We start from the raw sequence: 56,910 nt of genomic DNA, 5'->3' as shown, positions 1-56,910 counted from the left end.
TTACAGCAGAATCAAAACCACCAATTACACCAGCTATTGCAATAGGAATATCATGACAAGTAATCACAGTGATCTTCTCGTTTAATTTATAATCTTTATTATCGAGAGCCTTAAATAATTCATTTTTATTAGCTTTTCGTACTCCAAAGGATGTTTCATTAACCTCCTTATTAGTGATTAAAGTTAGGGCATCTTTATCGAATGCATGAAATGGCTGACCAGTTTCAATCATTACATAATTGGTAAGGTCAACTATCGGATTTATACTCTTTACTCCCGAATTGATGAGTCTTTCTGTCAAATACTTTGGTAATTTAATTATATTATTTTCTATTGTTAGATATGTTAATGAATAACATGAATCTACTGCAATTGAACTTGAATCAAAATGATCTAATGTAAATAATTCAATTTTATTATCGTATATCTCGGGTTTAAATTTTAATTTCTTATTTGTAATTGCTGATACCTCTCTTGCTATCCCATTAATTGACATACAGTCAGGTCTATTTGCAGTAATTGCCAAGTCTATTATTTGTTCCTCAAGATTAAGAATTTTATTAATTTTATCTCCAATATTAGGTATCTCTATGTCTAATTCTTCTAATATAGCAATACCAGTATTGTCACTAGTAATTCCTAATTCTGATAAAGAGCAAATCATACCATCGCTTCTGACACCTCTCAATTCACTAGGTTTTATTTTTGTATTTATTGCGGGAAGATATGCTCCAGGTAGCGCTGTACATACATGAATATTGGCTTTAACATTCGGTGCACCACAAACTATTTGACGTAATTCATTAGATGATGTTTTAACTGAACAAATTCTTAGTTTATCTGCGTTGGGATGTTGTTTCACACTTTCGACAAAACCTACAACTACTCCATTAGCCCTATCGGAGAGATTATCTATAGATTCAACCTCAAATCCTCCAACTGATAGGGCTTCTGCTACTTGATCAATAGGTTCTGAAATCTCAACGAGCTCTTTAAGCCAACTATATGGAACCTTCATTGGAAATATAATCAGATTTAAATATTAAATGAACACGTGGTCTTTGTACATTGGCTCTTCACGTAGTAGGGTTATTAACTAAACTGATAAGTATGCTAGTCAATTCCATATGGCTAAAAAAGGAACCCGAATAGTCGTCACGCTAGAGTGCACTGAATGCCGGTCGGTTCCCGATTCGGAAAAGCGTACACCTGGTGTATCAAGGTACACGACTGAAAAAAATCGACGAAATACAACAGAAAGGTTAGAACTGAAAAAGTTCTCACCACAACTCAACAAAATGACCATTCACAAGGAAATTAAGTAATTAACTATCAAATCATGAGCAATTCATTATTCAAACAAAAGCTTTCTCCCATAAAACCTGGTGATCCTATTGATTATAAAGATGTAGAGCTGCTTAAGAAATTTATTACTGACAGAGGTAAGATACTTCCACGAAGATTAACAGGATTAACAGCCCAGCAACAACGTGATTTAACTGTAGCTGTAAAGAGAGCGAGAATTATCGCTCTTCTTCCATTCGTAAACCCAGAGGGTTAATTTTTAGTATCTAACAATTAATCATACGAAAAAAGTAGTAAATTAAATTAAAGTATTTTTATATTTTTAGTTTGGAATTAAAAGATTTAACCCAATTAAAAACCTATACAATAGATGATGAGTCGACTTTAGAGATTGATGACGCAATTTCATTAGAAAATATAGGTTCTAATTTTAGACTATGGATACATATTGCCTCGCCTGCACTACACTTTAATATTGGAAGCAAAATAGATCTACAAGCAAGAGAAAGTTTGATAACAAAATATTTAACAGATTCAACAAGTTATATGTTCCCACAAGATCTTATTAAAAATAAACTAAGCATATCAAGTACAAGGGAAAATCTAACTCTTAGTGTCTGTGTACAATTAAATGATTATGGAGAAATAATATATAAACAGATTTGCTTGGCGGTAATCAAAAGTAATTACAGATTAACTTACGAGGATGCTGATTATTTAATTTATCATGCTCCAAAAGAGGAAAAAGAATTAGAAGTTATTTCTAGAATTCTTTCTACAAGAAAAAATTGGAGAAAAAGAAATGGATCCTTAAAGACAAGTGGAACTCAAGGAAGAATAATAAAAGAAAAGGAAAAACTTAATTTAATAATTATTGAAGAGAGCTTATCAAGAGATTTAGTAGAAGAATCAATGATATTATTTGGTTTTATAATTGCTGACTTTTCAAGGTGCAAAAATATAATAATTCCTTATAGATGTCAAGATAAATGTACAATTAGATTAAGGCAATATTATGAACACTATTGCTTAAGGAACAGCGATATAAAAAGAAAACTAAAAAAAGCCTATTATTCCTTAACACCCTTTATACACTCGAGTCTAGGATTAGAAGTATATACACATTGTACATCACCAATAAGGAGATATATTGATCTTATTACACATTATCAGATTACATCCTACCTATCAAGTAATAGACAAATTGATCAGGATGAAGTTAATTATCTAGTAGATTTATATATATTAAGGTCTAAGCAATACTCTATCCAATCGTCTGAAGATGAGCAATTATATAATCAGCTTTTTATTTATAAATCAGCCGAGAAATATCATAATTGTTATTTTTTAAGGTGGGCTAATTTATCAAAGAGAATAGCTCAGATCTATTTTATCGATTTATTCATTGAATGTAAAATCTATTTGGATACTTCCAAAGATATAAATATTGGTGAAAAAATTAATCTATCCGTAAAAAAAACAAAGATGATCTCTCAGAAAAATGTCTCAGCCATTCTCAAAATGGTAGTAAACTAGATTATAGTATTACTAACGATGCTAAAAAATTTCACTTCGCTATCCTCTTAATGATATATGGACACTAAAAGATCATTTACAATAACTACCCCGCTTTATTATGTAAATGATAAGCCTCATTTAGGAAGTACATATACCACGATAGCTTCAGATGCTATTGCTAGATATCAAAGGCTATTAAACTATGAAGTATTTTTTCTTACTGGTGTAGATGAGCATGGTCAAAAAATTCAGAGAACTGCAGAATTAAACAAAATAAAACCAAAGCAACACTGTGACCAAATTTCAGAGAAATATCGAACTGAATGGAAAAATTGGGACATTACATACGATAATTATGTAAGAACAACTTCTGAAAAACATCTCAAATTTGTAGAATATTTTTTTAGTAAAGTTATGAATTCAGGCGATATAAGAATCGGAAGACAGACTGGTTGGTATTGTGTTGGGTGTGAAGAATATAAAGATTTACCTGAAGATTCTATAAAACCAATATGCAATATTCATCAGAAAGAGCTTGAATGGCGAGATGAAGAAAATTTATTTTTCTGTCTATCTAAGTATCAAGAACAAATAGAAAAACTAGTTCAATCGGATAGTTTTATAAGACCAATAAGCAGAAGAAATGAAATTATTAGTTTTGTCTCAGGTGGTTTGAAAGATTTCTCAATTTCGCGTGTAAATGTGGAGTGGGGCATACCTGTTCCTGGTTATAAAGGTCATACATTTTATGTATGGTTTGATGCACTATTAGGATATCTTTCTGGACTTGATAATAATGAATCTATAATAAATTATGATATGCATATTGGTAATAAGTGGCCAGCTGATATTCAGATAATTGGGAAGGATATTTTAAGATTTCATGCCGTATATTGGCCCGCTATGTTAATTTCTGCGGGATACCCACTTCCTAAACAAGTTTTTGGCCACGGCTTTTTAACTAGAGAGGGACAAAAAATGGGTAAAAGTCTGGGTAATGTTCTAGATCCAGATTATTTACTAAAAAGGTATGGAAGGGATGCAACAAGATGGTATTTATTAAGGGATATTGAATTTGGACAAGATGGAGATTTTCAAACAAGGCGATTTGTTGATATAGTTAATAATGATCTATCAAACACCATTGGAAATTTATTAAATAGAACATCATCAATGTCAAGAAAATGGTTTAATAATAAAACTCCATCTATGAACAAGGGTAATGAGCTCTATATAAGTTCGCTAAAGATTTTTTCTGAAACAAATATTCTTAAATATCATTCAAATTTTAAAGAGTGTAACTTCAAGAAGGCTTCAGAAATTATCCTTCAAATTGCAATTAATGCAAATGTTTATCTAAATGAACAAGAACCATGGAAGAAAATCAAGGAGAAAAGTAATTTTGCTGAAGTAAGTCAAATAATTTACGATGTTCTTGAAACCGCAAGATTGATTGGATGTATGTTAAAACCTATAACACCTGACTTAAGTGAGAGAATTTTAGATCAACTTGGTTATAATTCTCAGATAACCAATTTTTATAATGAATTAATTTGGGGGAAACTACCATACGAAAAAGATTTACCTGAATCCTTACCGGTAATGGAGCGAATTGATTTTACCGAATAACTATGAAGCGCTTAACAATAAAATTATCGGTAATTATTGCATTTTCTATGATTTCTGTGTCATGTTCCAATAGCAAAAAGGATTTTGAAGTAAATAATTACTATCTGAATAATTTTACACTAGATCAATTAGATAAGGATGGTAGGGAAGTATTTAAGCTTGAGAGCTCAAAAGCAAGTATAGATCCAATTACTAACGATATAATAGCCCAAAATATCAAAGTCATCATTTCAGGGCCGTCAAATAATCTTTTTAATCTGATCAAATCTAATGACTGTAAACTCGATAAATTAAATAATATTCTATTCCTCAAGAATGAGGTAATGTTTATTAATAAAAATGATAAGGATTCATTTATAGAGGCTGATAATTTAATTTGGGACATAAATAAATCTGAGATCAAAATAGATGGTAATCTGAAATTAAGATACCAACAATCTGTTCTTAATTCTGATTCAGCCTTATACGATAAGAAAAAGGAAACCATCACTTTCACAGGTATTACCAATTACTCTATATACAGCAATAAGAATCCAAAAGCGAATCCAATTGTAAAATTGACTTCTGACGCAGCTGAAATTAACAATAAAACCAAGGAAATAAAATTTACATCCTCTAGATCACAAGTTATAAGTGTTATAGATATAGATTCATTTTAACTAGTGATAATTGATTCAATTTTTTCTGCCCAAGACTTAATAAGAATTTCATCTGATTTAGAAAAGCATCTTTTCGTCCACCCACCTATTATTAAATATCCAGATTTTTGAATTGGAGCAACAATTACTGACGGTAAATTAGGGACAATAGAATCAAATTCGTAGCTATCAGGATAATTGCTTGTATTAGCCAGTGATATTAGCTTATTCTGTTTAATTGCGTTTTTACATACCCTGCCTGGAGTAAATGAAGTATTAGCACATATACCTCTTTTTAAAAATATTTTATCTTCCCAAATTAGAATCATTGTAGAGGCTGGTGTTGCTGTTAGAATTAGTTTGCTACCCCATGCAAGTTCTTCCTTGACATCCATAGAAAGGCTCTTATCAATAATAAGAACTTGCTCCCCCTTTAATTCTACTTTTTTGGGTTTATCAGGCTGAATTTGCTTATAAATTAATCCAATTGCAATAATAATTAATGATGATATTGAAGAAATTACCTCAGCTCTTTGATAACTTTGATATGAGAAATCAGATGCAAGTATGTTAACGAACGAAAAAAATAGAAGTACAGTCCCTGAAATAATTATTATAGTTGTTGTTTTCATATTTGCATATCATAATATATTTACATTACCATGATTATAAGGATTACTTTAATTTACAATATTGTATTTTATAAGAAAAAGGTATGCCGTGAATAAAACCAATATAAATCATAATTTAACTTTAGTTAGTGGTCCTACGCGGTCAGGGAAAAGTGAGTGGAGTGAAAAATTATTAGAGAGTAATCATCCCGTAGTTTATATAGCTACCAACATCAAGTGTGAAGACCCAGAATGGAAAAAACGAATACAACAGCATATAGATAGACGGCCCAAGAGTTGGGGACTTATTGAAAATCCAGCAGATTTATCTAAAGCAATACTATCAGTAGGTTCAGAATCATCCTTGCTTATTGATTCCCTTGGAGGATTCGTTTCTACTCATATTGCTAGTAACAACGCTAAATGGAAAAAATTAAAAGACCAATTTATATTATCTCTAAGGCAATATCCTAATAAAATAGTAATTGTCATAGAAGAAACAGGGTGGGGAATTGTTGCTACCACCAAAATTGGAAATCTTTTTATTGACAGATTAGGTAGTCTTTCAAGAGAGTTGGAGGAGATATCAACTGAAAGTTGGTTGATTATCCACGGCAGGGCAATAGATATTCATAAATTTTCTGTACCTCTTTAAATAGAATGAACAAATTCAATATTGCATTATTTCAGCCACGAATCCCACAAAATACAGGCAACATTGCCAGGACTTGCGCAGCTTTCAAAATCAAATTAGAATTAATAAAACCACTTGGTTTCTCACTTGAAGATAAATATTTAAAACGTGCTGGGTTGGATTATTGGGAATATGTAGATGTACAAATACATGAATCCTATTCTCAGTTTAAGAATCATAAAAAAACCCGATTAATAGCTTTCAGTAAATTTAGTTCTATACCTTTATTTAAGTTTAGATTTGAATTTGGTGATACTTTACTCTTTGGAAGAGAAGATAACGGGTTGCCTGAGGAGGTAAAGAAAGATTGTTTTGAGATCCTAAATATACCAATGCCAGGAGGCTCATTAAATAATACTGATAAGTTAGGTGTACGAAGTCTAAATCTCTCAGTTTCCTGCGGAATAGCGGCCTATCAAGCATATAGAGATATTTATAATTGTTAGAAGACAATCATATTCAGCTCTTATAAAACTAATACTAATTGGGGATATCTAATTAAGTACCTCTTTCAAATGTTAAGAAATGAATGTATTCAGTAATTGCCCCCAAAGTTGTTTCTGAAGCTAGTGCATTATGAGATATTAGACGCCAACCTTCTTTTCCATGGCTTGAGCTCAAGTTAGTAAGTTCAGTAACCGACGAATCATTAGAGCGTACTGAAAGACATTTGTATTCTTTCATAATTAAAATTTAAATATAGGTGAAAAACAATCAAATTGTTATCATAGGTGTTAAAAAGACCTTTAAAAGTATAAAAGAAAACATATTAAATTACATAGACTTAAAAGTGTTAAAATTAATAGGGTATTTAGGTGGATAAGTATATTATATTTACCTTAATAATCTAGAAACCAAAACTTAAAGGTCACACTCTACAGAAAAGGCTGTTATATTAAGATTATTAAAGAATTCTTAAGAATGCCCTATTCGTTAAAAATCACAGCAAAAACTTCAACAGTTGAGCAAAGAAGAATTAGTCTTGCCTTAAGGTACGGCTTAGAGGGATCTAGAATTATCAACCATGATCATCAAGCATCGGATGACCTTCTGAGAAAAATTTCGAACTATCAAGCACTTTTGTTTAAGGAAATCCAATCCTAATATTTTATGATTGACAAAAATACACTTGAAGCGTGTAAAAATGATATAGATGTTTTAAACCTAAAAATTAAAAATACAACTCATGCAATTTCCCAAGCCGAAAATCTCTTAAGTCAATCTAACCTAGACGAAAATTCGTTGATTTTTATTAGAAAAAAAATTGCAGAATCAAACCAAGATTTGGAATTTCTCTACATTATTAAAAGTAAATTTTTCTAAACCGCCCCAATTAATTATTTAATACATATAACTAAGTTATTTTACTTAGCTCTTCCATTATTAGGTATTAGTCTCTATTAACGAGGATATAACTATTGACTATGATGATATACCGGGATAAAATTATGGTTTTAATTGATTTTACAATATCACTAATTACCATTTTATTATTCGTTTTAATTGCTGAAATTATATATAGAGACTCAAAAAACCAATACAATAAAGCTAAAGCCAAATATTTAAGAGAAATAATAGTAAAAAAGAATGATATTGATTCTCCAGATAAAGCATTTTATTCATGCGTATACAATAACTGGGGATCTAAAGAGATGAACTTAAGCAAAGCTATTCATGCATGTGAAATAGACAAAAGCTTAACTAACTAGAGAATATTTTAGTAATTGACTCATTTTTTAGAGGGGTGGAAGGCCGATAGATGTCATATAAAAAACTACTCCAGTCATAAGACAACCAAAAAGTATTAAATAGGTATCAAAAAGCCCAATTTGTCTTTTTTTAAGGATTTTCATAAGAGAAAAACTGATTTATTAAACATGATCGATTTAAGCTCAAAAGAAATGAGTTTTTTTACTCAATTATTAATTTAAAAAGATTGGGGTAAATTTAATCCCAAAAGTTGCTGGAGTATTTGCGGTTCCAAAAATTAAAATAACGTAAATCCATAGCTTTTATTTTTTGTCTTATTCTGACAGCTTTGTGCTTAAGCCTCTGAGCATCGGATGTGGTTTTGGCGCTGGATGCTTTTTCGAGCAATAAGTTATATTCCTCAAAAAGTTCATCTCTACTCATATTAAGTAAACAAATATCTATAGATAATTTATATGCATTTAACATTTCTTGCGTTAAAAGTTTATTAATTGATTATTAAAATACAAGTATAGAATTAATTTAAATTTCCTATAATATACATTATCAGCCTTTTAGAAGATCTGAACATGCGTCAAGGGACTTTGCGCTACAAATATCCGTCTCTATTAATGTACATAGATCATAATTTTCATAAACTTTATGAATACTCCTCGTTAAATTTTTTGCGATAGCTTGAGAATTTAAATAGTTTTCAGTTAGATAAATTCCCTTCCATGGTCTAAATCTAAATTGAGCAGAAAATTTCCTTGAGGGTATTAATAAGCTCCCATAAAGATCAACATCTTTACCATCTATACAAAATTTCTTTAAGGATTTATTTATAAACTCAATTTCTCTACACAGTCTGTCTTTGTCGATTCCAAACTGCAACCAAATAGAATCTATCGCTCCTTTTTTAATTTTATGTATTAAGCGTAACCTTTCATGTTCTTGTAAATCATTTGGTAAGTAGGGATTATAAGCCACTCCAATTTTAAATGAAGATCTCAATTTATTATTATTTAGTGGTTCCAGTATGTCTAAAATTTGAAACTTTTTCTTAGGACTAGAACCAGAAATAAGTAATATTTGATTAATTCCAATATTTTTAAATTCATTAAGAGAATTATTCAATAAATTATAGCTTTCATAAACATTCCTTTGATATTGGTAAGATAGGCTGTAATGGGTAATAATATTGAACTTTGGAAAATTAATACGAATCGTTTTTAGAGCAGTAATTAAATCACCCTTTTTCAAATAGGACTTGCAGGGTATATTAATTTTGTCTATTTTTCTTGATTCTAAGAATTCTAATTTTGATATTAAATTATCATGATTTTTGAATGAAATCTCATATCGATTATTAATCACTTTTAAAAATCTATTAATAATTATTTTAGTATATTGTGGTGCTATTAGGTGTCACTTAAAAACAGTCTTTAAAAAGAGAATTTCGTTCTATTCCTTTTGGTAAATTTCAGGTCACGACTCCACAGATAATTTGTTAGTATTAATCCATGGATATTTTACATCTAACTTCAATTCCCATATCATTTTTTTCTTCGATTATAGTATATAAAATTCTGTCAGAAAGGACTTATCAATAAAGAAAAAGGTACTTTATCAAAAAAACATTATATACGGACTTTGATTACCAATGCTCGTTACAGGGGTGATTTTAGACGATTTTTCTAATTTTTATACTGAAATTTTAGCTCTGTGCTCTCATTTAGTAAAAATTTCTTATAGTATATGATTTTTATCATTAAATGGACTTCAAGGGAAATATCGGTTTCTTCTTTAAAAGCGAAGATAAGACTTTAAGTAAGTTAAAAGGTGTAGACGGTCTAGAGCGATACAGGGAGTCAGTGTCATTTTTTGAATCTGAAGAAGATCGTGACAATTTTGTTGAGTGGTACAAGTTTGTTACGATTGGTCTGGATAAATTCAAGATTGATAAGCTTAGAGACCATGAAACGATCAAAGCACTTTATTTTAATATGAAAAAACAGAGGGACTTTTATGAATATTTAAATAAATATGAGGGTAATTACAAACCTAGAAAATAACGTTAAATAGGCCTGCTTAGTTCTTACTCTTGTTCTTTGTAATTATCTATTTTTTTTAAGTACAATAAATCATATTCACCACTTCTCTTTCTAAAGGCTTGTATCCATTCCTTGAATTCAGTGTAAACAGCAACTCTTTCCTCTTTCTGCAAAGAAGTCATCCTCAGAACCATTGTATTGATAGTATCAATGATACATTCCTCTAATGAGTGATTTTTATTCATTTGTTTACCATGTATTTGTTTATTTTAAACAAAACAACCATAATTTCTGACTAGATCTATGAATTATTTATAAAATTAAAATGCATATTAAGAAATTATTACTCCCACTATAAAAATATCGCCTTCAAAATACGACGTTTTTTGACTTTATTCAATTTGGAGATTGCTCTCTATTTTTTTCATAATTGACTATTATTAGTATATAAGCTTGATTTCTATGTTAGGCACATTTAAAACTATATTAGTAATTTCTCTTTTATTTATTACTACTTTTTTTAATTCAAGTTTTGTATACTCATTCGAAGCCGATTTACCCAGCGCTCAAAATGCAGTAGGAAAAAGATTTGCTTCTAAATTTTGTGAAGCAAAAAGAGGAGGTCTCTCTGGGGACAATGCCAGTGAATTTGCTTTGAACAATACTTATCTAAAATTTGTGGCATTTCCTGATGAATCCAACTATGTGAGCGATCTTTGGGCTTTTACACTTGAAAATATTAAGAAGGAATGTGAAGGCGAAATAACCAACCAGGAGGTTAAGACCCTTCATGATTTTTTCGAAGAAGAAGCTGAAATAGCTGTAAACAGAGAGTTCTATCTACCAACATTCCAACAAGAAAACAACTAAATACTCATAATTCATTACTAATTTCAATTCAGGTAACGATTTAAAAATAATCTATTGGACTTTTCTCCCGAACAACTATTATTCGTTTGCTCATAAAAGAATCTTATTCAATTCATATGATTTTTTTATCTACTCCCCATGTCTGGCATCTGGCAGGAACTTGGTCAGATAAATTACCAGTTGATCAAACCCTCTCTGGTCTTACTCCTGATCAGTTGATGATGGTTCTTCATTCAATTTTTGTTCCTCTAATCTTTGTGTTGTTAACTTATTGGTTTTTAACTATAAAAGACTATAGGCAAAGAGATGGAATAAATACATAGAACTGACTCCTACAACACAGATAAAAGTATGACTACATGTCCTCATTAGACATATTTAAAAAAAGAAGAACTATACATTTATTTAATAATCAAATTGTGTCTGAAAACATAATAAATAAGGCATTAATATCAGCTAATTATGCACCTAATCATAGGTTGACTTTTCCATGGAGATTTACTTTAATTTACGGCGATTTAAGAAAAAAGATTGCTAATTTTGCTGTATCTCTTAAATTTCCTAATTCGTCAGTTGACGACAGAAGTAAGCTCAAGTACATGAAAAAATTTACGAATCCATCGCATTTGCTGATTGCGAGTCAAATCTTGGCTAGTGATTTTGATCAGAAAATGGAAGATTACGCCTCTTGTGCATGTGCAATCCAAAATTTGTGCCTGTCTCTGACAAGTGATGGTGTGGGAAGCAAATGGTCCTCAGGTAAAATTACTAAAAATAAAAAAATATATGAAATGTTAAAGATAGATAAAAACATCGAGGAAATAATTGGTTTTATTTGGATTGGTTACGGGCTGATACCACCACCAATCAATCGGCCAAAAATCTCTGAAATCACTAGAGTTTTAAATGAGTGACAAAGGTTACTAGACAAAGAGTAGAAATACCTATATAGTTGCTTGTAATAAATACCTACTCATGAATTACCAATCAGCGCTGAGTTTCATCCTATTTGTAAGTGCCCTAGTTGGAACAGCAACGTTTGGACTACCTGTCTTTACTGGCTAATGAGCTAATTAAGGTAGAAAGTTTTACAAGTTAAAAGATTTTCTAGATTCTTTTTTACAGTCCTTATCGTCAGATTTACATTCAACTTTTTCTGAATTTTTATGTCTTCTGCAACCACCAGCCTCTACTTTAGGTGAAGAAATGACGAAAGAAAGGGGCAATAGAGCCACAAGGATTGAGGAAATATATTTTTTCATCAAAAAATACCAGGAATGATTTGACCAGTAGTAGCGTAAGCACCAATCAAGGCTAAAAAACCTATCATTGCAGCCTTACCGTTGAACTTTTCTGCTTCAGGTGTCATTTTTAAAATGATGATAGCTAACTCAAAAATAAAAGTTTTATTTGAGTTGATTTACCCCACCAAGCTAATGAAAGGAGTTTTCATTTGTGAGGCTTTAGTTGTTCGGTTTTTTCGAACATAACGCAATTGATTATTAAAAGTACATAATCACAAATTAATTTCAACAAAAGATTTCAATGCTACATAGTTGAATATTTAGATTTATTGGTAATAATGATTATATGTTTTGTATTAATAGAGAATGGGATTTACCGAGGCACAGATGGAGTCTGCTATAAACCAAGAGGGTATTGTGCAAGATTCAGTAAAAAAAATAGCATGCTCCTGTTATAGACTTCAACAGGAGACTGGCTGTCCTGATGAAGATATCGATGATTTATTGAATTATTTAGTTGGTCGCTGGAAAAAATATAATTAATCGATTAAAACAATATCAAATATACATAAGTTAAAGAATATATTTTTATTGCAAATTAGAACCTTAGTTATAAATAACATATGAGAATATTATAAATAATAAAATTATTTAGTATGAAGAATAGCCAAATAAATTAAAAATTTTTATGAAATTAACTTAAACATAGTTCTGAAAATAGTGTTCTTAGCTTATATTATCATTTTATAAATTAATTCCTAAATTAGATTATTAATTGTTTTTTTAATTAAAAGCAAAAATTTGAGTATTTACCATTAGAGCCTTTTTCAAGGATTTTGACTATGAAGTATATAGGTTTCATTTGAAAAATTATTTAATTTGCTTAATCCATCTGGAACAACAACTGAGTCCACATCCAAAAGAGTGCTTTGGATTGTTGGGAAACTTTCTAAATGTAGAAAGGGAGGATGGTTTGGAATAGCAGAGTGCACAGTCGGAGAAAAATCTTATTGGATTTGGAGTGAACGATGGTTCCCATGCAATTCACAAGTCTTGATAGCCTATTCAACAGACCTTTTCATGGTAGTGGACATTCCTGAAACAATTGAAAAGAATAACTTTGACAGTATATGGCTTAGTGAGAATCAAGATAGTCTTGAATCAGTAAGCCTCAGTGTTATCGCCACCTAATTCTATTTTTCAGTACATTTGTATTGCAGGACGCGATTCAATATCAAATTTACTATACTTAACTTTTATTAATTCTTATGGATAAAGAAAATATCACCGTTCTTCCTTATTTTGTTTTAATATTTGGATTGGTTGTAAGTGGCCTAACTGTCGCTTTCACTTAAAAACAGATCGCTTAATAAAATATACTTGACAAATTAATCATTGTTTTTAAAGGCTAATAAACTTGCAAATAAATAAGAATAAAGTAATACTTGTAAAATATTACTGGCAACAACTCTGTAACGGTTGTATCTTGTAAGTGTAGTTTTTTATTTATTCTTCGTATCATGTGTTGAATATTTTTAATTAATCTACATTCAAACCTAAATGTTAAATCATTTATCTTTAATAATCATTATTATTAATTTCATCTCAATAGCAAAATAGCTGTCCCCAAAGTATGTCTGATCCTGTAATTCTCTATTCAAATCTTGCCAGTTTTGCAAAGAATGATAATCAAAAAATAAAATTTTTTGATCAATATCAAAAAGCCTTTTTTCTGGATCAGGAAAGAACAGAATTTGAAGATGCTTTAACTGAATATATTAAAAGAGAAAATTTAACAACTGATAAAAGTGAAGAGATTAAAGATATGAAATGGGTTGATATGCCGGAAGGATTTAAGGTTTTCGCATTTCAACAATGTATTATTGAAGGCTCAGCATATGCTGAGTAGGTAGTTATTAATAAAATATTGCTTTAATTAACAAGTAAAATTTAATCTTTTCTATTTTTCTTATCGTTTTCTAGAGTGGTTTTTATAAGGTCGTTGTAATCTCCCTTGGCAGAGGAAATACCAAACATCACAACAAAACTAATTGCTGAAAAGACTATAACTCCCAACGATAAAGGACTGAGGTTTAAATCAGTTGCAAAGTAATTGATTGAATACATAGTATCCCTTTTTTTGATGTTACTAAATTATATATGAAATAATTAATAAAATATAAAACCTATTCCAACATTTCTATATATAACTATATTAAATAAAAAGACTATAGTATGACCTTTCTAACACTAATTGGTGTCTTTTCATTATTTTATTGTGCTAATCTCTTTCTGCTTGGAACTTTTCGAAATAACGAAGAGAGCATAAGAAAAAAGAAGCAGCATGAGGCTATTTCTCGACTTTACCCCAATAAAAAAATACTTCCTTATTAGACAAAGCAACAATAATTAGAAATTAATCAACAAAATAGTTTCTTTTAATACTAGTGTTTCTAGAAATTTTATTTTGATGTTGCCCAATAACCCGTAGGAAAATACAAAAATTATATAAAAATAAGGTAAATTTGCTTATGCAACAATTATGTATTTGAACTAAAAATAATATGGGTCCACGAAAAAGGGTTTAAACAAAGAACGTTGGACCAGTAGAAGGGGAGTTTAGGTATTGGCTCCCTTTCTACTTAAGATTTTTTTCAATTGTCATTGAGCATAAACAGAATAAAGAAAGAATGGATTAAGTAGCTATAGTTATTTTAGTTTCAATAAGGAGGTGATCCATTGTCTTATCAACCGATCAATTTGGAGTCAATGGTAAAAAAAACACAAAATAATTTATTGACTCCTGCCTTGAAAGGTTTCATAATCAACAGATTTATATAGCAATATATAAATTTAAAAAAAGAGCAGGTATTAACCTGCTCTTTTTTATTAATATTTATATTCCATAATTTAAAAATTTATTCAATAAGTTTTTTTAGTTAGTACTGATTTGTTATTAACATATATCAAGCTAAGAGCAATCTCCTCCTTGATTTTTACACTTTTTTATTAACTATTTTTTTTTCATAGCCGTCAAATGCAATAATCAATATGTTAGATTTGATCTAATCATCAATTATTCTAGTTTGAAGCTTTTGATGGTTCCTAAGCCTGGGTAGCTCAGCTGGTTAGAGCACGGGATTCATAAACCCGAGGTCGAGAGTTCAAGTCTCTCTCCAGGTATATATTGAATGTTTACTATTTCATCAAAAATGTGAATGTCTAGCCTATACAATTAATCTACAAAATAGATTCTTGAATAATCTAAAAATAATGGTTTAGAGGAAGGGACCACTTGAGAAAGAAAAACCATTTAATGCCTCTACCAACCCTATAAATAATGTAGTTCCGATAGATAGAGTAGCTATCATTACAATCTGATATCGTGATTTTTCACTTCTACCCTGAAGAAAAATGGTCTCAGAAGCAAACTCACCTTGAACAGGTTGAACCTTTTGGGTTTTAGCTCGATTTTTACCAGAAAACATTTGAATTATTAAGTAACTATAAAGTTCTAGCTAATATATTTGCTTAGCGTGGCCCAAAAAAAATTTATAACCTAGGGGACTTTGCATAAATTCCAGGAAATTAATCCTTTGATCATCACCACTCAATCACCTTGCCATCCCAAGCAATAAACCTGCCTGTTATTTTTTCGTTGAGGATATTTTCAACTAAATATTTGGCTGCCTCTTTGGTACTAAATAATTTATTTTCTGGAACAGCACTTTGAAATGGCCTAGATAGATTTGTATCAACAGTCCCTGGATGTAGAACAGAAACAATTGCTTTAGGAAATTTTCTACTCCATTCAATACTTAGTGTCTTTAAAAATTGATTTTGAGCAGCCTTTGATGCCCTATATGAATACCAACCGCCCAATCTATTATCTGAAATACTGCCAACTCTTGCGCTTAAGCTTGCAAAATTAAAGTCCTTATCTTTTGGAATTAAATTTTCTATAGATTTTGCTATTAAAATTGGAGCCATCGCGTTTATTTTAAATGAATCAATCATTTGATTATCATTGATATGCTGTAGCCTCTTCTCTGGAGAATAATAATTATTATGTAATCTTCCAGTTGCATTGATAACGATTCTTAATGGTTTTTTTCTCGCGCAAATTTCATCATTCATTATTTGAAGTGTGTTGTAATCTTCTACATCTACATATAAATCAGACTCACTAGATCTTCCACATAGTATCACGTCAAGAGTATTAAATTTTTCAAATAAATATTTACCTAATTCCTTTCCAATCCCTCCTGAACCTATTATCAGCGCGATACCTTCCATATTTTATGATTAAATTTAGAGAAACTATAATACATTTTTTAATGATCCGTGAAAAAAGATTATATTATAGATTTTATAGATAATTTATTATAAAACCAATATTTAATTTAAGATAGAAAAGTATTTAATTAATTATTAATCTAATTCTTTAAAGTGTCAGAAGTATAGTTACTTCGATAGGAATTACTTTTTGATGTAGCCTTCAATTCTGATTTAAGTTGTTTTATTAATCTTGAATGGCTGGTTGATACATATTTTTTTAATAATGCGTGATCCCAATTCATGAATGTAAATTAGTTTACTCACATAATAATCCCTTTGATGTTGATTTTGTAGTGTTAAAGGACACGTTATGTTAAATTTGCCAAAGAAGTGTGGTTGAATCAACAGAGACCAGAGCTTCCTACAAGAAATTCATTCAAACTTTTTCCATGACAACAAATGGCTGCCTAAGAGTGGGACAACCTGCGCCTGAATTTTTTGCTACTGCGGTTTATGACCAGGAGTTTAAAGATATCAGCCTCTCTGATTACAGAGGAAAGTGGGTGGTCTTATTCTTCTATCCACTAGACTTTACCTTTGTTTGTCCCACTGAGATCACAGCTTTTAGTGATAGGTATTCTGATTTTTCATCCAAAAATACCGAGGTTCTAGGAGTTTCTGTTGATAGTAAGCACTGTCATTTGGCTTGGATACAAACACCTAGAAACGAAGGTGGTATAGGCGATATAAATTACCCACTAATATCCGATCTGAAAAGGGAAATTTCAACAGCGTATAACGTATTAAATGATGATGGGGAGGCCGATAGAGGATTGTTTCTTATTAATCCAGAGGGTGTAATTATGCACAGCACAATCAATAAAGCCCCTGTTGGCAGAAATGTCGACGAGACCCTAAGAATTCTTCAGGGCTATCAGCACGTTGCGGCAAATCCAGATGAAGTTTGTCCAGCAAATTGGAACCCAGGAGACAAGACTATGCTTGAAGATCCAAAAGGAAGCAAAGAGTATTTTTCAGCTCTTTAACTAACACTAAATTGCATAACCTAAAAAGAAGAAATAAATTACTGGTATTATTAGATAAAACGATATTAAATTAACCACTAAATTACCAACTATTCTTGTAGATCTCCAATCTGATAACTTGCTTCCAAATGTGTGAAATTCTAATAACTTTGAAATAAATTTATAGTTCAAAAATATAGAAATATACAAAACAAACCAATTAATATTTTCATATATTTTAGTAGTATAAATACTATCATTAAAATTATCATATAGATGGTAGTTCCAAATCTCAAAAAAAGTATATATTAGTAAAAAATTCATTAAATAATTAATAAAAATCTTCAATATTTTATTTAAATTAAAAATTATTGGAAGAAGAAATAATAGAGTCTTTCTATTAAGGGTATCCAGAAAAAGATTATTAACTACTTCAAAGTATCCGGAAAAAGACCCACTATATAAAGAAATATTTAAACTAAAAACTAGTAAATATATACATAGAATCGACAAAATAGATGAATATAATAATATTAATTTAGTATAATATCTTCCTTCAATAATTATTTTATTTATAGATTTTTTAATAGAAAGATGTCTATCTAAACTAGCGTGCCATTTATTAATATAAATTAGTAATATTAGGGATAATAGTATACTTGAATTTTCATATAGAAACTTATATAAAAAGGTGTATTGAGAATTTAAGAATACTAGTTTTGACCAATCAGAAATAACCTTAGCTATTAAATAAGATGAAAAGCAAATAAAAAAATAGTAGGATTTAAATTTGTCAATCATTTGATAAAAACTAATATTTTTAATTATTTTTTTGTTTATATAAGGGTCTAACATTAAATTCTTCTAGTAATTTAAAAAATTCCTTGGCTGACAAAACATCATCTTGAAGTAATCTTTCGGTTATTTCTAAAAGGGCATATTTTTCTTTTTTTAAGATATCAATTACTATATTTAAATTACTAACAGCTAGCGTATTAATTTCTTTATCAATAGACCTAGAAAGGGCTTGTGAATATTTTGATCTTTTATTGCGTCTATATATATTTATAGGTGAAATAGCTTTAGCTCTATCAACATAAATCAGTCCGTTAGAGGAAAAACCATATTTTTCTATCATAACTCTCAACAAATTATTAGCAGCAGCAAGTTCATCAGCTGATGCTGTCGTTGTCTCCTGTCGACCATTAATTATTATTTCAGCCGCTCTAGGGGCTAAAAGGATTTTTAATTTTGATAAAAGAAATGACTTTGTTAATATTCCTAACTCTGAAAAATCCTCATAAGGTGTAAATAAATTGAACAAATTATTTTTTTTGGAATTTAAAATATTAATATTTCCTATTTTTTCAGGATATGAAATCAAGAAAGCAACTATTGCTTTGGAAATCTGTTTAAGAGCTAGCATTCTTTTTAATCGGGGTGTAATATTTGTGCAGTTTATTCCGTTCTTAATTTTTTCAAAAGCTAATTGTATATGTTCAGTTGATACTAATTTTGATTGTTTTCTTCCACAGATTATTGCACTCTCATTTAAAAGATTTTTCAATTCTGCACCTGAAAAACCTGAAGTCTTAAAGGACCATTCTTTAATTCTAACATCATCAGAGATTGGGTAAGATAATGAGTGTAAATTTAATATTTTTAACCTTGCTTTTCTATCTGGTAAGGACATATATAAATTCATATCAAATCGGCCAGGTCTTGTGAGAGCCTCGTCTAATATCTCAGGCCGATTCGTAGCAGCGATTACGAGAATACCATTGTTTTTGTCAAAACCATCCATTTCTGTAAGCAACTGATTTAATGTTTGCTCTCTTTCTTCATTATTTATTCCTGAGCCATTACCTCTCTTTCTTCCTATCGAATCTATCTCGTCAATAAAAATAATACAATTACCTTTATCTTTTGCTCTTATAAAAATATCTTTTACTCGAGATGCTCCAATTCCAGCAAAGAGTTCAACAAATTCTGAGCCAGCAATATAAAAAAATGGGACTTTAGCTTCTCCAGCTATTGCTTTTGCAAGAAGTGTCTTGCCTGTACCAGGGGGTCCTGTTATGAGTATCCCCCTTGGAGCAGAACCACCAAGATTTTCTAATTTTTTTGGATCGACAAGAAAGCTCACAATATCACCTAATTCATCTTTAATTTCTGATATTCCAGCAATGTCGTCAAAGGTAGTTTTTATATTTTCTTGGGGAACTATAAGATTAGATTTATTTAAAAAGTTAAGAGTGCTTGATAAAGAACGAGATAGGTAAGTAATTACAATAGTAATTCCTAGAATTACTATTAGTAGTAATCCTATGTTAGAAAATATATTTGCTGATAATTGTTCAGATTTTAAATAGTCTACACTAAGTGGAATATTATTTTCTCTTGCCTTTTTAAGCACCAATTGATCTGAGGGCAAAATTGGTACTACCTCTATTGAGCCATCAATATAAAAAACTTGTACTTCTCTTCGAGACGGAATTAAAATTAATTTCTCAATTATATTTGAATCTAAATCCTTTAAGAAATTACTATAAAGATTTTTCTGCATTTCTAGTCTAAAAATTTAAGAATCTTTTATGCGTGTTTCTTACAATTCCTACCATAAAAAAATAGAAACTCAGAGTCGCAAGAAATCACCAATTCCACAATACCAACTCTATTTGACGGATGGCCTAACTAAGATAGAAAATAGTAAAACTGGATATAACAAAATGGCAGTACCAAAGAAGAAAACATCCAAAGGCAAGAGAAATCAAAGGCACGCGACCTGGAAGTCCAAAGCAGCTGTTGCAGCACAGAAAGCTTTATCAATGGGTAAATCCGTATTAACGGGTCGGGCTCAAGGTTATGTGTATCCCATGGATGAGACAGAGGACGCTGATTAATAGGATGATTTCTTCCTTAAGAGCCCAATTTAAATGCCTCTAAGACAAGGGCATATGTATATCCAATTCTTAGATTGTCTAAAATATTAAATAGAATTTTTAGTCGATTATATTTACTAAAATTAGCTTTAACCCTAATTAACGTTTCAGTAATTATCAACAAACAAATCAATATAAAGAAATTTTGATTGTTATTTTTAATTAGATATGAGAAAAAATTACTTGCAAAATAATATCCAAATAAAATTGAAAGCAAATATAAAGACTTAATTTTCCATGGGCCAGTAAAAGCGGGCAATATTAAAAGAGAAAGAGCTTTTAAAAGTCTATTAATTCTTGTTTTTTGTGAAATCATTAAATGATTAATTGATAAGAGATGATAAATAATTTATATCAACAAAAGACGAAGCGCTTTTTGGACCTATATAAAAATTAGATGGTTCACCGGGCTCGCCTAAATCATCGACAACTGCGCATGCAGAGTAATAGTTATTTGAGTCAAACTTATTCCAAGGGGCTTTATTAATCAAGCATTTAAGATTTGCCTTACTTGCGGAACTAAGTCCTATTAAGGAGTCTTCAATCACAATTATTGATTCAATTGGCATGCCACAGCCTTCTATGGCAGAAAGATAGGCACTGGGGTCTGGTTTGTGTTTTACGACATCCTCGTAACAAACAAATCCAGAAAAATAATTGCTATTCTCAGGCAACACAGACTCTAAGAGAGAATTTAATGCCGATCTGCCACTAGTTGTTACAATCCATTGCTTAATTTCATTTAATTGTAATTGCTTTAACAACCTTAAAACGCCTTTTCTTAGGGGTATCTCGCCATTTGCTAAAATCTGAGAATAGTATTTTTGCTTTGTTGTATGAATAAATTTAAGGTCAATATTAGTCAAAGATTTCTTTACTTGTTCAGAATAATATTTAATTCTATTGAATCCACCAGAAATATCAAGTAATTGAATGTATGTTTCTTGATCCCAAGTCCAATCAATTCCAAAATCTCTAAATGCTAAATTAAAAGCCTTTCTATGACCATAAAGCTCAGTTTCGGCTAATGTGCCATCGACATCCCAGAAGACTGCTTTTAAATTATTCATGAAAAGCCCCTTAAATTATATGGGATGTTCTTCAATCCTTATTGATTAAAGATATTGGAATATATTAATCAAAAAAATGAAAATTGGATATTACCCAAACCAATTGATGCAGACGACTTTAAAAATGATTTTCTAGAGCCTCCCTTAAATATATTGATGCACAGAAGAGGATATAAATCAAACGAAGATATATATAATTTTATAAAGCCGACACCATTACCAAACTCATATGATCATTTTCCACAATTAAGGAAGGCTGTTGATCGGCTAATAAAGGCAAATAGCAACAACGAAAACATAGCAATATGTGGCGATTATGATGCCGATGGAATTACAAGTTCAGTTTTATTATCGGAAGTTCTAAATAAAATCGGTGCTAAACCTAAAGTATTTATTCCAAACCGAATTAATGAGGGTTATGGTTTAAATAAATGCATGATTAGAGATCTGAATAAACAAAACATAAAATTAATAATAACTGTAGATAATGGTGTTTCTGCATTAGAAGCATTAGATTTATGTAAAGAATATAGTATTGATGTGATAATAACTGATCATCACAAAATTAATAATGAATTAGATAACATTTTTGCTTTAATTCATCCAGATACGCTACCCAAAAATTCGCCATATAAGTTCCTTGCAGGTGTAGGATTAGCATATATATTAAGTGAAAAATTATTAGAATTCTATAATTTAGACATTAATGATACCGATATCAAAGCGTATTTTTCTATAGGTACGATAGCAGATATGACACCATTATTAGGAGCAAATAGACAACTCATAAAAGACACTATTACATCCTTAATTAATCCAAAATCATTTGGTTTAAAAAAGTTATGTAAATATTCAAAACTAAGTAAAGAAATATCCACAGATGATATAGCATATAAATTAGCACCTCGAATTAATTCAGTAGGTAGGATTAGTGATCCTATGTTAATTCTTGAATTATTTCAAAATAAAGATCAAGCTAATGTAATAGAGTTATCAAAAAGAATTGAAAGTATAAATTCAAAAAGAAAAACAATGTGTGCTGAATTAGAGAAAATAGTTTTACAATTCTTACAATATCAGGATTTAACAAACAAAAATTTCATTATTATAAAGAATAAGACCTGGCACTCTGGAATTATTGGTATTATTGCAGCCCGTATTATAGAAAAATATAACAAGCCAGTAGCGGTTTTAACTCAATCCTCTGAGGGTTACTATAGAGCATCGGTAAGAGCTCCCAAGGATTTTAATTTGATAGATATTTTGAATAGATGTCATGATTTATTTGAAAGTTACGGTGGGCATAAAGCAGCAGCCGGTTTTACTATTAAAGAATCTAATTTAAACAAATTATCTATAATATTAAATAAGTTAGCTTCAGAATATCCCTCTGAAATTTTTATAAAGACAATCCAACCAGAAGTGAATCTTAAATTCAATGATATCAATCAACGTTTATTTAACGATTTAGAAAGAATTTCACCTTTTGGTGTTGGTAATCCCAAGCCTTTATTCTGGTCTAGAGCTTGTACGATTGAGAAGGTCTTTTTGCTAACTGGTGGTCACGCTCAATTAACTATTTCCCAGGGATCTATTCTTTTGAAAGCAGTTCACTGGTCCAGTGACTTTAATTACCGAACTGGGATGACGGTAGATTTAATTTATTCACTTGATAAATTTACTACTAAATCTGTAACAACCGCTAAATTAAGGATACATTCTGCTCGTATTCATAGCAAAACAGCACAATTAAAAGTCAATAATAGAATATATAAATGTAAATCAAATGATGAAGGAGGAATTATTGTAGAAAATGAGAAAGGCGAAACTTTAAATACTAAAAATGACTACCTTTCAGTCTGTAAAGGATCTCTTACAAAAAAGGGTTACTTACAAAAATTAGTAGGTTCAGCGAACATTGCCCTTGGTTTGGCCGCTTAACCAAGAGATTTTTATATTTTAAAAACTTTTTATCTTCTGTAAAAAATCAATGCGATAATAGCTGGCCCAGCTAAAACTACTGCTACTAAAGGGATTAGATTGCCCATTTTGGAAATCAAGCGAATTTTTCAATATTAAAGCATGCGGAAGGTATATTAAAAAACGTTTTTCAATTTGTAAAAATAAGAAGCTTTATTAATTTGCGATTTCACACAGCTTCTAACAAGATAAGCAGATTTATTTAGGCAATATTTAACCGAAGAAATCAGGCTGGTAATAACTTGATATTGATATTTTATTAAAAGAATAAAAAAATCCCGAAAAGTCAATAAAAATGTGTATTTTAATTTTTTTACTGAATTACTCCTGTGGATTATAGATCAAATAAATCATTCCATAATGCTCCACACTATAGAATGAACAAGACAAGAGCCCTGTCTTGGGATGATTTCTAAAACACGAATTTATATGGTTGACTTTTAACCATGACAGAAGTTGAGGACAGAAAAGAAAACAGGGGTGAGATTAGCTCTCAAGAAAATACGTCAACAGGATTTATATCTATATTGGCGTCGACTTTTATTAGTGTATTCATAGCTGAGTTGGGAGACAAAACTCAGATTGCAACATTACTTTTATCAGCTCAGTCAGGGAAGCCACTCTTGGTTTTTACCGGGGCAGCATCAGCACTAATATGCTCAACATTAATGGTTGTGGTTCTTGGAAGTTGGTTATCTAAAAACGTTTCACAAAGAAGAATCCGTCTAGCTTCATCGATTATTATGTTGTCACTTGGATTTTGGTTCGGATTTCAAGCAATCAAAGCCTTTATCTAGACGAAAAAGAATTAAATGGATTTAACACTTTTAGTCTCAATATTTACGACTGTATTTTTGGCTGAATTAGGTGATAAGACACAATTGGCGACATTCGCATTAAGTGGTGCAACTAACAGACCATATGCTGTATTTCTTGGCTCATCATCGGCTCTAATTTTAAGTAGTCTTATAGGCGCTTTAGCTGGGGGCTCGATATCCAACATAGTTCCTGAAAAATTTTTAGAGGCAATTACATCGATAATTTTCCTATACATTGGTTCAAGCCTTCTTATAAGTTCCATAAATGATAAAAATGAGAAATGACAAATATCTCGAAATAGAATATATTTACAATAAATTAATAAGGCAAATTTTAATTAGTTCACCTTCATTAAAAAAATTTAATTAAATTATGCTCACTACTTCAAAAATTTTAAGCTTTTTGTCAAAGGATTCATCATTAGAGATAAAGAAACTAGAAAAAGCTCTTAAACTTACAAAAAAAATAGAAAGAGATAAATTACATATAGCATTAACTGGTTTACAGAAATTAGAAATTATTAATAACGACGATGATGGTAAGATAACTCTTAATCCAGAAAGTTCGGCTATAAAAGCGAGGATAAGGTGTAGTAGTAAAGGATATTGTTTTGCGGTCAGAGAGGATAATCAAGAGGATATTTATATTAGAGAAAATTTTTTAAATCATGCATGGCATGGAGATTATGTAATGGTCAATCTTATAAAAGAAGCTCAAAGGCGTAGATCGCCAGAGGGATCTGTATTATGTATACTTGAAAGAAATACTACAAGTTTAATTTCTATAATTAAAGAACAAAATAGTGTAATTTATGCTGACCCTCTTGATGATAGGCTACTTGAGGAGATTATACTTCCAAAAAATGATAAAAAATATATAAAGGAGGAGGAGATTGATAATATAGTTGAAGTAAAAATAAATAAATATCCAATAGCACAATATAGTGCAGAAGGGGAAGTCATAAGAAAACTTCCACTGAATAGAGGTATAGAAGGAGATTTGGATATTATATTAGCTAAATCTAATTTACAAATTAATCATTCAGCTCCTCGAGTTTCAGCAAAAAAAATATCAGGAAACAATCGAGTTGATCTTACGTCGCAACCCAGTCTTCTTTTAAAGAGTTGGACACATAAAGACAGCCCAACTCCACCAGCCATACATGTTGAACCAATAGAAACCGGTACAAGAATTTGGGTTCATACCCCAGCAATTTCTGAAAGGTTTACTTTTGGAGGAAAAATAGATGATTGGTTAAAAACCCGTGGAGAATCAATTTGTCTTGGATATAAATGGAGGAAATTACTAAATGACGAGATCCTACTATCTTCAATGTTTGAAATTAATAAAGAAAACGATGCTATAAGTCTATATTTTGATATTGACCATGTTGGAAAAGTAATTGATTGGAGTTTTCAACTTTCCAAAGTTAAACCCGTTGCTTTAATTAAACCTGAGCAATTAGAAAATATTGCTAATAGAAAACCAAAAACAAGGGCTATTCCTCAAATAATTAAACCAATTAAAGAGTATATAAGTCAACTTCAGACATTACTATATGTATCTTCATTACTATATAAAAAAGAAAATGATGATATTAAATTGGAACTGCCTATTCCAAATATTTCTAATCTTTCAGAATTATCTATTGAAACTCCTGGACGTGATTATCATGGATGGTCACTACCCTTAAACCCTAATGATCCTAACTCTATCCTGAAACCAATATTAAAAATATCAAACTCAATATGGTTTATACATTCAAATAATCATCAAATACCCACTATATCATTTAAATCCCATGACTTAAGTGCCTCTGATATAAGTGAAGTTATTAAATCTGCAATTTCTATGAATTTAGAAGTTGAAATCAAGGAAGATGGATCTATTAATATTAATGATTTTCTAAAGAAAATAAATATGCATAAAAACAAACATATTTTGCACAAAATATTTAAACAATGTCTTAATAATAAGGAATTATCAATTAATGATTTTTCATTGAATAAAGAATTATTATTAAATGAGTTATTTAATAAAGTTCAATCACCTTGGTGTAATCCAAACTACAGCTATATTGATATTGTAAATCAAAGTTTGATAGTAACGTTATTAAAAGAGGGTAAATCTAAACCTAAAAGTAAGAGTGACCTAGTTGTAAACTTAGGAAAAATGAATTCCTGGAATGATATTACATGGAAACTTTTTACAAACACAGTTGCTTCAAATATAGAATCACTTATTACTGAAGAGGGATTAATGAGATGCAAAAGAAATATCTCTAGATCAGATTTGTTTAGAGAGAATCTTATCTCAATGTCGAAATCCAGAGAGGCGATTAAATTAATTAATGAAGAACTTGAGGGGAGTATTACAGGGGTTCAAAGCTATGGTTTCTTTACTGAAATTTCACCATTGGCAATAGAGGGTTTAGTTCATGTTAGTACCCTTAACGACGATTGGTACGAATATCGCTCTAGACAAAGTATGCTGATAGGAAGAAAGAACAAGAGGACATACAAAGTCGGTGACAAAGTTGTTGTTAAAATAATTAAAGTCGATCTATTGAGAAATCAAATAGATTTAGAAATTGTAACTACTAAACCCGAAGCCCAAAACGATCAAGTACCTAACTCTCTTGAAGTTACCATTGATTAATGATGAGTAAAATTGTTCTTGCAATTACTGGTGCTTCCGCAATTGAATTGGGGGAGAGAGCATTAGAACTTCTTTTAAATAATAATAAAGATGTTTGCTTGATTCTTAGCCGAGGTGCCTATGAAGTTTCACTATCTGAGCGTGGATTAAAAATACCAACAGACCAGATTAAGCAAGAAAAATATTGGAGAGAGAGATTTAATGTAACTACAGGAATATTAAAATGTTATAAATGGGATGATCATGCTGCAAATATTGCAAGTGGTAGTTTTAAAACTAAAGCAATGATAATCCTCCCATGCTCAATGGGTACACTAGGAAGAATTTCCTCTGGATATTCCCTAGACTTAATAGAAAGATGTGCTGACGTACACCTCAAGGAAGGAAGAGAGTTATTAATTGCACCTAGAGAAAGTCCTCTGAGTTTAATTCACTTACGTAACATGATAAATGTTTCTGAAGCAGGCGCTAGAATTGTCCCACCAATTCCAGCTTGGTACACTAAACCTAAAAGTATTGATGAGATGATTGATTTCATTGTTGTAAGATTGTTCGATAATATAGATGAGAATTTGGCTCCCATAAACAGATGGAAGACCAGTAAATGAAAGGTGTAACTAAATTACTTTCAATATTAAGTTTGGTACCTATTATTTTAATTCTATACATTTCTATTTTGAATTTAGAGAAAGATACCAAATTAAAGTTACTTACCTGGACAACACCTAATACAAAAATTGGTAGTTATATAGCCATATCTGGATTACTAGGATTTGCTTATTCTTTTGCAGGTATTAAATTGTTATCCCTTCAAAGAACAATCTTTACATACAAAGATAAATCAGCAAGTAATATCAGATCTGGTGTTAACAACATTCACCAAAATGAATATCAAATAGATCAGCAAGAATACACTAAATATAATGAAAGAGATTCTTATTTAGAGAGAGATCCAAGAGATCCTGCACCTACAGTCTCAGTGCCATTTAAAGTAATAAGTAAAAGATCAAAGCAAAATAATAGTATTTATTCAGATTATGAACAGGATAATCGTTCTGATTTTTCGGAGGAATATAATAACAAGCCAAATGATTTAAAATCTACTGTTGATGATTGGTCTAGCCCCATAAGAGATGAATGGTTATATTAAAATTCTTCCACATCTGCGTAAAAATGTAGTTAACTTAGTTAAGGGCTAAATATTGGGTGAAATTTTGACAGAAGTTCCTGAAATGATAGATGGTAACGATCCATCCAGCTCCCTTAAGAGTTCTAAAAATCTAGTAGAATCAACCAACACCGCCGGGGTTAATAATCAATCTAATGAAAATAAGAATATAAAACAAGTTCAAACAAATCCAGATGCACAAATAAAAAGTTCAGATATCAAAACCATTTCAAATAAATCGTCCCCTCCTCTAGAACCGTCATCTTCATCAATTAACAAAACTTCTAGCTCCTCAATCTCTTCTGCAGAAAAACCAAAAGCTAAAAAGGTTGTAAAACCTCCAAAACTAGAAGACAAACCTTTTGAAGAATTTATCAATGACCATCTCATCCCTACTCTCACCGAATCACTAAAAATTAGGGGAGTATTACTTGAGGAACTTGAATTAAATGAAAGTGAAAGACCTGTAGTAGGAGGTAATTGCTGGATTCTTAGAGGAAACCTTAGTGGCGGAAGAATGTTTTGGTTATGTTTCTCAGAGAAACAAATTGGATCCACTAAAACCTTTTCACTAGCTGAAACTGGAAGCAAACCAACACTTCTTGAATCTTTTTTGATTGATGAAAAGAAAACAACACTTGCTCTTCTTGTTTCTAGACTTCTTCAAAGATTAAATGGTCAAAAGTGGTTGGCAGCAAACTAATCAGAAAGATAAACAAAACACCTATTATTCTTATAACTAAATTATTACAAGTCTTTTAATTTAGAAATAACTGCAAAATTACATTATAAAAACATATTAATTTTTAATTGTAAAACCTCAAAAACACCACGGGAACTAGCAATTATTGTCATAATATTGCAAAAAAGTATTTAAATTGATTCAAACATTAGTTAAAAACCAAAACGTCATAACATCTTGTTCTTTTAAAGACCAATTAGTGAAGGTGGAACTTGAGGAGTTAATTTCATATGGAATCAGTGCTGGCGCAGACATTGTCGAGATTTTCCTGGAAAACTCAGATTATTCAAGTGTTCTTGCAGAACAAGACGAAATAACATCAATTAATCCAGCATTTGGAAAAGGAGCTGGTATACGTGTTTTCAAAGGAGAGAAAGACGGTTTTTTTAGCACAAATGATCTTTCCAAAACTGGTTTAACCTTTGCAATTGATCAAGCCTTAGCAATGTTAGGGCTTTGCTCAAACAGACTTTCAAATAAGCAATTTATTGGATTAGAAAATCTGAGAGACTATGCACACATAAAAAATAAATGGCTTGATAATTCTCCCCTATCTCCAGATGTTTGCCAAATACTTCTCAAAGCAAATTCCTTACTTGAAAAGGAGGGTGAAAAAATCCAATCTAGAAGAGCTAATTATTCAAGATCATTTCAGGAAATTTTAATCGCTGCATCTGATGGTACCTTTGCTCGAGACATTAGACTTCATCAGTCATATGGAATGAATTTAATTGCTGCTGACAAATCCAATAGATCAAGTATTGGTAGAAGATACGGTAGTTCTGGTAAAGCACATGATTTGAATAATTGGGATTTAGAGGCTTCTGTAAATGAAATTTGTGAAAGTACGTCGAAAATGCTGTACGCAGATTATGTCGAGGCAGCTCAAATGCCCGCTGTTCTAGCTAATAAATTTGGCGGTGTTATTTTTCATGAGGCATGTGGCCATCTTTTAGAAACAACTCAAATTGAAAGAGGAACCACTCCATTTATAAATAAAATTGGCCATCAAATTGCTCACAAAGCAGTAACCGCTATCGATGAGGGAATATCTGATGGTGAATTTGGCTCGATATCCGTTGATGACGAGGGCATGGAGCCAGAAAAAACAGTTCTTATCGAAAACGGTATTTTAAAAAGCTTTCTTTGTGACAGAGCTGGCAGCCTCCGAACAAATAACCCAAGAACAGGAAGTGGTAGACGACAAAATTATTCATTCGCAGCAGCAAGCAGGATGAGAAATACCTACATAGCTAAAGGTCATCACTCTCCAAATGATTTGATTGAAAGTGTGGATAATGGTCTGTATTGCAAATCAATGGGAGGTGGTAGTGTTGGGCCGACGGGCCAATTCAATTTTTCAGTTGAAGAAGCTTACATAATCAAGAATGGAAGACTAACCAAACCAGTTAAAGGAGCAACATTAATTGGCGAGGCAAAGGAAATAATGCCTCGCATTTCTATGTGTGCTAATGATCTTGATCTAGCTGCTGGTTTCTGTGGATCTGTAAGCGGAAGCGTCAATGTAACAGTGGGACAACCACATATAAAAGTTGATTCAATAACTATCGGAGGCAGATAAATGAAAAAGGATCTAATTGATAATTCTCAAAAATTTGATATAGGTTTATTGAAAGATGAAATTCATAAACTGGCCAAAAGTGAGAATATTAATAAATGGGATATTGGTGCATCCGCCAGTAGAGATTTGTCGGTTCAAGTAGATCATGGAGAATCAAAACAATTAAAAGGATCTCAACGAAGTTCAATAACAATACGAGTGTGGAATAAAAATAAAGCACTTGGAATTACTAGCACATCCGATCTCTCTAATAGAGGAATTTCAAAGGCACTTCTTGGAGCGGCAGAAGCCAGTAATTATGGAAACAAAGAAGAAAGTCCAGATTTTTCTCCCCTTGCTAATGAGCCACTACCTAAAAAAGTAGTTGAAATTAATCAGCAAACTGGCATAGAAAAGCTTTTAAAAATCTTAAAAGACGCAGAGTCCCAATTAATTAATTCACACCAATATATAAATTCTGTCCCTTATAACGGATTATCTGAATCAACAATAGAGAGAGCCTACATTAATAGTGAAGGTGCTATGAGACAGATGAAACTATCTCATGCAAGCATATATCTTTACGCAAAGGGAGAAGAAATAGGAAGAAAGCCTAGAAGTGCGGGTTCAGCCAAATTTTCCAGCGGGATAAATTCACTAGACATATCATCTTGCATTAAAGAATGCTCAAAAAAAATAATAAGTCATATTTCCTATCAACCAATTAAAACTGATAAATATTTAGTATGTTTTAGTCCTGAGGCTTTTCTAGATCTTCTAAATGCTTTTAGTAGCCTTTTTAATGCAAGATCTATTCTTGATGGAACAAGCTTAAATAATTTGAATTCTATTGGAGAAGATATCTCAGTACCTTTTTTAAATTTATCCGATGAGGCATTAAATTCTAGTAACATTGGTTCCTTCACCTTTGATGGAGAGGGAACACCTAAGAAAAACATAAAGTTAATAAATAATGGAAAACTTGTTAATCTTCTACATTCTGAAGCAACTGCAAGAAAATTTAAAGTTCAACCAACAGGACATGCAAGTATGGGAGCAAAAGCTGCCGTATCGCCTGAGTGGTTTGTCGTATCCAAATCCTCAACTAATGAATTTATAAATAAATCTAACTTAAATCATAAAACCACCCAGGAGAATTTTGTTTATATAGATAGCCTTAATGCTCTTCATGCAGGAGTTAAAGCAAGTCAAGGATCATTTTCACTTCCATTTGATGGTTGGAAAGTTGAAAAAGGGGCAATGATCTCAATAGAAGCAGCTACAGTTGCTGGAGACATTAAGAGGCTTTTAAACAGTATTGTTCAGATAGAAAATGATAAAACTATTACTACTAGTGGTATTTGTCCACATATATGGGTATCAGATCTATCAATTACAGGTGAAGCGTGAGAATAGTTTTCTGGGGAACTCCCTCCTACGCTTTAAAAAGTTTAGAGTCAATAAATAATTCAAGCCATGAAATTGTACTAGTAGTAACTCAACCGGATAAGAAACGAAGTAGAGGTAAAAAAGTTGATCATTCTCCTATTAAAAAGAAATGTCTTGAATTAAATTTACCTGTTATTACTCCTAAAAGAATAAAAGAGGATTCGCCAGAAAAGAACAAACTTATGCAACTGGATATTGATTTATTTGTAGTTGTAGCATTTGGACAGATACTTCCCACCGAAATATTAAACATACCTAAATATGGTTGTTGGAATAGTCATGCATCATTATTACCAAGATGGAGAGGTGCAGCTCCAATTCAATGGAGTTTATTAACAGGAGACAAGAAAACGGGGGTTGGAATAATGTTAATGCAAGAGGGATTAGATACTGGGCCAATATACATGCAAAAAGAAATAGATATTAATGAAACAGACAACGCCGAAACTCTTAGTGAAAGATTAAGCCAAATATCTGCAAATCTCCTTGTTAAAACAATAGAACAAATAGATAATGAATCAAAAACTAATTCTAATTTAAAAGTATCGGATCTAAATCTTAAAAGCCAAGAAGATCTTTATTATGAGCCAAAATATGCAAGAATGATTGAAAAGAAAGACTTACTAATAAATTGGAATGTAGATTCAATTAAAATACAAAGAAAAATTATGGCCTTATATCCAAATGCCTATACGTTTTTGAAAACAAAAAGACTTAAAATACTGATTAGTGAGTCATTAAATACAAGTCTTAAAGATTATTATCGATTAAAAAATATTAATGATGATGGATGTAAGTTTTCTCCAGGGCAAATTTGTTTAATAGATATAGACTACTCAATAATTGTTAAGACAGCAAATGGACTCATAAAAATATCCAAGGCACATTTAGAAGGAAAGAAGCCAAATTCAGGTAAATCTTTAGTTCAGCAATTAGATATAAAAACAGGTGATTATTTAAATGGTAAGTTATTCTAACCATTAATACCTAAGGAATTCTTAAGAGAGAAACCCCACAAGAAAAGAGAAAACATGACTAGAAAAACAATATATTCTGGAATAATTAAATTCATAAATAATAATTGTACTATTAATTTTAGGCCAATGAAGCCAATTGCTAAATATCCTGCTGTCTCTAATCGTGTATATTGATCAAGCCATTTTATAAAAAGTGATGAAGTAAATCTTAGCGCTATAACTCCAATAATTGCCCCTGTAATCACCAAAAGAAATTGATCACTAATAGAAACTGCTGCTGTAATACTATCTATTGAGAACGCTAAATCCGTTAAAGAAATAAGACAAATAACCTTAAACAAAGAATTAGGTGTATTTTTCTTTGGATTCAATTCTAAATTATTTTGATCATTATTGAAAAACAAGTTTTTTATACATAGAAATACAAGATAAAGACCACATAGAGAATATAAAGCTTTATATTTCAAAATAATTTGAGCAAATATAATTAACAACATACGAAGAAATAGTGAAATAAATATCCCAATATTTAATGCCTTATTTTGAAGCTTATTGCTACTTAATCCTCTTGTAATTGTAGCTAAGGCAACAGCATTATCTGCGGAAAGAATCAATTCTAAGGAAACTAAAACAGGGAGCAGAGGGGCAAGTTCAACCCATCTATCTATTTCATCTAATAAAGGGGTTAAAGAAGTTAGGGCAGCAGAATCCATTTTAATGACAAGATTTTTTCATTTGTATAAATGAAATTTTGTAATAGTATGATAATTGCAATCCACAGAAAATGATTGAAATTTAGGATTATGAGAATAGAAGTTGAGTTAAGCCATATAGATAATAATAGAATAGTAGTAAAAGCTACTGTATACGACAAACAATATTCCTTAGGCAGCTCATTCGGCCAGGGAGATTCCGTAAATGAAGCCGAGAATAATGCTATTTCAAGGATATTGGGACGATTAAAATCTGAAGATGAAATTTATATAGAAAAAAAATCAACTCAGCAAATTAATCTCAATCCTTCAAAAGAAAGACCTGAAAAAGCGACAATTAATAAAAAGAAGAATATTGACAATAACAATAAAATAAACAAAATTGATGCATCATCAAGTAATTACTCAAAAGAACCAGAAGACTGGAGTAAAGAATTAGCTTTTATAGATAATGAATTAAAAAGAATTGGCTGGAATAAAGAAGACGAAAATAATTTCATAAACAAATTACTAGGATATACAAATAGGAATAGAATTACAACTTTTAAGCACTTGAAAATTCTTTTATTATATTTAAAAGATTTAGAAAATGGATCAAACCAGAATGATATTATAATAAGCAAAGATAATCTCATTGAGAAAACCAACTTTCTAATAAAGCAGTTGAGTTGGGATGAGATTCAGGGAAGAAATTATTTAATGAAAAATTTTAATAAAAATAGTCGTAATGAACTTAGCAAAATACAACTTTTGGAGTTTATAATAGATTTAAGTGAAATAAATGATGATTTCAGTTAATCAATCTAATACCATCATAATTAGTTGATAGAATGTTTTGACAATACAAGTCAAGCATGCAACTGAGTTCAATTGTCAGATTAATATCTGAACATAATCTAATATCAGAATTATCGGAAAGATCAAAAAGAGAGGAACGACTATTACTAACAGGAACCTCAAGGATTTCTAATTCATTAATATCTAGTGCATTAGCACAATATAATAATAGTCTTTTACTCATTATAGTTCCAAGTTTTGAGGAAGCTGGAAGATGGTATTCAACCCTTGAATTAATGGGATGGGATACTAATAATATATACCCTACGACTGAGAGTTCTCCATTTTATAATAATAATACTTCAAATGAAATTATTTGGGGACAATTACAGGTTTTGAGTGAACTAATAAACAGAACTTCTTCCTCCTCTCAATGTATAATTGCTACTGAGAGATCCTTACAACCACACTTACCACCATCTGATTTATTAGCAGAATTTAGCATAAACATAAGAAAGGGGATTGAGATTAAATTAGAGGACTTATCACATAAACTATCTTACATAGGTTATCAAAGAAAGAATTGCGTAGATTTAGAGGGAAGTTGGGCAAGGCGAGGAGATATTATTGATATTTATCCCGTAAATAGTGAACTACCTGTAAGATTAGAATTCTTTGGAGAAAAATTAGAAAAATTAAAGGAGTTTGATCCGTATTCGCAAAGATCGCAAGACACCATTAATAATATACTTATAACACCAAATGGTTTCAAATCTCTAATTTGTGAGCGGTTAAAGCAATTTGGAGAAGATAAATTAAAAAAGTTTATTAATAATGAAATTGTAGATCAAATTCTTCAAGGTGAAACTCCTGATAATGTGTCTAACCTAATTAATTTAGCATGGGAAAAACCATCATCCTTAATAGATTATTTACCTGAAAATACATTTTTAGTAATTGATGAAAAATCACAATGTATAGCTCATGGTAATAATTGGCTTGATCATGTCAAAAAGGAAAAACCTTCCGAAATACTTACACAATGTAAAACAAAAATAAATGAATTAAATTTTTATACAAAAATTGAAAATGTCTTTGAAAATTTAAATAAATTTAATGGATTTGAATTAACTGGATTGACAACTCTAAAAGATAAAAATAATATCCACAATATTTCTAATAAAAATGTTTTATCACTACCTAATCAATTTGGAAAGTTAAGCGAAATAATAAAATCTCATCAAAAGAACAAAGAGACAATTTTTCTACTCTCAGCACAACCAAGTCGCACAGTTGCACTTTTAGAAGAACATGAATGTATTGCATCAGTAGTTTCTAAATTAGATGATTATGAACTCATAAACTCACTTAAAAGTGACCATATACCAGTTGCACTTAAATGTAATACTGATGCACAAATTGAGGGAGTTTATTTACCAACTTTTAAACTTTTAATACTTACGGACAAAGAATTTTTTGGTCAGCAGAGTTTTATTAATAACGCATATGTAAGGAGGCGAAAAAAATCATCCAGTTCTAAACTTGATCCAAATAAATTACATCCAGGAGATTATGTTGTCCATAAGAATCATGGAATTGGCTTATTCAAAAAAATCGAAAAGATCTCTATAGTAGGCGAGATAAGAGATTATATTGTAGTTAAATATCTTGATGGGACTCTAAGAGTAGCAGCTGATCAATTAAGTTCATTAGGGAGATATAGATCATCTAGTGATAAAAAACCATCAATTAATAAACTTGGCGGTTCAAGCTGGCAAAATACTAAACAAAAAGTCAAGAAAAATATTAATAAAGTTGCCATTGATCTAATTAAACTCTATGCAGAACGAGATAGTAAAAGGGGTTACGCATATCCATCAGATGGTCCATGGCAAAATGAGCTTGAAGATTCATTTCCTTATGAGCCAACAAAAGATCAATTAAGTGCTGTAGTTGATGTTAAAAATGATATGGAAAAAGAAAAGCCTATGGATAGGCTAATTTGCGGTGATGTTGGATTTGGTAAAACCGAAGTCGCAATTAGAGCAATATTTAAAGCTATTACATCAGGTAAACAAATTGCATTGCTTGCACCAACAACAATATTGGCTCAGCAACATTGGCGAACAATCTCAGAAAGATTTGCTCCTTATCCCATAAAAGTTTCACTTTTGAATCGTTTTAAGACTTTAAGTGAAAGAAAAATAATCATTAACCATCTCAAGGACGGCACAATAGATGCAGTAGTTGGTACACATCAGTTATTAAATAAAAAAACTATCTTCAAAAATTTAGGCCTTCTTGTTATTGATGAAGAGCAACGATTTGGAGTAAATCAAAAAGAAAAAATTAAGGAGCTAAAAAAGTCAGTTGATGTATTAACTCTATCAGCAACACCAATACCAAGAACTTTATATATGAGCTTATCTGGGGTAAGAGAAATGAGTCTGATTACAACACCTCCTCCACTTAGAAGATCAATAAAAACTAATTTGTCAAAAATGGATAATGAAGTTATAAGAAGTGCTATATGCCAGGAAATTGATCGGGGTGGACAAATTTTTTATGTCGTTCCGAGGGTGGAGGGAATTGAAGAAATAGCAATCAAAATTAGAAAGATGTTACCTAACCTAAAAATGATAGTGGCTCATGGACAAATGTCTGAAGGAGAACTCGAAAATTCTATGGTCGCATTTAATGCTGGAGAAGCTGATCTTATGTTATGCACTACTATTATCGAGAGCGGACTAGATATACCTCGAGTGAATACAATAATTATCGAGGACTCTCATAAGTTTGGCCTATCTCAACTTTATCAACTCAGAGGAAGAGTAGGTAGGAGTGGCATACAAGCATATGCTTGGTTATTTTATCCTGAACAAATTAAACTTACAGACAATGCTAAGCAAAGATTAAAAGCAATTCAGGAATTTAGTGTTCTTGGAAGTGGATATCAATTGTCAATGAGAGATATGGAAATAAGGGGTGTAGGGAATTTGCTAGGGGTAGAGCAAAGTGGACAGATGGAGGTAATAGGGTTTGATTTATATATGGAAATGCTTCAAGAGGCATTAGCTGAAATAAAGGGGCAAAAGATACCTAAAGTAGATGATGCACAAATAGATCTAAAGATAACTGCTTTTATACCAGGAGATTACATACTTGACTCAGAAGAAAAGATTGCAGCATATAGATCAGCCTCGAACTGCCAATCTATAAAAGAACTTCTAGAGTTAGTTACTTATTGGGTAGATAGATATGGAATATTACCTCAAGCAGTAGAAACTTTGATAGAAATAATGAAACTAAAGATAAAGGCTAAGAATTGCGGTATATCAAGAATAAGTATGAAGAAACCAAATATTATTTTAGAAACTATAATGGATGAACCTGCTTTCAGGCTTCTTAGGAAGGGTTTACCCACTCATTTACACGGTAGATTAATATTTAAAAAAGAAAAAGAAAAATCAGTAATAATAGCTAGGGGATTAGGATTACTAGATAATCAAAAGCAGATACTGGAATTATCCAATTGGCTTGAAATGATGGAAAAACAGGTTAATAATATTCAGTAAATCGCTCTTGTTTTTTCAATATAAAAAAATCATTTATTGTGAATAAATAATGTTAGATAACTTTTCTCTGAAATCTCCTTTAGACATACCACCTTTTAATTCTCCAATAATATGAAATTGATCATTTATGTTGCTAACAAGCAAATAGGTAGGCCAACCCATTCCTTCCTTATTAGGGTACTGTTTTAAAAGTATATGCCGATACTTTCTATATACTTGAGTATCTTGCAACATTACGCTTATAAAGTCGCAGTCAAGTTCTTTAGATATTTTTTCATCATAATGACTCATTCGATGGCATGTGCCACAATCTTGTGAGCTAAATTTCAAAAGACTTAGTGCCATTTAAGGTACAATTTTTTTTAATTATATGATTTAAATAAATATAGAATTAAAATTGTAATTTAGTGTGACTTGATGGCGATAACACTATAGAAGGGATCACCAACCCCTTTAAAGAAATTAAAACCATTATTAGAATTTAACTTTTCAGCAATAATATTATCAATTGACCAACCCTGAGCTATTAATACAGAACTAACATACTTTAATCTGGCTGATTCAGATGATTGGACCCATATGTTTGGAGATTTATTCCAAAAAGCTCTATTAGAAAATGAAATTATAAATTTACCTCCAGGCTTTATGACTCTATAAATTTCCTCAGAAACTAGTTCTGGATATTGTAAATATTGCCATCCAGCAACTATGGTACAGAAATCGATAGATTCACTTTCTAAGGGTAAAGACTGATTTTCGTTTAAATTTTGAACCCAATAAGAATCTAATTGGTTATTCTTCTTAAGTTCTTCCTGATTCATGCCATGTCCAATAACCTTAGAATATTCACTAGGTGGATAATGACTAACCCAACTACTCATTAAATCAAGAAGAATAGAATCTTTTGTGAATAATGATTTATATAAACGAGTAAGCCGCCTTCTAAACCCATCATCAAGGTGATGAACAAACCTTGGTTGAGAGTAAAATAGAGAGTCGTTTTGATTATCTTCCTTTTGCCTTTGAGAACTAGTTAATAAAAGATTAGGCATTATTCATAAAATCTAATCTTAGACTCTTTTGCCCAAATCCGAGGGCATGTGCAATTGAATTGAACAACCCAGGAACAAAATTATAGAAATGATAAATGGTATAAAATATTGGGTCTTATTAAAAAGTGAGAAAAAATCATAGATCTTATAAAATGAATAAGAAGATGAAAAAAAATTAAAAAGCAAACTAATAAAAAGAATTAATAATGAAAATCCTCTTGAACGAAATATTTTGGAAAAATATAGATGAACAGAATCTGATCCTGAAACAATACATTTAACATTGACAAACCAAAACAGTCCCACCAAAAACCATATTTTTGATGATTCTACAAATAGAAAAAATATAGATAAAAAACTTAGCAAACATAATAAGAACGCTATAGTCAATGAATATGAAGTCTTATGATTTTTTACAGACAAAAAATTTATTAATGACATATATATCTTCATCGTTTCAAAAAGATATTTTTGTTTCGATTAGACGGTTTTGATAAAAATGAAAAAAGCCTTATCAATCGGACAACAGCAGATAAAAGAAGAAAAATTGTTAAAATTATAAGTAATAAAACTAATATTAATATTGAAAGTTTGAAAATACCTTGTGAAAGTAAAATAAAACCCTCATTAATGTATTTTATAGTATCTTCCCAGTAGGAAGGCCATGAATAGCCTTCTTGAATTGAACTTAATATATTAATGAGAAATATAGATGATAGGAAAAAAAGAAAGGCTTCTGAAGATAAACGGATTAATGGTAACTTTTTTTTATTTTTACCTGTATTACGAATCGAATTAGAGTTAATTGAATTAAAAGTTTTTCTTCTAATTAGCCTCATAATATCCTCATAGCATTCATCAAATTTAAATAAAGAATACACTTTATAATACTACTCTAGCAACAAAACAAAAAAAGAAAAGTATTAGTACTCGAAATATAGTGCTTAATAAAATTTAATTATCTATATTGTCTTTAATATTAAGTTGTGATTGATCATTAGGTTCTTTCTGATCAATTTTGTTTTGATAGTCGTATGTTAATGTTAAAATAAAAGAGGTTATAATCAGAGAAGAAAAACCTAATAAAGATGGAATTATCCCAGAAAGTTTAAAATATCTTGAGTAATTTATACCGGTTGATATTCTTTTTACTTTTATTATATTTATCCAATCAATAGCTATACGATTGTCTGATTTTAATTGATCAAAACAATTTACTATATCAATTAGTTCTGCATCATCAATTATTATCTCTAAAGGATTTGTATTTTCTCTACTACTTACTAATATCAACTTGTGTTTATTTTCAAACGAACTAATGTGAACGGGGCCATCTAGGTCACCTGAAACTGCTGTTTCTTCAAAATTATAAATAGAAATATATGAATAGATTACACTCATAAGATTTATCAAATGATCCTTTTTACCCTCGAGATCAGGAAAACCAGTCAGTTGAAGTTTCCATTGGGATATAATACCTATTTTCTCTGATTCTTGGCCAATAGAAAAATCAGGAAGACCATCAATCGTTATGCGACATGAGTTTTGATCGTATACTATTTGATTTTTAAAGTTGAGGTTACTATTCATTTAAGGTTGAGAATATTTTTTGTAAGCCTATCTGCTCCATTAACTCCAGAAGAAATTGCCAATATAAAAACAAGTTCTCTTAGAAATGAATTATTAGATTCTTTTCTTAATATTTTTTGTATGCTACTGCGTTTCAAATTCATTCTCTCAATTATTAAATCATTAAATCTAGAACTTAACTCATTCCATCTATCATTTCTTATAAATTCGGGTTCTTTTTCAGAAAGCAACTTACGTAATGTTGGATAAATTCTATTTGCCGTAACAGCTATTAATTTAATCAAAGCACTAACCTCTAGGCCCGTTAGGACTCCTCGTCTTGATGTTTTTCGCAAAGGATTATGCACTCTAGTTTTCCAGAGCTGAACATGGTCTGAGAATTGCTTATCAAGCCCAAGATCTTTTGAGGTATTGATCAATTCAAATACACCATTAATTTCAATTGCCTCTATTAATATCAAAAGGAAGTCAATCCTTTCAATACCTTTCCTCCCTATCTTTTCTGAGGATGGAATAGGTACGGCTTGAAAAGATTTATTTGATCGTTGCTTTTGCTCGCTAAATATCATAATTTCATTTTAATGTGAAATCTTAAGAATGCAATGAATGTAAGCTATTCAATATCATTATTTTAAATAAATATTCGACTTTGTAACATCAGATTATATATCAAAAAACTATTTATATAGCCATCTAAGAGACTTTTCGAACTGGTTCTTGGTTATGAGTCCTAAACTTCTTAAAACTATTAATAAAGGTGCATTCTCCTTGAATGATTTAGAACAGCCAAGATCTATAGCTTCTTTTGAAAGACCAATTTCCTCTTCTAAGAAACTATATAGTTGATGGGGCTTCTTTTCAGATTTCAAATGATAGTATTGTTATTTATTTATTGATTATATATTACTTATACCATTAGTCATTATACTTAATGAAAATTTTCGTAGGAATGAAAAATTTTTCAGTGATTTTATTATCAACCACCTCAAAGGCTTAAAAATATATAACTTGTTTGAAAATATCCTTACCAAAGAATCGGTCATAATTGCTACAGCAAAAAGATCAGGTAATCTAGTTAGTGTGTATATTAATGGAATAAATCGTTTTAGAATTTTATTTTCTGAATACTTGACAATTACATCAGTCAAAACTTTTACGTCCCTCCAGCAAAGATTCAAGCCTTGTCCTCCAACAGGATGAAAACTGTGAGCAGTTTCTCCAACTAAAATAAATCTACCTTTATGAAGACAATTTGTAAGAGAAAAATGATTTGGAAAATATTTTCTTTCTCCTAAAACACAATCTGGCTCGTACCCAATGGGAAGAATCGAATTTAATTTATTTAAATATTTTTGATTATTTAATTTGACTATTCTTTCACAATCTTGAAGAGAGGTACTCATAACTATTTGGTATCTTTCTCCTCCCATTGGTAGAACAGCAAAAGGCCCTTCTTTTCTCAGTATTTCATGTGCAACGTTATCGTTTCCGCCTCTTATAAGAATTTTTGAAGTAACACATCCCTGTTTGTACTTAAAATGATATTTTTTTATCCCCCAATACAATATAGACTTTGAAAAGCTACCATCAGCAGCTATAACATAATCAAAATGTTCTATGTAGGGATTCCCTTCTTGTCCAAGATTAAGATTTACAAGTTTATTTTTTTCAAGACTTCTTATAAGCATTTTCATTAAAGGTTGGTGGCCAACAATCCAACCTAGTGATCTCTTATTTCTGTCAGATTTCTTTAAATCTGTTAATTTATATTTTAGACTTTTCTTTATCTCAATATCAGAGAGGTTAAGTCTATTAAAAGGATTCAAGTTTATTTTAATTAAATCTATTAAATTTAATTCTTTTAGTAAATTATAAGATGAATGTGTTAACGCATACGCTCTATCAAGATTAATTAAATCTTCTTTAAGCTTGGGATCATAAATGGTAATTTTTGTCCCGGCTTTACTAAGTGCTATTGCCAACAGAGAACCAGTGGGTCCAGCACCTAGGATTTTTATATTTAATACTCTTTTCATACTACTGAATACAGATTTAGATCATAACTTGGCAAATCTCAAATTGCTTGTTCTTAAGAAAATGAACAATCTATTACTTTATTCTAAATCGACATAAATCCTCAAAGGCTGGCCTTAGTAAATATGGATATTCTCCAACCCACTGACGGATTTCGGGTAGCCATGCATCACTAATATCAATAATGTCAGAAAAATTGTTAGTTCTACTAAAAACTAGGCATCTAATAATCATTCCTTTACTAATAATTTGATGTTTTTTTTCCATTGGGAATTTAATTTTGGCCAAATAACCATCTTCATCTTCTAGTTCTAAGACAATCCAAACACGCTTGTTCTCAATAAGTTCTAATTCTCCTCTTTTATTAGCTTGCTCATGACTGTTCTCAACATACTCTCTTGTGTAAATATCTGATATTTGACCTTCAAATATTGCAGAAATTGTATATCTCCTAACAATTGCATTTTTCATACTAGCTTCATAAATGGGACTCCACAAAATATAAAGAATAAAAATCACTCCCAATAAGAGCCAAATTGAATAAAACTGGCTAGTCACTTGACTTTGACTAATTAATAAAGTAATAACTCCCCCGATAGAGGAAATCATTATTTTTTGTAAAATTTTTCTTGGGTTACCAAGTGCAGCTGCAAATTGATTACCCGTTGCCACCGCAGGTATGAGTTTTTGTAATTCCCCAGCTCTTAATGGTATTAACATTTTTATAAAAGCCTCTCGAGTCCATAAACGAGTCCATTAATTGACCTCACTTTGCGTATGGTATTCAGGACACCTGGCATATAAGCAGCTCTATCAATAGTGTCATGTCTGAGCAAATAAGTTTCACCCGGTGCCCCAAATAAAACTTCTTGATGGGCTACCAGACCGGGTAATCGTACTGAATGCATTCTTAACCCACTCTCTCGTAGCCCTCCTCTGCATCCTGGGATTGACTCTTTTTCAGTGACAACCGTTGAGTTGAAATTTTTGCCTAAATCTTCAATTAATTCTGCTGTTTTTATACATGTTCCACTTGGCGCATCAGCTTTTTTGTTGTGATGAAGTTCAGTCAATTCAGCATGTTCATAAAATGCTGCTGCTGCTGCTGCTGCTTGTTGCAATAAAACCATCCCAACAGAAAAATTTGGAATAATTGCAGTGCCAATTGAGGCCTTATTTGCAAATAAACTTAGTTCCTCAAGTTGATCTTTTGTCAAACCAGTTGTTCCGATGACAGGGTGAACACCATAGGCAATTGCAGCTCTAGTGTGCTCGTAAACAACATCAGGATGAGTGAAATCAACAAGAACAGCGCCTTTACCTTCCCCAAGATTTCTAACTTCCTGACTCGCCACGCATAAGGAGGCTTCAAGATCTGCTGTAATCGAAATACCTAATTCCTCCAAACCAAGCGCAGTTCCAATGTCAACTCCCTGCATATCAGTAACAGTCTCAATTGCTCCAACCAAATGGCAATCATTGGCAGCTATGACAGTTTTAATAACCTCCGAGCCCATCTTGCCTAGTGCACCAGTCACTAATACTGGAATTGAGTCTTGAGAATTGATTTCCATTTGTGATTTTTGATTAAATTTTAGAAATTTCTTGTAACAGGGATATGTCCTTATCCACAGTAATGGGCAAGATAAAAGTAGGCTTGGTGAAAATACTCAGATAAAAAAATGTTTACACAGGTCCGCTCCGCCAACCGCAGAGTCTCACCTGTAGAGAATCACAAACACTCAGCTGTTATGAAGGCTGTATATGTGGTTCTTGAACCTCAATACCAAAATGCCCTCACCCAAGCTGCAAAATCGCTTAATTCTCAAGAAGGGCCCATTGGAGTTGAACTCAATGGTTACCTTATTGAGGAACTAAGAGACGATGCAAATTACGAAAACTTCAAAAAAGACATTGCCGCTGCTGATGTTTTTATAGCCTCGTTGATATTCATTGAAGATCTTGCACAGAAGGTCGTTGAGGCAGTTGAGCCTCACAAAGCAAACCTAAAAGCATCCGTTGTCTTCCCCTCTATGCCAGAGGTTATGAGACTGAACAAACTCGGAACTTTCAGTATGTCTCAGCTTGGTCAAAGCAAGAGCATAATTGGAGATTTCATGAAAAAAAGGAAGGAAGCGGGAGGAGCAAGCTTCCAGGACTCAATGTTAAAACTGCTAAATACCTTGCCATCAATACTTAAATATTTGCCTGTAGACAAAGCTCAAGATGCGCGAAGCTTTATGTTGAGTTTTCAATATTGGCTCGGTGGTACTCCAGATAATTTGAGAAATTTTCTCTTAATGCTGGGTGATAAATATGTGTTTCCAGAATTAAATAAAAAAAATGACAATAGTTCAGAAATTGCTGATCCTGAAGTTTTTCCTGATTTAGGTATTTGGCATCCCCTAGCTCCCTCTATGTTTGAGGACATAAAAGAATATCTCAATTGGACATTAAGTAGGGAAGATATTTCTGAGAAGGCCAAAAAAGGTCCAATCATTGGTTTAGTGCTTCAAAGAAGCCATATCGTTACAGGAGATGATGCACATTATGTTGCAGTAATTCAAGAACTTGAATATAGAGGGGCGAGAGTAATACCTATTTTCTGTGGTGGTTTAGATTTTTCTAAACCTGTTAATGCTTTCTTTTTTGATCCAGTTAACCCTAACGAGCCACTTGTAGATGGAATAGTCTCTCTTACTGGTTTTGCATTAGTTGGTGGACCTGCTCGTCAAGACCACCCAAAAGCAATTGAGTCTCTTAAGAAATTAAATAGGCCTTACATGGTCGCACTGCCTTTGGTTTTTCAAACAACACAAGAATGGGAAGGCAGTGATCTAGGACTACACCCTGTTCAAGTAGCACTTCAAATAGCAATTCCCGAATTAGACGGTGCCATAGAACCAATAGTCCTCTCTGGTAGAGATGATGCAACTGGTAAAGCCCATACTCTTCAAGATCGCGTAGATGCAATTGCTGAAAGAGCTATCCGATGGTCATCACTAAGAATTAAACCCCGTTCACAAAAGAAATTAGCAATTACAGTTTTCAGCTTCCCTCCAGATAAGGGTAATGTTGGTACAGCTGCATACTTGAATGTTTTTGGATCAATCTTTAGGGTCCTGGAGGAGATGAAAGACCAGGGATACAAAATTGACAACATGCCCAGTACACCTAAAGCTTTGATGGAAGCACTAATAAATGATCCTGAAGCTCAAAAAGGTTCTCCAGAGTTATCAATAGCACACAAGATGAGTGTCAAAGAATATGAAAAACTAACAACTTACTCTCATAGACTTGAAGAGAACTGGGGAAAACCACCAGGAAATTTAAATAGTGACGGTCAAAACTTATTAATCTACGGAAAGCAATTTGGAAACGTTTTTGTAGGTGTTCAGCCTACTTTTGGATATGAAGGCGATCCAATGAGATTACTGTACTCAAGAAGTGCAAGTCCTCACCACGGATTTGCTGCTTATTACACATATCTTGAAAAAGTATGGAAAGCAGATGCTGTTCTTCATTTTGGAACACACGGCTCCTTGGAATTCATGCCAGGTAAACAAATGGGTATGAGCGAGAGTTGCTATCCAGACTCACTTATAGGAGGTTTACCAAATTTATATTATTACGCTGCAAATAATCCTTCAGAAGCAACTATCGCTAAAAGGAGAGGTTATGCATCGACCATAAGTTACTTAACTCCACCGGCTGAAAACGCAGGACTTTATAAAGGATTAAAAGAACTTGGAGAATTAGTTGGTTCCTACCAGCAACTCAGAGAGAGCGGAAGAGGAATACAGATTGTTAATGCAATTATTGAAACATCTAAAAAATGTAATTTAGATCAGGATGTTAAATTTCCCGAAAGTGATGTTGCTGAACTAGAAATTAACGATAGAGATGAAATTGTTGGTGCCGTTTATAAACAACTTATGGAAATAGAAAGTAGATTACTCCCTTGTGGATTGCATACCATTGGAGAGCCTCCCACAGCAGAGGAAGCTATTGCTACTTTGGTAAATATTGCTTCTTTAGATAGAGAAGATCAAGGAATAATTTCTTTACCTAATCTTTTAGCAAAATCAAAAGATAGAACCATTGAGGAGATATATAAAGGAAATAATAAAGGCGTATTAAGTGATGTGGAATTAAATAAAAATATTACCGAAACCTCCAGAAGAGCTGTATCAGCAATGGTTTTTTCTCTTACAGGAAGGAATGGTAGAGTTACAATGAAAAATAACTTTGTTGAATCAATAATTATTTTCTTAAAAACACTGGGCATAAAAATACCTTCTCCATGGTTACGCGCTATTAATCAACAAGGTTTTAAGAATTTAGATATAAATTTATTAGATAAATTATTTGACTATTTGAAGTTTTGTCTAACACAAATTTGTGCAGATCAAGAGATGGAAAGTCTATTAAAAGCTCTTGATGGAGATTATGTGCTGCCTGGTCCAGGAGGAGATCCAATACGTAATCCAGGTGTTCTTCCAAGTGGAAAAAATATCCATGCTTTAGATCCTCAATCTATCCCTACAACTGCTGCAGTTGCAGCAGCAAAAATTGTTGTAGACAAACTTATAGAACGTCAAAAAGAAGAACTTGGAGACTGGCCTGAAACAATAGCTTGCGTTCTTTGGGGAACAGACAACATAAAAACTTATGGTGAATCACTTGCCCAAATTCTTTGGTTTGTAGGAGTAAGACCAAAACCAGATTCAGTGGGAAGAATTAATAAGCTCGAATTGATTCCACTAGATGAACTTAAAAGACCAAGAATAGATGTTGTTGTTAACTGTTCAGGTGTTTTCAGGGATTTATTTATTAACCAAATGGCCTTAATTGACCAAGCAGTAAAACTTGCAGCTGAAGCAGATGAATCAATTGACATGAACTTTGTTAGAAAACATTCGGCTGAACAAGCAAAAGAACAAGGCACTTCTATAAGGGAAGCAGCAAGCCGAGTTTTCTCTAATGCAAGTGGAAGTTACAGCTCTAATGTAAATTTGGCAGTGGAAAATTCAACATGGGAAGAAGAAAACGAACTCCAAGAAATGTACCTTTCCAGAAAAACCTATGCTTTCAATGCTGATAATCCAGGAGAAATGAACCAAAAAAGAGAAGTTTTTGAATCAGTAATGAAAACAGCTGATGCTACTTTTCAAAATTTAGACTCATCAGAAATATCTCTTACTGATGTAAGTCACTATTTTGATTCAGATCCTACTAATTTGATTAAAAATTTACGAGATGACGGAAAAGCACCAAGTAGTTACATAGCAGATACAACCACTGCAAATGCTCAAGTCAGATCACTAAGTGAAACTATCAGGCTAGATTCAAGAACTAAACTACTTAACCCAAAATGGTACGAAGGAATGCTTAAATCTGGCTATGAAGGTGTCAGAGAAGTATCAAATAGATTGAACTATACTCTTGGGTGGAGTGCGACAAGTGGACAGGTTGATAATTTCGTATATGAAGAATCTAATGAAACCTTTATCAATGATCCCGAAATGAGGGAGAGATTGATGAAATTAAATCCTCATAGCTTTAGAAGAATTGTGGGAACACTTCTTGAAGTTAATGGAAGGGGATATTGGGAAACATCTGAAGAAAATATTGAACAACTCAAAGAGTTATATCAAGAAGCTGAGGATAGAATCGAGGGCGTAAAAAATGATGATTAATAGTTCTACCTAAGAATAATTTCACCACAAATAAGAAGCCATAAGTATTGTTTTCTTGATTGGTTCAACATCATGAACACGAACAATTTCTACTGCTTCCTCAACGCACTTGCAAACGACTGCAGCTGTACCCCAAATTCGAGATTGTGGATTTTTTTCCAAAGTTAATTCACCTATAAATCTTTTCCTTGAAGGTCCTACTAATATTGGATAACCAGATTGTTTGAAAAAATATAAGTTTCTAAGTATCTCAATATTTTGATGAGTAGTTTTAGCAAAACCCAAGCCAGGATCCCAAATTATTAATGATTTTTCTATTCCTGATTTTATAGCTTCCTCTGATAATAATGTTAATTCACTAATTATGTCGTTAATAAGATTATCATATTTAGTTAAATCATCCATGGTAAAACTGTTTCCTCGACTGTGTGTAATTACATATGGACATTTAAATAATGAAATTATCTGATACATATTTTTATCATGTCTTCCACCACTAATGTCATTAACCCAATTTGCTCCGTTAATTAAAGCATACTCAGCAACTTTAGAATTGAAAGTATCTACAGAGATAATTAAGTTAGGATATTTTTTCTTTATATATTTTAAGACGGGTTTAAATCTTTCTATTTCAATATTAGAACCCACCTCAATAGCATTTGGTCTAGTACTTTGAGCACCAACATCTAAAACATCAACTCCTTGACTGACAAGTTTATCAACATGATTAAATGCTTTTGTCTTTTCTAAATATAATCCACCATCACTAAATGAATCTGGAGTAATATTCAAAACTCCCATTACTAGGGTTTTCTTTCCCCAATTAATTGGCCAATTTTTATTAGTATTTTTCGTAATTGGCAATTCTGGCAAACCCTTTTGCATCTAATGAAGCCCCACCAACTAGAACACCATCAATATCACTCATAGACATAATTTCATCAATATTTGTTGGTTTTACAGAACCTCCATATTGAATTATTAGTTGATCTGACCCAACCCACTTTCGAATAAGACCACAAATTCTATTAGCTTCACCTGCTTCGCAAGTTTTTCCTGTACCAATAGCCCATATTGGTTCATAGGCAACTATCACCTTGTCATGGTTGGTACCTTCTAAACCTTGCTCAACTTGTCTCCTAATAACTCTCTCAGCCTCACCTTTTTCTCGTTGTTCGTCACTCTCTCCCACACAAACAATAGGTACCAACCCATGAGATTGAGCAGATATAGCTCTACGGTTAATTTGTTCATCACTCTCACTGAAGTATTTTCTAGGTTCACTATGACCGACAATTGCATAGGTAACATTGTGCTCTAACAACATAATTGGGGAAATCTCTGCGGTAAACGCACCATTATCCTCCCAATGAACATTTTGACTTGAAATCTGAATATCTTCGTTTTGAAGACTCTCAGAAACAGTTGAAATAGCAGTGAAGGGAGGAGCAATAATGATTGTCCTATCATCAGGTGATTCTTTAATTAATGGAAGGAACTCGGACATGTATTGCTTGGCCTGAGCACAAGTCATATTCATTTTCCAATTTCCAGCGATTACCGGTTTGCGAACCATCAAATTAATTGTTTTGCATTTACTAAGCTAAGACTTTATGGGTCAGTATGATTCACAAGGTAATCTTGTTTGTTAAAACCAACGAGATCACCTTGAGACAATTTCCGACCACGCCTCGTCTCTACAGAACCATTAACAGTTATTAACCCAGAAACGATCAATTGCTTGGCTTCTCCGCCTGTGGAAACTAAGCCTCGAAATTTCAAAAATTGATCCAATTTCATGCTTTTAGCAATTTCTCTAATTTAAAGTGATGGATTTCAATATGCTACCTCCAAGAATCTTCAGGAAAAATTCAATAATTTCTCTCTTTAAGCCACACATAAAAGAACTTGTGTTGGGACTTAGCGCAATGCTCATCTATGTGTCATGCTGGCCGATACTTGCATGGTTGGCAGGTAAATTAATTCCTGGCATTGGTCAAGGTGATATGAAATTAGTAATTAAAATTATTTCACTATCTCTTTTTGTTTTCTTTATCCAAAAGATAGCTCAATTTATACAAGACATCATATTAGCAAAGCCTGCTCTCAAAATAAGTAAATCATTAAGAAGTAAATTATTTAATAAGCTACAAATAATAGAACTTAATTCGTTGGAAAAACTTTCAGCAGGAGATATTACTTATAGACTTACGGAAGATGCAGACAGAGTAGGAGAAGTAATTTATAAAACAATTCAAGATACAACACCATCATTATTACAACTAGTTGCTGTATTAACTTATATGATTTATCTCGATTTGCAATTATCAATTGCAACATTATTATTGGCACCTTTGATAACAATTTTAGTTAGTAAGTTTGGAGAAAAGGTAATGATAGCAGCTGAAAAAAGCCAGGAGAAAGTAAGTGAATTAGCAAGTTTAATCGGAGAGGCAATTCAAGGTGTATCCATAATCAAAGCCTACGCTGTAGAAGAATGGATGCAACAAAGGTTTGATGATCAAGTAGAAAATCATCGAAAGGCTAGATATAAAACATTAAAACTACTTGCGCTGCAGCATCCTGTAATTGGTTTTATGGAGGCCTTTGGCATATTGTGTATTCTCACAATTGGAGCATCGCGAATACAAAATGGAGCACTAAACAGCGAACAATTTAGCAGTTATTTCGCTGCACTTTTGATGTTAATTGATCCAATTAGTCATCTAACTACCAATTTTAACGAACTACAACAGGGACAAGCTTCTTTAAAAAGATTAAATGAGATTGACCTCGAAAAAACAGAAAAAAACACTGATCTTGAAAGTAAAATTTTAACCGATGTGCAAGGTAGTATTGTTATTAAGAATATTAATTTTGGCTATCAAAGAAATAATTTAGTTTTAAATAATATTTCCCTTGAAATAACTAAAGGTGAAAAGATAGCAATCGTTGGGCCTTCAGGAGCCGGCAAAAGTACTCTTTTTTCTCTTTTACTTGGTTTTATTAAACCTAATAAAGGTTCTATATATATTGACAATTTAAAAATTGATGAATTAGATAAGAATTCTCTACGAAAATCTATAGGATATGTTCCTCAAGCTATGACTGTATTTTCCGGTACTGTCTATGAAGCAATTAATTTTGGAAGAAATTTTTCTAAAGATGAAGTAATAAAGGCAGCAAAATTAGCTAATGCGCATCAATTCATAAATGATATGCAACTTGGGTATAACACTTATATGCAAGAAAGAGGTACAAACTTCTCCGGTGGCCAACTACAGAGAATTTCTATTGCCAGAGCTCTTGTAGGGAACCCTTCAATATTATTACTTGATGAGGCTACTAGTGCCTTAGATGCAGATGCCGAAAAAGAAGTACAACTAGCTATGAAGCAGGCAATGAATTCAAGGACAGTAATAATAATTGCCCATAGATTATCAACAGTTCAAGAAGCTGATAAAATTGTTGTTATGGAGAAGGGTGAAATAATAGAAATGGGTGAACATAAAACATTAATTAATCAATCTGGGAAATATAGTGATTTATGTAATAAACAATTAATAAAAGGAAAAAAAGATCAAAATTAAAATCAATTAACTAGATGTTTAAAGAAGTTTAAATATCATATATATTGATATGGAATTCATTTACGACTATGTCTGAAACAAAAGAACCTATTTTGACATTTGAGGATAAGAAATATGAATTAAAAACACTACCAGACGATATTAAAGAACTTGTAAGAGGCATGCAAGTTGCAGATGCTCAATTAAGAATGCATGAAGATACATTAAAAGTTCTTTCAATAGGGAGACAATCATTATCTCAATCTTTAAAAGAAAAACTTATAAACATAACGCCTATTTGATTGATTATCAAACTTTAGTTCGTAGCGAATAAATCTTGCAATGCTCTTACAGAGAATTCTTCATTTTGAAGAGATGTAATCCCCTCTACGGCTGCGCGAGCACCTGCAAGCGTCGTGAGAGTAGGGACAGAGTAATCAAGTGCTGCTCTTCTTAGGTATTTATCATCATGAACGGCCTGCCTGCCAATTGGAGTATTGATAACCATTTGAACTTGATGAGAACGAATTAAATCCTCAATATTTGGCCGGCCCTCATGTACTTTTAAAACTGTTTGGACCTTTATATCATTTTTTTTAAGGGCTTTTGCAGTTCCAGAAGTGGCAATAAGTCCAAATCCTAAATCAACAAGTTTTTTTGCTATTGGTACAAGAGATAATTTGTCTCGATCGTGAGTTGATAAAAAGACAACTCCAGAAGTTGGTAAGGCATCTCCAGCTGCTATTTCAGATTTTGCATAGGCCATTCCAAAATTAATAGAGGTACCCATAACTTCACCAGTAGAGCGCATCTCAGGGCCTAAAACTGTATCTGTGCCAGGAAATCTCCTAAATGGGAGGACTGCCTCTTTAATGGCCTGAAGAGGGGGAATTGGCTCATTGACAAAATCAAGTTCATGTAATGTTTTTCCAGACATAAGACTCGTAGCAATTTTTGCTATGGGAATTCCTGTTGCTTTTGAAACAAATGGAACAGTCCTAGATGCTCTTGGATTAGCTTCAATAATAAAAACTTTTTCTTCTCCATTATTATTTTTTTGGACAGCAAATTGAATATTAATTAAACCAATCACATCTAGTGCATTCGATATTGACTCGGTCCATTTTCTAATAAGGGATTTTGATTGAGAACTTAATGAAACTGAAGGCAAGCAACAGGCCGAGTCTCCGGAGTGAATTCCTGCCGGCTCAATATGCTCCATTAATCCAGCAATAACAACATTGCCATCTTTATCACATAAAGCATCAACATCTACCTCAACTGCATTCTCAAGATATTGATCAATTAAAACAGGGTGATCGGGCTCTACATTAACTGCTTTATAAATATAGTTTCTTAATTCTTTTTCACTATATACAATTTCCATAGCTCTACCCCCAAGAACATAAGAAGGGCGAACAACAAGAGGATATGAAATTTTATTTGCAACATTAATTGCTTCTTCTGGAGTCCGGGCTATTCCATTTTCTGGCTGTCTTATATTTAATTTGTTGAGAATAATATTAAATTGTTCTCTATCCTCTGCTTTATCTATTGATAATGGTGATGTGCCAAAGATGACACTATTAGTTTTTAGCCCTTCAGATGTTTTTAACCATTGATAAATTTTTACTGATAATTTGAGAGGGGTTTGTCCACCAAACTGAACAATCAAGCCTGTTGGATTCTCAAGTTCAATAATATTAAGAATATCCTCTAAAAATAATGGTTCGAAATATAAAACATCGCTTGTATCATAATCAGTGGATACGGTCTCAGGATTACTATTTACCATTATTGTTGAAAAACCATCTTTTTGAGACTGAAATGATGCATGGCAACAACAATAATCAAATTCAATACCTTGACCAATTCTATTAGGTCCACCCCCTAAAATCATTATTTTTTTTGATTCATTTATTTGCCTTTCTGTTGATTCTAGCTTTATTAGATTGCCCCTAGAATCTATTTGTTTTGGATTATTTTCATAAGTAGAATAATGATATGGAGTTGAAGAGAGAAATTCAGCAGCACATGTATCAACTGTTTTATAAACCGGTTTAATGTTTAATTTATGCCTAAGTTTTCTGACATCAAATTCAGAACTTTTCGTAGACCATGCAATCTGTTTATCTGAAAATCCATGTTGTTTTAATTCAAATAACTCAGATGATGTTATCTCTGAAAGAGAATTCTTTGAATTAAGTTTGTTCTCTAAGTCTGTAATGTTTCGTAGTTTTGCTAAAAACCACTTATCTATGTTGGAAATAGAATTTATCTCTTGATCTGATTTACCTATCTTCATTGCACTTCGAATTGCAAGAATCCGGTCTGGAGATGGAACTCTCAAAAGACTGTCAATCTCATGCGGTTTGATATCTAAATCATTTCCATCGCATCCCCATCCAGACAAGCCAGTTTCCAATGATCTAAGGGCTTTTTGAAAGGATTCTTCAAAACTTCTTCCTATCGCCATCGTCTCACCAACGGACTTCATAGAGGTATTTAAAACAGAGGAACTGCCAGAAAATTTTTCAAAAGCAAATCTTGGGATTTTTGTTACCACATAATCAATTGTTGGTTCAAAACAAGCGGGGGTTTTACCAGTTATGTCATTAACAATTTCATCAAGATTGTAACCAACGGCTAGTAATGCAGCAATTTTTGCTATGGGAAAACCTGTAGCTTTACTTGCCAGGGCAGAAGATCTACTGACTCTTGGATTCATCTCTATTACAACTATCTCTCCATTTTTTGGGTTAACAGCAAATTGAATATTACTTCCACCAGTCGCTACACCGATCTCTCTAATTATATCAATGGATTGATCTCTCAATAATTGATATTCTTTATCAGTTAATGTTTGTGCAGGAGCCACAGTAATTGAGTCACCTGTGTGAACTCCCATTGGATCAAAATTTTCGATACTGCAAATAATCACTACATTATCTGCGCTATCTCGCATTACTTCTAATTCAAATTCCTTCCATCCAATTAACGATTTCTCAATCAATATTTGAGAAACGGGACTTGCCTCAATTCCGTCCTTGCATATCGATAAATATTCTTCTTCGTTATACGCAATGCCTCCTCCACTACCACCAAGAGTAAAAGCTGGTCGAATAATTCGAGGAAATGATTTAATTTGTTCACCAACAATTTTTGAATCTTCCAGATTTGAAGCAATACCAGAAGGGCAAACTTTTACCCTTATTTTCTCCATCGCATCTTTGAAAAGTTGTCTATCTTCAGCCTTTTTTATTGAGTTTAAATCAGCTCCAATTAACTCGATATTGTGTTTTTCCAATGTTCCATCTTCAGCAAGAGAAACAGCTATGTTTAATGCTGTTTGCCCCCCCATAGTTGGCAACAGAGCGTCAGGTTCTTCTTTTTCAATTATTGATCTAACAAAATCAGCATTTAGTGGCTCTATGTAAGTTCGGTTAGCTAGTTCAGGGTCAGTCATAATTGAGGCTGGATTTGAATTAATCAAAACAACCTCATACCCCTCTGCTCTGAGTGCTTTACATGCCTGTGTGCCCGAATAATCAAATTCACAGGCTTGTCCAATCACTATTGGACCGGATCCAAGAATCAGTATTCGACGAATATCATTACGCCGCATAATTTTTAGTTCGAGACACCATTAAAATGTTTAGCTATGAGTATCTGATTTTCATCAGCTCACAGTAGGGAGCACCTACAATGACACACTAGCTAGATTTGTACTATAGAAAGCAATGTTATGAGCGAACTCCAGCGCCTAAAAGGGTTGCTTCCACCAGAAAACCAAAGCTGGGTGTTCGTGGAGGCTGCTGCGGCAATCGACCCTCCATTAATCACACTCGAAGAGATAGGCCGTGACGAAGTAGAAATTCAGGTTGACCTTGAACAATGGGAATTTCTTGCTCAGGACCACAGAAATTTACTTTTTTGGCATGAAGTTGGACGTATACAAAACGACACAATACCCAGAGATGGTTGGGAAATGGCAGCTTTAGCGATTGGATTAGGCGGGGCAATAGGTGAACTATGGGTACAAGATGGTTTGTTGCTTCTGATGGCAATGGGATTATCTGGATTTGCTGGGTACAGACTTTATTTAAAAAATAATTCAGAAAAAAGACTTGTAGATGCAATCTCAGCTGATGAAAGAGCAATTGATATTGCCTGTAGGTTTGGATATAGCGTTCCAAATGCATATAAAAGTCTTGGTGGTGCCTTGAAAGATTTAATAGAAAAATCAAGAAAGAAAAAAAGAAGGACTTTCTACGAGGATCGCTTAGAAGCTCTTAGAAAGAGTGCTGAAAAAGCAAGGGCAGAGATGGCTGAACAAGAAGGATCAAGAACATCTGTATCGAGCGAAAATGTTTATGGATAGCAAGAAAATCGCTGAAATTGCTGTAGAGGCATGTGAGGATAAAAAAGCCATCAATATTAACTTGATAAGAATCGAAAAGGTTTCTTCTATTTCTGATTGGATTTTAATAACTAATGGGCTCTCTGACGTACAAGTAAGAGCAATTATAAAATCAGTAGAATTTAACTTAAGAGAAAAAGCAAACATTTTACCTCTTAGAAAGGAAGGCATCAACGAAGCAAAATGGGCATTATTAGATTATGGAGACATAATAGTTAATGTTTTCCAACCGCAAGAGAGAATTTTTTACAATCTTGAAGGATTCTGGAGTAACGGTGAAAATTTAAAATTAAGTAATACAAATTAATAATGGAAAACAATATATGTCCAGTCCCTATAGATCAAATACCAATTCAAGAATATGAGAAATTATCCAAATCTATATTTTTTAATTGGCCAGTTTTAGGAAAAATTTATTTATTTAAGAAGCTTGTACTTAGCTGGTTTATCTCATTGCCAATTATTCTAACAATTAGCACTGGAAGCAATGAATTAGTAAAAAATCCTCTGAGATTAGTTTTGGTTAGTGTAGCCTGGTCTTTGTTCATACCGATTATTTT

General features: G+C 31.9%; 65 protein-coding genes and 1 tRNA gene (2 of these 66 running past the window's edge). 37 read left to right on the top strand and 29 right to left on the bottom strand.

Annotation, left to right across the window (positions count from 1 at the left end; genetic code table 11):
- A protein-coding gene (pheT, locus tag AC6EJA_RS01530) for a phenylalanine--tRNA ligase subunit beta (protein ID WP_498502783.1) crosses the window boundary here: on the bottom strand, positions 1-1,018 show its beginning. It extends 1,481 nt beyond the left edge of the window; the window shows 1,018 of its 2,499 coding nt (coding positions 1-1,018); its start codon is at positions 1,016-1,018; its stop codon lies beyond the left edge, outside the window.
- 109 nt (positions 1,019-1,127) lie between these two features.
- Between pheT and rpmG the strand changes: the two genes are divergently transcribed.
- From rpmG to lptC, 5 genes are all read left to right on the top strand, one after another.
- Complete coding sequence (gene rpmG / locus AC6EJA_RS01525) at positions 1,128-1,325, top strand: 50S ribosomal protein L33 (RefSeq protein WP_498502782.1); 198 nt, start codon at positions 1,128-1,130, stop codon at positions 1,323-1,325.
- 14 nt (positions 1,326-1,339) lie between these two features.
- Positions 1,340-1,561, top strand: a complete 222-nt coding sequence (gene rpsR / locus AC6EJA_RS01520) for a 30S ribosomal protein S18 (RefSeq protein WP_498502781.1) — start codon at positions 1,340-1,342, stop codon at positions 1,559-1,561.
- Between the two features lie 71 nt (positions 1,562-1,632).
- Entirely contained in the window at positions 1,633-2,841 is a 1,209-nt protein-coding gene (locus AC6EJA_RS01515; RefSeq protein ID WP_498502780.1) for a ribonuclease catalytic domain-containing protein, read from the top strand.
- Positions 2,842-2,898: 57 nt separating this feature from the next.
- Positions 2,899-4,452 carry a methionine--tRNA ligase gene (gene metG, locus AC6EJA_RS01510; protein WP_498502779.1) on the top strand — a complete coding sequence of 518 codons (1,554 nt, stop codon included), beginning with the start codon at positions 2,899-2,901 and terminating at the stop codon, positions 4,450-4,452.
- 2 nt (positions 4,453-4,454) lie between these two features.
- Complete coding sequence (gene lptC / locus AC6EJA_RS01505; protein WP_498502778.1) at positions 4,455-5,111, top strand: LPS export ABC transporter periplasmic protein LptC; 657 nt, start codon at positions 4,455-4,457, stop codon at positions 5,109-5,111.
- On the opposite strand, the gene AC6EJA_RS01500 is transcribed toward lptC, so the two are convergent.
- The gene (locus tag AC6EJA_RS01500; RefSeq protein ID WP_498502777.1) at positions 5,108-5,722 is read right to left on the bottom strand and encodes a cofactor assembly of complex C subunit B; all 615 of its coding nucleotides are present in this window, start codon (positions 5,720-5,722) and stop codon (positions 5,108-5,110) included. The genes lptC and AC6EJA_RS01500 overlap by 4 nt on opposite strands.
- An 88-nt stretch (positions 5,723-5,810) precedes the next feature.
- On the opposite strand from AC6EJA_RS01500, the gene AC6EJA_RS01495 reads away from it, so the two are divergent.
- Both AC6EJA_RS01495 and AC6EJA_RS01490 read left to right on the top strand, forming a co-directional pair.
- Positions 5,811-6,356: a bifunctional adenosylcobinamide kinase/adenosylcobinamide-phosphate guanylyltransferase gene (locus AC6EJA_RS01495; protein WP_498502776.1), complete on the top strand. Its 546-nt coding sequence runs from the start codon at positions 5,811-5,813 to the stop codon at positions 6,354-6,356.
- Between the two features lie 5 nt (positions 6,357-6,361).
- Positions 6,362-6,841, top strand: coding sequence for a tRNA (cytidine(34)-2'-O)-methyltransferase (locus AC6EJA_RS01490; protein ID WP_498502775.1), 480 nt, complete (start codon positions 6,362-6,364; stop codon positions 6,839-6,841).
- A 52-nt stretch (positions 6,842-6,893) separates the two neighbouring features.
- Here the strand turns inward: AC6EJA_RS01490 and AC6EJA_RS01485 are convergent, their stop codons facing one another.
- Positions 6,894-7,079, bottom strand: a complete 186-nt coding sequence (locus tag AC6EJA_RS01485) for a DUF4177 domain-containing protein (protein WP_498502774.1) — start codon at positions 7,077-7,079, stop codon at positions 6,894-6,896.
- 237 nt (positions 7,080-7,316) lie between these two features.
- Here AC6EJA_RS01485 and AC6EJA_RS01480 point away from each other — a divergent pair, with 237 nt between their 5' ends.
- Entirely contained in the window at positions 7,317-7,499 is a 183-nt protein-coding gene (locus tag AC6EJA_RS01480) for a hypothetical protein (RefSeq protein WP_498502772.1), read from the top strand.
- Between the two features lie 344 nt (positions 7,500-7,843).
- Complete coding sequence (locus AC6EJA_RS01475; protein WP_498502770.1) at positions 7,844-8,104, top strand: hypothetical protein; 261 nt, start codon at positions 7,844-7,846, stop codon at positions 8,102-8,104.
- 238 nt (positions 8,105-8,342) lie between these two features.
- Here the strand turns inward: AC6EJA_RS01475 and AC6EJA_RS01470 are convergent, their stop codons facing one another.
- Together AC6EJA_RS01470 and AC6EJA_RS01465 are read right to left on the bottom strand one after the other, a co-directional pair.
- The gene (locus tag AC6EJA_RS01470) at positions 8,343-8,573 is read right to left on the bottom strand and encodes a hypothetical protein (protein ID WP_498502769.1); all 231 of its coding nucleotides are present in this window, start codon (positions 8,571-8,573) and stop codon (positions 8,343-8,345) included.
- A 78-nt stretch (positions 8,574-8,651) separates the two neighbouring features.
- Entirely contained in the window at positions 8,652-9,221 is a 570-nt protein-coding gene (locus tag AC6EJA_RS01465) for a hypothetical protein (RefSeq protein WP_498502768.1), read from the bottom strand.
- Positions 9,222-9,859: 638 nt separating this feature from the next.
- Here AC6EJA_RS01465 and AC6EJA_RS01460 point away from each other — a divergent pair.
- A complete protein-coding gene (locus AC6EJA_RS01460; protein WP_498502767.1) occupies positions 9,860-10,159 on the top strand; it encodes a hypothetical protein in 300 nt (99 codons plus the stop codon).
- 23 nt (positions 10,160-10,182) lie between these two features.
- Here the strand turns inward: AC6EJA_RS01460 and AC6EJA_RS01455 are convergent, their stop codons facing one another.
- Positions 10,183-10,383 carry a hypothetical protein gene (locus AC6EJA_RS01455; protein ID WP_498502766.1) on the bottom strand — a complete coding sequence of 67 codons (201 nt, stop codon included), beginning with the start codon at positions 10,381-10,383 and terminating at the stop codon, positions 10,183-10,185.
- A gap of 217 nt (positions 10,384-10,600) precedes the next feature.
- Here AC6EJA_RS01455 and AC6EJA_RS01450 point away from each other — a divergent pair, with 217 nt between their 5' ends.
- From AC6EJA_RS01450 to AC6EJA_RS01440, 3 genes are all read left to right on the top strand, one after another.
- Positions 10,601-11,008, top strand: a complete 408-nt coding sequence (locus tag AC6EJA_RS01450; protein ID WP_498502765.1) for a hypothetical protein — start codon at positions 10,601-10,603, stop codon at positions 11,006-11,008.
- A gap of 116 nt (positions 11,009-11,124) precedes the next feature.
- A complete protein-coding gene (locus AC6EJA_RS01445; RefSeq protein WP_498502763.1) occupies positions 11,125-11,331 on the top strand; it encodes a hypothetical protein in 207 nt (68 codons plus the stop codon).
- A gap of 36 nt (positions 11,332-11,367) precedes the next feature.
- Positions 11,368-11,922, top strand: a complete 555-nt coding sequence (locus AC6EJA_RS01440; protein WP_498502762.1) for a nitroreductase family protein — start codon at positions 11,368-11,370, stop codon at positions 11,920-11,922.
- A gap of 174 nt (positions 11,923-12,096) precedes the next feature.
- Here AC6EJA_RS01440 and AC6EJA_RS01435 read toward each other — a convergent pair whose 3' ends face one another.
- On the bottom strand, positions 12,097-12,270 hold the full coding sequence (locus AC6EJA_RS01435) for a hypothetical protein (protein WP_498502761.1): 174 nt from the start codon (positions 12,268-12,270) through the stop codon (positions 12,097-12,099).
- Positions 12,270-12,377, bottom strand: coding sequence for a high light inducible protein (locus tag AC6EJA_RS01430; protein ID WP_498502760.1), 108 nt, complete (start codon positions 12,375-12,377; stop codon positions 12,270-12,272). The genes AC6EJA_RS01435 and AC6EJA_RS01430 overlap by 1 nt, the downstream gene beginning before the upstream one ends.
- A 241-nt stretch (positions 12,378-12,618) precedes the next feature.
- Between AC6EJA_RS01430 and AC6EJA_RS01425 the strand changes: the two genes are divergently transcribed.
- The 3 genes from AC6EJA_RS01425 to AC6EJA_RS01415 all read left to right on the top strand — a co-directional run bounded on the left by AC6EJA_RS01425 (position 12,619) and on the right by AC6EJA_RS01415 (position 14,161).
- Entirely contained in the window at positions 12,619-12,795 is a 177-nt protein-coding gene (locus AC6EJA_RS01425) for a hypothetical protein (RefSeq protein WP_498502759.1), read from the top strand.
- Between the two features lie 336 nt (positions 12,796-13,131).
- Positions 13,132-13,443, top strand: coding sequence for a hypothetical protein (locus tag AC6EJA_RS01420; protein WP_498502757.1), 312 nt, complete (start codon positions 13,132-13,134; stop codon positions 13,441-13,443).
- Positions 13,444-13,885: 442 nt separating this feature from the next.
- Positions 13,886-14,161 (top strand): hypothetical protein, encoded by a 276-nt coding sequence (locus tag AC6EJA_RS01415; protein WP_498502755.1) that lies wholly within the window; start codon positions 13,886-13,888, stop codon positions 14,159-14,161.
- A 41-nt stretch (positions 14,162-14,202) separates the two neighbouring features.
- Here AC6EJA_RS01415 and AC6EJA_RS01410 read toward each other — a convergent pair whose 3' ends face one another.
- A complete protein-coding gene (locus AC6EJA_RS01410; protein ID WP_498502754.1) occupies positions 14,203-14,379 on the bottom strand; it encodes a hypothetical protein in 177 nt (58 codons plus the stop codon).
- Positions 14,380-15,361: 982 nt separating this feature from the next.
- Here AC6EJA_RS01410 and AC6EJA_RS01405 point away from each other — a divergent pair.
- Positions 15,362-15,435 (top strand) — tRNA-Met (locus AC6EJA_RS01405).
- 95 nt (positions 15,436-15,530) lie between these two features.
- Here the strand turns inward: AC6EJA_RS01405 and AC6EJA_RS01400 are convergent.
- Together AC6EJA_RS01400 and AC6EJA_RS01395 are read right to left on the bottom strand one after the other, a co-directional pair.
- Positions 15,531-15,740 (bottom strand): hypothetical protein, encoded by a 210-nt coding sequence (locus AC6EJA_RS01400; RefSeq protein WP_498502753.1) that lies wholly within the window; start codon positions 15,738-15,740, stop codon positions 15,531-15,533.
- A gap of 115 nt (positions 15,741-15,855) precedes the next feature.
- Positions 15,856-16,548, bottom strand: a complete 693-nt coding sequence (locus tag AC6EJA_RS01395) for an SDR family NAD(P)-dependent oxidoreductase (RefSeq protein WP_498502752.1) — start codon at positions 16,546-16,548, stop codon at positions 15,856-15,858.
- Between the two features lie 431 nt (positions 16,549-16,979).
- On the opposite strand from AC6EJA_RS01395, the gene AC6EJA_RS01390 reads away from it, so the two are divergent.
- Positions 16,980-17,576, top strand: a complete 597-nt coding sequence (locus AC6EJA_RS01390; protein WP_498503524.1) for a peroxiredoxin — start codon at positions 16,980-16,982, stop codon at positions 17,574-17,576.
- A 799-nt stretch (positions 17,577-18,375) separates the two neighbouring features.
- On the opposite strand, the gene AC6EJA_RS01385 is transcribed toward AC6EJA_RS01390, so the two are convergent.
- The gene (locus tag AC6EJA_RS01385; RefSeq protein WP_498502751.1) at positions 18,376-20,121 is read right to left on the bottom strand and encodes an AAA family ATPase; all 1,746 of its coding nucleotides are present in this window, start codon (positions 20,119-20,121) and stop codon (positions 18,376-18,378) included.
- Between the two features lie 163 nt (positions 20,122-20,284).
- Here AC6EJA_RS01385 and AC6EJA_RS01380 point away from each other — a divergent pair, with 163 nt between their 5' ends.
- Complete coding sequence (locus tag AC6EJA_RS01380) at positions 20,285-20,458, top strand: 50S ribosomal protein L32 (RefSeq protein WP_498503523.1); 174 nt, start codon at positions 20,285-20,287, stop codon at positions 20,456-20,458.
- Positions 20,459-20,474: 16 nt separating this feature from the next.
- Here AC6EJA_RS01380 and AC6EJA_RS01375 read toward each other — a convergent pair whose 3' ends face one another.
- Both AC6EJA_RS01375 and AC6EJA_RS01370 read right to left on the bottom strand, forming a co-directional pair.
- Positions 20,475-20,813, bottom strand: coding sequence for a DUF565 domain-containing protein (locus AC6EJA_RS01375; RefSeq protein ID WP_498502749.1), 339 nt, complete (start codon positions 20,811-20,813; stop codon positions 20,475-20,477).
- A 7-nt stretch (positions 20,814-20,820) separates the two neighbouring features.
- A complete protein-coding gene (locus tag AC6EJA_RS01370) occupies positions 20,821-21,567 on the bottom strand; it encodes an HAD-IA family hydrolase (RefSeq protein WP_498502747.1) in 747 nt (248 codons plus the stop codon).
- Positions 21,568-21,621: 54 nt separating this feature from the next.
- Between AC6EJA_RS01370 and recJ the strand changes: the two genes are divergently transcribed.
- Positions 21,622-23,508 (top strand): single-stranded-DNA-specific exonuclease RecJ, encoded by a 1,887-nt coding sequence (recJ, locus tag AC6EJA_RS01365; protein ID WP_498502746.1) that lies wholly within the window; start codon positions 21,622-21,624, stop codon positions 23,506-23,508.
- Positions 23,509-23,537: 29 nt separating this feature from the next.
- Here the strand turns inward: recJ and psb30 are convergent, their stop codons facing one another.
- The gene (gene psb30 / locus AC6EJA_RS01360; RefSeq protein ID WP_414477802.1) at positions 23,538-23,615 is read right to left on the bottom strand and encodes a photosystem II reaction center protein Ycf12/Psb30; all 78 of its coding nucleotides are present in this window, start codon (positions 23,613-23,615) and stop codon (positions 23,538-23,540) included.
- Positions 23,616-23,993: 378 nt separating this feature from the next.
- Here psb30 and AC6EJA_RS01355 point away from each other — a divergent pair, with 378 nt between their 5' ends.
- The 9 genes from AC6EJA_RS01355 to fmt all read left to right on the top strand — a co-directional run bounded on the left by AC6EJA_RS01355 (position 23,994) and on the right by fmt (position 32,921).
- Positions 23,994-24,344, top strand: coding sequence for a TMEM165/GDT1 family protein (locus AC6EJA_RS01355; protein WP_498502745.1), 351 nt, complete (start codon positions 23,994-23,996; stop codon positions 24,342-24,344).
- A gap of 15 nt (positions 24,345-24,359) precedes the next feature.
- Positions 24,360-24,650: a TMEM165/GDT1 family protein gene (locus AC6EJA_RS01350; protein WP_498502744.1), complete on the top strand. Its 291-nt coding sequence runs from the start codon at positions 24,360-24,362 to the stop codon at positions 24,648-24,650.
- Between the two features lie 118 nt (positions 24,651-24,768).
- On the top strand, positions 24,769-27,024 hold the full coding sequence (locus AC6EJA_RS01345; RefSeq protein ID WP_498502742.1) for an RNB domain-containing ribonuclease: 2,256 nt from the start codon (positions 24,769-24,771) through the stop codon (positions 27,022-27,024).
- A gap of 2 nt (positions 27,025-27,026) precedes the next feature.
- A complete protein-coding gene (locus AC6EJA_RS01340; protein WP_498502741.1) occupies positions 27,027-27,632 on the top strand; it encodes a flavin prenyltransferase UbiX in 606 nt (201 codons plus the stop codon).
- Complete coding sequence (locus AC6EJA_RS01335; protein WP_498502740.1) at positions 27,629-28,174, top strand: hypothetical protein; 546 nt, start codon at positions 27,629-27,631, stop codon at positions 28,172-28,174. Before AC6EJA_RS01340 ends, AC6EJA_RS01335 begins: the two co-directional genes overlap by 4 nt.
- A 52-nt stretch (positions 28,175-28,226) precedes the next feature.
- Positions 28,227-28,895 carry a DUF2996 domain-containing protein gene (locus AC6EJA_RS01330; RefSeq protein WP_498502739.1) on the top strand — a complete coding sequence of 223 codons (669 nt, stop codon included), beginning with the start codon at positions 28,227-28,229 and terminating at the stop codon, positions 28,893-28,895.
- Positions 28,896-29,133: 238 nt separating this feature from the next.
- Positions 29,134-30,516 (top strand): TldD/PmbA family protein, encoded by a 1,383-nt coding sequence (locus tag AC6EJA_RS01325; protein WP_498502737.1) that lies wholly within the window; start codon positions 29,134-29,136, stop codon positions 30,514-30,516.
- Complete coding sequence (locus tag AC6EJA_RS01320; protein WP_498502736.1) at positions 30,517-31,905, top strand: TldD/PmbA family protein; 1,389 nt, start codon at positions 30,517-30,519, stop codon at positions 31,903-31,905.
- The gene (gene fmt, locus AC6EJA_RS01315; RefSeq protein WP_498502735.1) at positions 31,902-32,921 is read left to right on the top strand and encodes a methionyl-tRNA formyltransferase; all 1,020 of its coding nucleotides are present in this window, start codon (positions 31,902-31,904) and stop codon (positions 32,919-32,921) included. The genes AC6EJA_RS01320 and fmt overlap by 4 nt, the downstream gene beginning before the upstream one ends.
- Here fmt and AC6EJA_RS01310 read toward each other — a convergent pair.
- Complete coding sequence (locus AC6EJA_RS01310) at positions 32,918-33,634, bottom strand: TerC family protein (protein ID WP_498502734.1); 717 nt, start codon at positions 33,632-33,634, stop codon at positions 32,918-32,920. The genes fmt and AC6EJA_RS01310 overlap by 4 nt on opposite strands.
- A gap of 90 nt (positions 33,635-33,724) precedes the next feature.
- On the opposite strand from AC6EJA_RS01310, the gene AC6EJA_RS01305 reads away from it, so the two are divergent.
- Together AC6EJA_RS01305 and mfd are read left to right on the top strand one after the other, a co-directional pair.
- Positions 33,725-34,432, top strand: coding sequence for a hypothetical protein (locus AC6EJA_RS01305; RefSeq protein ID WP_498502733.1), 708 nt, complete (start codon positions 33,725-33,727; stop codon positions 34,430-34,432).
- A 56-nt stretch (positions 34,433-34,488) separates the two neighbouring features.
- Positions 34,489-37,986, top strand: coding sequence for a transcription-repair coupling factor (gene mfd, locus AC6EJA_RS01300; protein ID WP_498502732.1), 3,498 nt, complete (start codon positions 34,489-34,491; stop codon positions 37,984-37,986).
- A 33-nt stretch (positions 37,987-38,019) separates the two neighbouring features.
- Here the strand turns inward: mfd and AC6EJA_RS01295 are convergent, their stop codons facing one another.
- From AC6EJA_RS01295 to dapB, 9 genes are all read right to left on the bottom strand, one after another.
- Positions 38,020-38,331, bottom strand: coding sequence for a thioredoxin family protein (locus AC6EJA_RS01295; RefSeq protein WP_498502731.1), 312 nt, complete (start codon positions 38,329-38,331; stop codon positions 38,020-38,022).
- Positions 38,332-38,390: 59 nt separating this feature from the next.
- A complete protein-coding gene (locus tag AC6EJA_RS01290) occupies positions 38,391-39,038 on the bottom strand; it encodes a methyltransferase domain-containing protein (RefSeq protein WP_498502729.1) in 648 nt (215 codons plus the stop codon).
- Positions 39,039-39,487: 449 nt separating this feature from the next.
- On the bottom strand, positions 39,488-39,877 hold the full coding sequence (locus tag AC6EJA_RS01285; RefSeq protein WP_498502728.1) for a hypothetical protein: 390 nt from the start codon (positions 39,875-39,877) through the stop codon (positions 39,488-39,490).
- A gap of 115 nt (positions 39,878-39,992) precedes the next feature.
- Positions 39,993-40,628 (bottom strand): DUF4335 domain-containing protein, encoded by a 636-nt coding sequence (locus tag AC6EJA_RS01280; RefSeq protein ID WP_498502727.1) that lies wholly within the window; start codon positions 40,626-40,628, stop codon positions 39,993-39,995.
- A complete protein-coding gene (locus AC6EJA_RS01275; protein ID WP_498502726.1) occupies positions 40,625-41,197 on the bottom strand; it encodes a DUF3038 domain-containing protein in 573 nt (190 codons plus the stop codon). The genes AC6EJA_RS01280 and AC6EJA_RS01275 overlap by 4 nt, the downstream gene beginning before the upstream one ends.
- 108 nt (positions 41,198-41,305) lie before the next feature.
- Positions 41,306-41,497, bottom strand: a complete 192-nt coding sequence (locus tag AC6EJA_RS01270) for a DUF2949 domain-containing protein (protein ID WP_498502725.1) — start codon at positions 41,495-41,497, stop codon at positions 41,306-41,308.
- A 27-nt stretch (positions 41,498-41,524) separates the two neighbouring features.
- A complete protein-coding gene (locus tag AC6EJA_RS01265; RefSeq protein ID WP_498502724.1) occupies positions 41,525-42,664 on the bottom strand; it encodes an FAD-dependent monooxygenase in 1,140 nt (379 codons plus the stop codon).
- A 73-nt stretch (positions 42,665-42,737) separates the two neighbouring features.
- Positions 42,738-43,382 (bottom strand): DUF8619 family protein, encoded by a 645-nt coding sequence (locus AC6EJA_RS01260; protein ID WP_498502722.1) that lies wholly within the window; start codon positions 43,380-43,382, stop codon positions 42,738-42,740.
- Between the two features lie 2 nt (positions 43,383-43,384).
- Entirely contained in the window at positions 43,385-44,236 is an 852-nt protein-coding gene (gene dapB / locus AC6EJA_RS01255) for a 4-hydroxy-tetrahydrodipicolinate reductase (RefSeq protein WP_498502721.1), read from the bottom strand.
- A 108-nt stretch (positions 44,237-44,344) separates the two neighbouring features.
- On the opposite strand from dapB, the gene AC6EJA_RS01250 reads away from it, so the two are divergent.
- Positions 44,345-48,361, top strand: a complete 4,017-nt coding sequence (locus AC6EJA_RS01250; protein ID WP_498502720.1) for a magnesium chelatase subunit H — start codon at positions 44,345-44,347, stop codon at positions 48,359-48,361.
- 21 nt (positions 48,362-48,382) lie between these two features.
- Here the strand turns inward: AC6EJA_RS01250 and folP are convergent, their stop codons facing one another.
- The 3 genes from folP to AC6EJA_RS01235 are packed head-to-tail and all read right to left on the bottom strand — an operon-like array spanning position 48,383 to position 50,161.
- Positions 48,383-49,246, bottom strand: a complete 864-nt coding sequence (gene folP / locus AC6EJA_RS01245) for a dihydropteroate synthase (protein ID WP_498502719.1) — start codon at positions 49,244-49,246, stop codon at positions 48,383-48,385.
- Positions 49,203-49,937: a triose-phosphate isomerase gene (gene tpiA, locus AC6EJA_RS01240; protein ID WP_498502718.1), complete on the bottom strand. Its 735-nt coding sequence runs from the start codon at positions 49,935-49,937 to the stop codon at positions 49,203-49,205. The genes folP and tpiA overlap by 44 nt, the downstream gene beginning before the upstream one ends.
- Positions 49,938-49,972: 35 nt before the next feature.
- Entirely contained in the window at positions 49,973-50,161 is a 189-nt protein-coding gene (locus tag AC6EJA_RS01235) for an RNA-binding S4 domain-containing protein (RefSeq protein WP_498502717.1), read from the bottom strand.
- 41 nt (positions 50,162-50,202) lie between these two features.
- Here AC6EJA_RS01235 and AC6EJA_RS01230 point away from each other — a divergent pair, with 41 nt between their 5' ends.
- Together AC6EJA_RS01230 and AC6EJA_RS01225 are read left to right on the top strand one after the other, a co-directional pair.
- Positions 50,203-51,951: an ABC transporter ATP-binding protein gene (locus AC6EJA_RS01230; RefSeq protein WP_498503522.1), complete on the top strand. Its 1,749-nt coding sequence runs from the start codon at positions 50,203-50,205 to the stop codon at positions 51,949-51,951.
- A 68-nt stretch (positions 51,952-52,019) separates the two neighbouring features.
- Entirely contained in the window at positions 52,020-52,232 is a 213-nt protein-coding gene (locus AC6EJA_RS01225; RefSeq protein WP_498502715.1) for a DUF6447 family protein, read from the top strand.
- 14 nt (positions 52,233-52,246) lie between these two features.
- On the opposite strand, the gene carB is transcribed toward AC6EJA_RS01225, so the two are convergent.
- Entirely contained in the window at positions 52,247-55,558 is a 3,312-nt protein-coding gene (gene carB / locus AC6EJA_RS01220) for a carbamoyl-phosphate synthase large subunit (RefSeq protein ID WP_498503521.1), read from the bottom strand.
- A 117-nt stretch (positions 55,559-55,675) separates the two neighbouring features.
- Between carB and AC6EJA_RS01215 the strand changes: the two genes are divergently transcribed.
- The 3 genes in view from AC6EJA_RS01215 to AC6EJA_RS01205 are tightly spaced (at most 2 nt apart) and all read left to right on the top strand, a layout consistent with a single transcriptional unit that may run on beyond the window.
- Entirely contained in the window at positions 55,676-56,311 is a 636-nt protein-coding gene (locus tag AC6EJA_RS01215; RefSeq protein WP_498502714.1) for a DUF3318 domain-containing protein, read from the top strand.
- On the top strand, positions 56,304-56,657 hold the full coding sequence (gene rsfS, locus AC6EJA_RS01210) for a ribosome silencing factor (RefSeq protein WP_498502713.1): 354 nt from the start codon (positions 56,304-56,306) through the stop codon (positions 56,655-56,657). The genes AC6EJA_RS01215 and rsfS overlap by 8 nt, the downstream gene beginning before the upstream one ends.
- 2 nt (positions 56,658-56,659) lie before the next feature.
- Positions 56,660-56,910: the start of a CGLD27 family protein gene (locus tag AC6EJA_RS01205; protein ID WP_498502712.1), read on the top strand. 256 nt of this gene lie beyond the right edge of the window; the window shows 251 of its 507 coding nt (coding positions 1-251); it begins with the start codon at positions 56,660-56,662; the stop codon falls past the right edge of the window.

The sequence above is a fragment of the Prochlorococcus sp. MIT2309 genome (assembly GCF_059772305.1).
The sequence above is the reverse complement of the archived record's forward strand: the minus strand, read 5'-3'. Positions and strand labels throughout refer to the sequence as shown.

What these genes read in the sequence shown, in the direction of transcription:
- AC6EJA_RS01235 (WP_498502717.1), bottom strand. Translation starts at nt 50,161, where the DNA reads ATGAAATTGGATCAATTTTTGAAATTTCGAGGCTTAGTTTCCACAGGC.
- AC6EJA_RS01290 (WP_498502729.1), bottom strand. Translation starts at nt 39,038, where the DNA reads ATGCCTAATCTTTTATTAACTAGTTCTCAAAGGCAAAAGGAAGATAAT.
- AC6EJA_RS01340 (WP_498502741.1), top strand. Translation starts at nt 27,027, where the DNA reads ATGAGTAAAATTGTTCTTGCAATTACTGGTGCTTCCGCAATTGAATTG.
- AC6EJA_RS01490 (WP_498502775.1), top strand. Translation starts at nt 6,362, where the DNA reads ATGAACAAATTCAATATTGCATTATTTCAGCCACGAATCCCACAAAAT.
- AC6EJA_RS01355 (WP_498502745.1), top strand. Translation starts at nt 23,994, where the DNA reads ATGACAGAAGTTGAGGACAGAAAAGAAAACAGGGGTGAGATTAGCTCT.
- AC6EJA_RS01390 (WP_498503524.1), top strand. Translation starts at nt 16,980, where the DNA reads ATGACAACAAATGGCTGCCTAAGAGTGGGACAACCTGCGCCTGAATTT.
- AC6EJA_RS01430 (WP_498502760.1), bottom strand. Translation starts at nt 12,377, where the DNA reads ATGACACCTGAAGCAGAAAAGTTCAACGGTAAGGCTGCAATGATAGGT.
- AC6EJA_RS01385 (WP_498502751.1), bottom strand. Translation starts at nt 20,121, where the DNA reads ATGCAGAAAAATCTTTATAGTAATTTCTTAAAGGATTTAGATTCAAAT.
- AC6EJA_RS01260 (WP_498502722.1), bottom strand. Translation starts at nt 43,382, where the DNA reads ATGTTAATACCATTAAGAGCTGGGGAATTACAAAAACTCATACCTGCG.
- AC6EJA_RS01425 (WP_498502759.1), top strand. Translation starts at nt 12,619, where the DNA reads ATGGGATTTACCGAGGCACAGATGGAGTCTGCTATAAACCAAGAGGGT.
- AC6EJA_RS01440 (WP_498502762.1), top strand. Translation starts at nt 11,368, where the DNA reads ATGTCCTCATTAGACATATTTAAAAAAAGAAGAACTATACATTTATTT.
- AC6EJA_RS01350 (WP_498502744.1), top strand. Translation starts at nt 24,360, where the DNA reads ATGGATTTAACACTTTTAGTCTCAATATTTACGACTGTATTTTTGGCT.
- AC6EJA_RS01265 (WP_498502724.1), bottom strand. Translation starts at nt 42,664, where the DNA reads ATGAAAAGAGTATTAAATATAAAAATCCTAGGTGCTGGACCCACTGGT.
- AC6EJA_RS01450 (WP_498502765.1), top strand. Translation starts at nt 10,601, where the DNA reads ATGTTAGGCACATTTAAAACTATATTAGTAATTTCTCTTTTATTTATT.
- AC6EJA_RS01435 (WP_498502761.1), bottom strand. Translation starts at nt 12,270, where the DNA reads ATGAAAAAATATATTTCCTCAATCCTTGTGGCTCTATTGCCCCTTTCT.
- rsfS (WP_498502713.1), top strand. Translation starts at nt 56,304, where the DNA reads ATGGATAGCAAGAAAATCGCTGAAATTGCTGTAGAGGCATGTGAGGAT.
- AC6EJA_RS01475 (WP_498502770.1), top strand. Translation starts at nt 7,844, where the DNA reads ATGGTTTTAATTGATTTTACAATATCACTAATTACCATTTTATTATTC.
- AC6EJA_RS01460 (WP_498502767.1), top strand. Translation starts at nt 9,860, where the DNA reads ATGGACTTCAAGGGAAATATCGGTTTCTTCTTTAAAAGCGAAGATAAG.
- AC6EJA_RS01380 (WP_498503523.1), top strand. Translation starts at nt 20,285, where the DNA reads ATGGCAGTACCAAAGAAGAAAACATCCAAAGGCAAGAGAAATCAAAGG.
- AC6EJA_RS01335 (WP_498502740.1), top strand. Translation starts at nt 27,629, where the DNA reads ATGAAAGGTGTAACTAAATTACTTTCAATATTAAGTTTGGTACCTATT.
- AC6EJA_RS01215 (WP_498502714.1), top strand. Translation starts at nt 55,676, where the DNA reads ATGAGCGAACTCCAGCGCCTAAAAGGGTTGCTTCCACCAGAAAACCAA.
- AC6EJA_RS01275 (WP_498502726.1), bottom strand. Translation starts at nt 41,197, where the DNA reads ATGATATTTAGCGAGCAAAAGCAACGATCAAATAAATCTTTTCAAGCC.
- AC6EJA_RS01250 (WP_498502720.1), top strand. Translation starts at nt 44,345, where the DNA reads ATGTTTACACAGGTCCGCTCCGCCAACCGCAGAGTCTCACCTGTAGAG.
- dapB (WP_498502721.1), bottom strand. Translation starts at nt 44,236, where the DNA reads ATGGAAATCAATTCTCAAGACTCAATTCCAGTATTAGTGACTGGTGCA.
- folP (WP_498502719.1), bottom strand. Translation starts at nt 49,246, where the DNA reads ATGCAAAAGGGTTTGCCAGAATTGCCAATTACGAAAAATACTAATAAA.
- AC6EJA_RS01455 (WP_498502766.1), bottom strand. Translation starts at nt 10,383, where the DNA reads ATGAATAAAAATCACTCATTAGAGGAATGTATCATTGATACTATCAAT.
- AC6EJA_RS01230 (WP_498503522.1), top strand. Translation starts at nt 50,203, where the DNA reads ATGCTACCTCCAAGAATCTTCAGGAAAAATTCAATAATTTCTCTCTTT.
- rpmG (WP_498502782.1), top strand. Translation starts at nt 1,128, where the DNA reads ATGGCTAAAAAAGGAACCCGAATAGTCGTCACGCTAGAGTGCACTGAA.
- lptC (WP_498502778.1), top strand. Translation starts at nt 4,455, where the DNA reads ATGAAGCGCTTAACAATAAAATTATCGGTAATTATTGCATTTTCTATG.
- AC6EJA_RS01485 (WP_498502774.1), bottom strand. Translation starts at nt 7,079, where the DNA reads ATGAAAGAATACAAATGTCTTTCAGTACGCTCTAATGATTCGTCGGTT.
- AC6EJA_RS01320 (WP_498502736.1), top strand. Translation starts at nt 30,517, where the DNA reads ATGAAAAAGGATCTAATTGATAATTCTCAAAAATTTGATATAGGTTTA.
- AC6EJA_RS01370 (WP_498502747.1), bottom strand. Translation starts at nt 21,567, where the DNA reads ATGAATAATTTAAAAGCAGTCTTCTGGGATGTCGATGGCACATTAGCC.
- psb30 (WP_414477802.1), bottom strand. Translation starts at nt 23,615, where the DNA reads ATGGGCAATCTAATCCCTTTAGTAGCAGTAGTTTTAGCTGGGCCAGCT.
- AC6EJA_RS01395 (WP_498502752.1), bottom strand. Translation starts at nt 16,548, where the DNA reads ATGGAAGGTATCGCGCTGATAATAGGTTCAGGAGGGATTGGAAAGGAA.
- AC6EJA_RS01500 (WP_498502777.1), bottom strand. Translation starts at nt 5,722, where the DNA reads ATGAAAACAACAACTATAATAATTATTTCAGGGACTGTACTTCTATTT.
- rpsR (WP_498502781.1), top strand. Translation starts at nt 1,340, where the DNA reads ATGAGCAATTCATTATTCAAACAAAAGCTTTCTCCCATAAAACCTGGT.
- AC6EJA_RS01225 (WP_498502715.1), top strand. Translation starts at nt 52,020, where the DNA reads ATGTCTGAAACAAAAGAACCTATTTTGACATTTGAGGATAAGAAATAT.
- AC6EJA_RS01305 (WP_498502733.1), top strand. Translation starts at nt 33,725, where the DNA reads ATGAGAATAGAAGTTGAGTTAAGCCATATAGATAATAATAGAATAGTA.
- tpiA (WP_498502718.1), bottom strand. Translation starts at nt 49,937, where the DNA reads ATGGTTCGCAAACCGGTAATCGCTGGAAATTGGAAAATGAATATGACT.
- mfd (WP_498502732.1), top strand. Translation starts at nt 34,489, where the DNA reads ATGCAACTGAGTTCAATTGTCAGATTAATATCTGAACATAATCTAATA.
- AC6EJA_RS01445 (WP_498502763.1), top strand. Translation starts at nt 11,125, where the DNA reads ATGATTTTTTTATCTACTCCCCATGTCTGGCATCTGGCAGGAACTTGG.
- AC6EJA_RS01470 (WP_498502769.1), bottom strand. Translation starts at nt 8,573, where the DNA reads ATGTTAAATGCATATAAATTATCTATAGATATTTGTTTACTTAATATG.
- metG (WP_498502779.1), top strand. Translation starts at nt 2,899, where the DNA reads ATGGACACTAAAAGATCATTTACAATAACTACCCCGCTTTATTATGTA.
- AC6EJA_RS01295 (WP_498502731.1), bottom strand. Translation starts at nt 38,331, where the DNA reads ATGGCACTAAGTCTTTTGAAATTTAGCTCACAAGATTGTGGCACATGC.
- AC6EJA_RS01480 (WP_498502772.1), top strand. Translation starts at nt 7,317, where the DNA reads ATGCCCTATTCGTTAAAAATCACAGCAAAAACTTCAACAGTTGAGCAA.
- AC6EJA_RS01415 (WP_498502755.1), top strand. Translation starts at nt 13,886, where the DNA reads ATGTCTGATCCTGTAATTCTCTATTCAAATCTTGCCAGTTTTGCAAAG.
- AC6EJA_RS01310 (WP_498502734.1), bottom strand. Translation starts at nt 33,634, where the DNA reads ATGGATTCTGCTGCCCTAACTTCTTTAACCCCTTTATTAGATGAAATA.
- AC6EJA_RS01375 (WP_498502749.1), bottom strand. Translation starts at nt 20,813, where the DNA reads ATGATTTCACAAAAAACAAGAATTAATAGACTTTTAAAAGCTCTTTCT.
- AC6EJA_RS01410 (WP_498502754.1), bottom strand. Translation starts at nt 14,379, where the DNA reads ATGTATTCAATCAATTACTTTGCAACTGATTTAAACCTCAGTCCTTTA.
- AC6EJA_RS01400 (WP_498502753.1), bottom strand. Translation starts at nt 15,740, where the DNA reads ATGTTTTCTGGTAAAAATCGAGCTAAAACCCAAAAGGTTCAACCTGTT.
- AC6EJA_RS01280 (WP_498502727.1), bottom strand. Translation starts at nt 40,628, where the DNA reads ATGAATAGTAACCTCAACTTTAAAAATCAAATAGTATACGATCAAAAC.
- AC6EJA_RS01285 (WP_498502728.1), bottom strand. Translation starts at nt 39,877, where the DNA reads ATGAGGCTAATTAGAAGAAAAACTTTTAATTCAATTAACTCTAATTCG.